At 49.3% G+C, this 57,671-nt stretch carries 46 protein-coding genes and 3 tRNA genes (1 of these 49 running past the window's edge); 16 read left to right on the forward strand and 33 right to left on the reverse strand.

Translation table 11 applies throughout. The features are described from left to right. The 3 genes in view from CBE68_RS01065 to CBE68_RS01075 are tightly spaced (each overlapping or abutting the next) and all read left to right on the forward strand, a layout consistent with a single transcriptional unit that may run on beyond the window. Positions 1-683, forward strand: partial view of a uroporphyrinogen-III synthase gene (locus tag CBE68_RS01065; protein WP_087504212.1) — the 3' portion only. 58 nt of this gene lie to the left of the window's left edge; the window shows 683 of its 741 coding nt (coding positions 59-741); the start codon falls outside the window, past its left edge; the stop codon is at positions 681-683. Continuing rightward, positions 680-2,059, forward strand: a complete 1,380-nt coding sequence (locus CBE68_RS01070) for a uroporphyrinogen-III C-methyltransferase (protein ID WP_087504213.1) — start codon at positions 680-682, stop codon at positions 2,057-2,059. Before CBE68_RS01065 ends, CBE68_RS01070 begins: the two co-directional genes overlap by 4 nt. Then, positions 2,056-3,222, forward strand: coding sequence for a heme biosynthesis HemY N-terminal domain-containing protein (locus CBE68_RS01075; protein WP_087504214.1), 1,167 nt, complete (start codon positions 2,056-2,058; stop codon positions 3,220-3,222). Before CBE68_RS01070 ends, CBE68_RS01075 begins: the two co-directional genes overlap by 4 nt. 6 nt (positions 3,223-3,228) lie before the next feature. Here the strand turns inward: CBE68_RS01075 and fre are convergent, their stop codons facing one another. The 5 genes from fre to trxA all read right to left on the reverse strand — a co-directional run bounded on the left by fre (position 3,229) and on the right by trxA (position 8,351). Further along, positions 3,229-3,927 (reverse strand): NAD(P)H-flavin reductase, encoded by a 699-nt coding sequence (fre, locus tag CBE68_RS01080; protein ID WP_087504215.1) that lies wholly within the window; start codon positions 3,925-3,927, stop codon positions 3,229-3,231. Between the two features lie 21 nt (positions 3,928-3,948). Further along, a complete protein-coding gene (gene ubiD / locus CBE68_RS01085; RefSeq protein ID WP_087504216.1) occupies positions 3,949-5,427 on the reverse strand; it encodes a 4-hydroxy-3-polyprenylbenzoate decarboxylase in 1,479 nt (492 codons plus the stop codon). A 71-nt stretch (positions 5,428-5,498) separates the two neighbouring features. Beyond that, on the reverse strand, positions 5,499-6,398 hold the full coding sequence (locus tag CBE68_RS01090; protein WP_143824446.1) for a hypothetical protein: 900 nt from the start codon (positions 6,396-6,398) through the stop codon (positions 5,499-5,501). Between the two features lie 149 nt (positions 6,399-6,547). Continuing rightward, positions 6,548-7,807 (reverse strand): transcription termination factor Rho, encoded by a 1,260-nt coding sequence (gene rho, locus CBE68_RS01095; protein WP_087504218.1) that lies wholly within the window; start codon positions 7,805-7,807, stop codon positions 6,548-6,550. A gap of 217 nt (positions 7,808-8,024) precedes the next feature. Next, positions 8,025-8,351, reverse strand: a complete 327-nt coding sequence (gene trxA, locus CBE68_RS01100) for a thioredoxin TrxA (protein ID WP_087504219.1) — start codon at positions 8,349-8,351, stop codon at positions 8,025-8,027. Positions 8,352-8,473: 122 nt separating this feature from the next. On the opposite strand from trxA, the gene rhlB reads away from it, so the two are divergent. Next, the gene (rhlB, locus tag CBE68_RS01105) at positions 8,474-9,763 is read left to right on the forward strand and encodes an ATP-dependent RNA helicase RhlB (protein ID WP_087504220.1); all 1,290 of its coding nucleotides are present in this window, start codon (positions 8,474-8,476) and stop codon (positions 9,761-9,763) included. A gap of 10 nt (positions 9,764-9,773) precedes the next feature. After that, positions 9,774-11,291, forward strand: a complete 1,518-nt coding sequence (locus tag CBE68_RS01110; RefSeq protein WP_087504221.1) for a Ppx/GppA phosphatase family protein — start codon at positions 9,774-9,776, stop codon at positions 11,289-11,291. A gap of 156 nt (positions 11,292-11,447) precedes the next feature. On the opposite strand, the gene hemB is transcribed toward CBE68_RS01110, so the two are convergent. The 9 genes from hemB to ubiE form a co-directional block, all read right to left on the reverse strand. Continuing rightward, a complete protein-coding gene (hemB, locus tag CBE68_RS01115; RefSeq protein WP_087504222.1) occupies positions 11,448-12,452 on the reverse strand; it encodes a porphobilinogen synthase in 1,005 nt (334 codons plus the stop codon). Continuing rightward, a complete protein-coding gene (locus tag CBE68_RS01120; protein ID WP_087504223.1) occupies positions 12,452-13,957 on the reverse strand; it encodes a sensor domain-containing diguanylate cyclase in 1,506 nt (501 codons plus the stop codon). Before CBE68_RS01120 ends, hemB begins: the two co-directional genes overlap by 1 nt. Positions 13,958-13,968: 11 nt before the next feature. Next, positions 13,969-14,556 carry a hypothetical protein gene (locus tag CBE68_RS01125; RefSeq protein WP_087504224.1) on the reverse strand — a complete coding sequence of 196 codons (588 nt, stop codon included), beginning with the start codon at positions 14,554-14,556 and terminating at the stop codon, positions 13,969-13,971. Beyond that, positions 14,543-15,298, reverse strand: a complete 756-nt coding sequence (gene tatC, locus CBE68_RS01130; RefSeq protein WP_188708027.1) for a twin-arginine translocase subunit TatC — start codon at positions 15,296-15,298, stop codon at positions 14,543-14,545. Before tatC ends, CBE68_RS01125 begins: the two co-directional genes overlap by 14 nt. After that, entirely contained in the window at positions 15,288-15,659 is a 372-nt protein-coding gene (gene tatB / locus CBE68_RS01135; RefSeq protein ID WP_087504226.1) for a Sec-independent protein translocase protein TatB, read from the reverse strand. Before tatB ends, tatC begins: the two co-directional genes overlap by 11 nt. Before the next feature lie 6 nt (positions 15,660-15,665). Then, entirely contained in the window at positions 15,666-15,902 is a 237-nt protein-coding gene (gene tatA / locus CBE68_RS01140; RefSeq protein WP_087504227.1) for a Sec-independent protein translocase subunit TatA, read from the reverse strand. A 68-nt stretch (positions 15,903-15,970) separates the two neighbouring features. After that, the gene (gene ubiB / locus CBE68_RS01145) at positions 15,971-17,611 is read right to left on the reverse strand and encodes a ubiquinone biosynthesis regulatory protein kinase UbiB (RefSeq protein ID WP_087504228.1); all 1,641 of its coding nucleotides are present in this window, start codon (positions 17,609-17,611) and stop codon (positions 15,971-15,973) included. Positions 17,612-17,660: 49 nt separating this feature from the next. Next, entirely contained in the window at positions 17,661-18,257 is a 597-nt protein-coding gene (locus tag CBE68_RS01150) for a ubiquinone biosynthesis accessory factor UbiJ (RefSeq protein WP_087504229.1), read from the reverse strand. Positions 18,258-18,260: 3 nt separating this feature from the next. Further along, on the reverse strand, positions 18,261-19,016 hold the full coding sequence (gene ubiE, locus CBE68_RS01155; RefSeq protein WP_087504230.1) for a bifunctional demethylmenaquinone methyltransferase/2-methoxy-6-polyprenyl-1,4-benzoquinol methylase UbiE: 756 nt from the start codon (positions 19,014-19,016) through the stop codon (positions 18,261-18,263). Positions 19,017-19,269: 253 nt separating this feature from the next. Between ubiE and bshA the strand changes: the two genes are divergently transcribed. After that, positions 19,270-20,484, forward strand: a complete 1,215-nt coding sequence (gene bshA, locus CBE68_RS01160) for an N-acetyl-alpha-D-glucosaminyl L-malate synthase BshA (protein ID WP_143824447.1) — start codon at positions 19,270-19,272, stop codon at positions 20,482-20,484. 24 nt (positions 20,485-20,508) lie between these two features. Next, positions 20,509-22,692, forward strand: a complete 2,184-nt coding sequence (locus CBE68_RS01165; protein ID WP_087504232.1) for a cation:dicarboxylate symporter family transporter — start codon at positions 20,509-20,511, stop codon at positions 22,690-22,692. 78 nt (positions 22,693-22,770) lie between these two features. Here the strand turns inward: CBE68_RS01165 and CBE68_RS01170 are convergent, their stop codons facing one another. Continuing rightward, positions 22,771-23,049, reverse strand: a complete 279-nt coding sequence (locus CBE68_RS01170; protein ID WP_087504233.1) for a hypothetical protein — start codon at positions 23,047-23,049, stop codon at positions 22,771-22,773. 510 nt (positions 23,050-23,559) lie between these two features. Here CBE68_RS01170 and CBE68_RS01175 point away from each other — a divergent pair. Then, a complete protein-coding gene (locus tag CBE68_RS01175; protein WP_087504234.1) occupies positions 23,560-24,339 on the forward strand; it encodes a MipA/OmpV family protein in 780 nt (259 codons plus the stop codon). A gap of 76 nt (positions 24,340-24,415) precedes the next feature. On the opposite strand, the gene CBE68_RS01180 is transcribed toward CBE68_RS01175, so the two are convergent. Further along, positions 24,416-25,018, reverse strand: a complete 603-nt coding sequence (locus CBE68_RS01180) for a beta-phosphoglucomutase family hydrolase (RefSeq protein WP_087504235.1) — start codon at positions 25,016-25,018, stop codon at positions 24,416-24,418. A gap of 311 nt (positions 25,019-25,329) precedes the next feature. Here CBE68_RS01180 and CBE68_RS01185 point away from each other — a divergent pair, with 311 nt between their 5' ends. Next, complete coding sequence (locus CBE68_RS01185; RefSeq protein WP_087504236.1) at positions 25,330-26,193, forward strand: sulfotransferase family protein; 864 nt, start codon at positions 25,330-25,332, stop codon at positions 26,191-26,193. A 3-nt stretch (positions 26,194-26,196) separates the two neighbouring features. Here CBE68_RS01185 and CBE68_RS01190 read toward each other — a convergent pair whose 3' ends face one another. From CBE68_RS01190 to CBE68_RS01240, 11 genes are read right to left on the reverse strand one after another with little or no spacing between them, the layout of a single operon-like run. Then, positions 26,197-27,504, reverse strand: a complete 1,308-nt coding sequence (locus CBE68_RS01190) for an O-antigen ligase family protein (protein WP_087504237.1) — start codon at positions 27,502-27,504, stop codon at positions 26,197-26,199. Beyond that, positions 27,491-28,321 (reverse strand): heparin lyase I family protein, encoded by an 831-nt coding sequence (locus tag CBE68_RS01195; RefSeq protein ID WP_087504238.1) that lies wholly within the window; start codon positions 28,319-28,321, stop codon positions 27,491-27,493. Before CBE68_RS01195 ends, CBE68_RS01190 begins: the two co-directional genes overlap by 14 nt. A 4-nt stretch (positions 28,322-28,325) precedes the next feature. Further along, positions 28,326-30,191: a WecB/TagA/CpsF family glycosyltransferase gene (locus tag CBE68_RS01200; protein WP_087504239.1), complete on the reverse strand. Its 1,866-nt coding sequence runs from the start codon at positions 30,189-30,191 to the stop codon at positions 28,326-28,328. A gap of 1 nt (position 30,192) precedes the next feature. Then, positions 30,193-31,104 carry a glycosyltransferase family 2 protein gene (locus tag CBE68_RS01205; protein ID WP_229744596.1) on the reverse strand — a complete coding sequence of 304 codons (912 nt, stop codon included), beginning with the start codon at positions 31,102-31,104 and terminating at the stop codon, positions 30,193-30,195. Next, positions 31,082-32,263 (reverse strand): glycosyltransferase, encoded by a 1,182-nt coding sequence (locus tag CBE68_RS01210; protein WP_087504241.1) that lies wholly within the window; start codon positions 32,261-32,263, stop codon positions 31,082-31,084. Before CBE68_RS01210 ends, CBE68_RS01205 begins: the two co-directional genes overlap by 23 nt. Positions 32,264-32,281: 18 nt before the next feature. After that, positions 32,282-33,691 (reverse strand): oligosaccharide flippase family protein, encoded by a 1,410-nt coding sequence (locus CBE68_RS01215; protein WP_158100457.1) that lies wholly within the window; start codon positions 33,689-33,691, stop codon positions 32,282-32,284. Beyond that, entirely contained in the window at positions 33,684-34,673 is a 990-nt protein-coding gene (locus CBE68_RS01220) for a polysaccharide pyruvyl transferase family protein (RefSeq protein WP_158100458.1), read from the reverse strand. The genes CBE68_RS01215 and CBE68_RS01220 overlap by 8 nt, the downstream gene beginning before the upstream one ends. Position 34,674: 1 nt before the next feature. Beyond that, positions 34,675-35,664 carry a glycosyltransferase family 2 protein gene (locus tag CBE68_RS01225; RefSeq protein ID WP_087504244.1) on the reverse strand — a complete coding sequence of 330 codons (990 nt, stop codon included), beginning with the start codon at positions 35,662-35,664 and terminating at the stop codon, positions 34,675-34,677. 39 nt (positions 35,665-35,703) lie between these two features. After that, the gene (locus CBE68_RS01230) at positions 35,704-37,908 is read right to left on the reverse strand and encodes a GumC family protein (protein ID WP_087504245.1); all 2,205 of its coding nucleotides are present in this window, start codon (positions 37,906-37,908) and stop codon (positions 35,704-35,706) included. Between the two features lie 54 nt (positions 37,909-37,962). Further along, positions 37,963-38,496 carry a polysaccharide biosynthesis/export family protein gene (locus CBE68_RS01235; protein ID WP_087504246.1) on the reverse strand — a complete coding sequence of 178 codons (534 nt, stop codon included), beginning with the start codon at positions 38,494-38,496 and terminating at the stop codon, positions 37,963-37,965. 11 nt (positions 38,497-38,507) lie between these two features. Further along, entirely contained in the window at positions 38,508-39,932 is a 1,425-nt protein-coding gene (locus tag CBE68_RS01240; RefSeq protein ID WP_087504247.1) for an undecaprenyl-phosphate glucose phosphotransferase, read from the reverse strand. A gap of 428 nt (positions 39,933-40,360) precedes the next feature. Between CBE68_RS01240 and CBE68_RS01245 the strand changes: the two genes are divergently transcribed. Together CBE68_RS01245 and CBE68_RS01250 are read left to right on the forward strand one after the other, a co-directional pair. After that, positions 40,361-41,287, forward strand: coding sequence for a DUF3369 domain-containing protein (locus CBE68_RS01245; protein WP_087504248.1), 927 nt, complete (start codon positions 40,361-40,363; stop codon positions 41,285-41,287). Next, complete coding sequence (locus CBE68_RS01250) at positions 41,281-42,618, forward strand: sensor histidine kinase (RefSeq protein ID WP_087504249.1); 1,338 nt, start codon at positions 41,281-41,283, stop codon at positions 42,616-42,618. Before CBE68_RS01245 ends, CBE68_RS01250 begins: the two co-directional genes overlap by 7 nt. 270 nt (positions 42,619-42,888) lie before the next feature. On the opposite strand, the gene CBE68_RS01255 is transcribed toward CBE68_RS01250, so the two are convergent. The 3 genes from CBE68_RS01255 to CBE68_RS01265 form a co-directional block, all read right to left on the reverse strand. Then, positions 42,889-42,965, reverse strand: a tRNA-Pro gene (locus tag CBE68_RS01255). A gap of 36 nt (positions 42,966-43,001) precedes the next feature. Then, a tRNA-His gene (locus CBE68_RS01260) sits at positions 43,002-43,077 on the reverse strand. Between the two features lie 41 nt (positions 43,078-43,118). Continuing rightward, positions 43,119-43,195: transfer RNA gene (locus CBE68_RS01265), tRNA-Arg, on the reverse strand. A gap of 206 nt (positions 43,196-43,401) precedes the next feature. On the opposite strand from CBE68_RS01265, the gene CBE68_RS01270 reads away from it, so the two are divergent. Beyond that, positions 43,402-43,785 (forward strand): c-type cytochrome, encoded by a 384-nt coding sequence (locus tag CBE68_RS01270; RefSeq protein WP_087504250.1) that lies wholly within the window; start codon positions 43,402-43,404, stop codon positions 43,783-43,785. Between the two features lie 71 nt (positions 43,786-43,856). Here the strand turns inward: CBE68_RS01270 and rep are convergent, their stop codons facing one another. Further along, complete coding sequence (gene rep / locus CBE68_RS01275; RefSeq protein ID WP_087504251.1) at positions 43,857-45,872, reverse strand: DNA helicase Rep; 2,016 nt, start codon at positions 45,870-45,872, stop codon at positions 43,857-43,859. Positions 45,873-46,049: 177 nt separating this feature from the next. Here rep and CBE68_RS01280 point away from each other — a divergent pair, with 177 nt between their 5' ends. The 4 genes from CBE68_RS01280 to CBE68_RS01295 all read left to right on the forward strand — a co-directional run bounded on the left by CBE68_RS01280 (position 46,050) and on the right by CBE68_RS01295 (position 51,467). After that, the gene (locus CBE68_RS01280; protein ID WP_087504252.1) at positions 46,050-47,162 is read left to right on the forward strand and encodes an efflux RND transporter periplasmic adaptor subunit; all 1,113 of its coding nucleotides are present in this window, start codon (positions 46,050-46,052) and stop codon (positions 47,160-47,162) included. A gap of 12 nt (positions 47,163-47,174) precedes the next feature. Next, the gene (locus tag CBE68_RS01285; protein WP_087504253.1) at positions 47,175-50,240 is read left to right on the forward strand and encodes a multidrug efflux RND transporter permease subunit; all 3,066 of its coding nucleotides are present in this window, start codon (positions 47,175-47,177) and stop codon (positions 50,238-50,240) included. 84 nt (positions 50,241-50,324) lie between these two features. Next, the gene (ubiK, locus tag CBE68_RS01290) at positions 50,325-50,579 is read left to right on the forward strand and encodes a ubiquinone biosynthesis accessory factor UbiK (RefSeq protein WP_087504254.1); all 255 of its coding nucleotides are present in this window, start codon (positions 50,325-50,327) and stop codon (positions 50,577-50,579) included. A 27-nt stretch (positions 50,580-50,606) separates the two neighbouring features. Beyond that, the gene (locus CBE68_RS01295; protein WP_087504255.1) at positions 50,607-51,467 is read left to right on the forward strand and encodes a hypothetical protein; all 861 of its coding nucleotides are present in this window, start codon (positions 50,607-50,609) and stop codon (positions 51,465-51,467) included. Positions 51,468-51,566: 99 nt separating this feature from the next. Here the strand turns inward: CBE68_RS01295 and CBE68_RS01300 are convergent, their stop codons facing one another. Together CBE68_RS01300 and ilvA are read right to left on the reverse strand one after the other, a co-directional pair. Next, positions 51,567-55,502 (reverse strand): cellulase family glycosylhydrolase, encoded by a 3,936-nt coding sequence (locus CBE68_RS01300; RefSeq protein WP_087504256.1) that lies wholly within the window; start codon positions 55,500-55,502, stop codon positions 51,567-51,569. 476 nt (positions 55,503-55,978) lie between these two features. Next, entirely contained in the window at positions 55,979-57,532 is a 1,554-nt protein-coding gene (gene ilvA, locus CBE68_RS01305) for a threonine ammonia-lyase, biosynthetic (protein WP_087504257.1), read from the reverse strand. Positions 57,533-57,671: the final 139 nt, after the last annotated feature.

Below are 57,671 nucleotides of genomic sequence, written 5' to 3' on the forward strand. Positions count from 1 at the left end.
TGGCTGCTGATGGCATCGAGACCGTCAGCCAGCCACTATTTACCATACAGCCAGGGCGCCATTTGCAATTGCTAGCAGATATGCTGGCAGCCGCCGATAAGGTCATTGCCGTCAGCAAGCATGCCGTGTCATTCGCCAATCAACAGTTGGCGAGCTGTTGGCCGCACCGTTTGAGCTATTTTGCCGTCGGTCAGGCCACTCAAGGTATCTGGCAGCAAGTCGGTGTGAACGCTATTGCGCCGCAACAACAAACTAGCGAGGGTTTGTTGGTATTGCCGCAACTAACCGATGTAAACCAACAAAACATTGTTATTTTGCGTGGTCAAAGCGGCCGCGAACTGCTGGCTCAACAACTCTCCGAGCGTGGTGCCAAGGTAAACTACTGCGAGTGTTACCAAAGATCGGCAATTACTTTAAATTCCAGTCAGTTGGTTCCATACTGGCAACAACACATAAGCTATCTGATAGTCACCAGCGGAGAGCAATTGAGTCGTTTACAAGCGCTGTGCGATGAATCACAGCAGAGGTGGCTATACTCAAACACGCTGATCACGGTAAGCCAGCGACTGGCAAATTTAGCCCGAACGATGGGCTTCAACCAAATCCTGATCAGTCCTAGCGCCAATAATCGGGCGCTAAAAGAGACATTGCTGACCGCGATGAACAAGGCTAAATCAATATGACAGAAAAACAGCAAACAGAAATAGCCACCAAAGACGAGCAACAGCCCTTAGAACAATCCTCGGCGCCAACCACAGAGGAGGTCGAGCAAGCCTTCACCGACGAGGCCGAACGCAGCGCCACTGAGGATGCGACGAAAAAGCCGGGTAATGGTGTTGCCGTGACTGCGCTGGTTTTTAGCTTGATTAGCTTTGCTGCGATTATTTTGGGCCTGTTCGCCGTCACCATGGTGTGGCCAGAGTGGCAGAAGAATCAACAACAGTTTGCCGAATTTAGCGAACAGTTTCAGCGCCGCCAACAAGCAACAATTACCGTGTTTGAACAGCTGACGACCTCCAATCAAAATCAGCAGCAATCGCTGGATCAGTTTCAAACCCAGTTAGCCGATAGCATGTTAGCTCAGCAACGAATGGAGCAACGTCTGCAACAACTTGATGGCCGTAAATCCAATGAGTGGTTGCTGGCCGAAGTCGACTACCTGATCCGGTTGGCGACTCGAAAATTGTGGATGGAGCGCGATGTCAATGGTGCCAAGGCGCTGTTGAAAAGCGCAGATCTTCGCGTTGCAGAGTTACGCGATCCACAGTTGTTGTCGCTGCGCCGCAGTTTAAGTAACGATATCGCCACGCTTGGTGCTCTGCCTCGGGTCGATATCGACGGTATCGCGCTGACGCTCGATGGCTTAATTAGCCAACTCGATGTGTTACCCCTAAATGCCCTTGAAATTCCCGACAGTGTTGGTCCTCAGAACGACCAGGCAGTGACCAATGATCCGTCTGATTGGCGTCAAAATTTGATGCAAAGCTGGCGTCACTTTGTTGATGGCTTTATTGCTGTCAATCGCCGTGCTGATGGCGCGACGCCATTGCTGCCGCCAGAACAACGTTGGTATCTCCGTGCGAATATTCGCCTGACATTGCAACAAGCACAACTGGCAGCACTGCGCAATCAGCCGCAACTCTATAGCAACGCCCTTAATCAAAGCGATGATTGGCTCAGAGAGTATTTTGATAACTCAGATAGCGCGGTTCAGTACGTTCGCGAAACGCTCGCTGAGCTGGCGATTTCGCCAGTTCGTTTACAGCTGCCAGACGACTTGGAGAGTCGCCAACTCATTATCGGCCTGCTGGCAACAGACCATGACGCCGCCACTTCTGACAACGCAGAGTCACAACCATCGACAGACACGGAACAACCGCAAGCTCAGCCAGAACAGCCGACCGAAGCTCCATCTGACCCAGCTGTGCAAACGCCAGAGACCGAGCAAGAAGTCGAGCAACAAATCGAACCAGAAATTGAACCTGAGTCGCCAGCCGAGCAGGCCGAACCGACAGACGAGCCACAATCTGCGACCACTGACGAGGAGCGTGTCCTATGATTCGGGTGATCGTCTTGTTGGTCGCGGCGGCTGCAGCCATGGTGTTTGGCCCGGTTGCTAGCGGCAACAAAGGTTATGTATTGATTGCCTTGGGAGAAACCACGGTTGAAATGACGGTCGTGAGTTTTGTCATCACTCTGATCGGTTTGTTTGTGGTGATTTTTGTCACTGAGTGGCTGATTAAGAAAATACTCCGAGTAACCAACCAATCGGTGTTATGGCTGAGCAATCGCAAGCAGCGGTTGGCACTGAAGCAAACAGCCGACGGCTTAGTCGCAGTCGCGGCACAAGACTGGAAGAGTGCGGAGCGACTACTTTCCAAAAGCGCCGATCATAGCCATAGCCCAGAGCTAAACTATTTAGTCGCCGCAGAGGCAGCCAAACGCCTTGGTCATGATAAGCGCAGTCAAAAGTACTTCGCTCAAGTCGGCGATGCCGGCCGCCATTCTCTAGCAATCGCGATGACCAAGGCGAGATTGGCAGATAATCCGCAAAGTCAGCGCGAAGCTTTGGGCTTGCTGGAGCAATGGCATCGCCACAACCCTAAAAATGCATCGTTGCTAACTCAACTCAGCGAGTTGTATCAAGTGTTAGAAATGTGGCCGGAGTGGCTGCAAATATTGCCTGAGCTTAAAAAGTACAGTCAGTTATCAGCCGATTACTTGGCACAAACAGAAGTTAATGCTTACGGCCATTACTTTGAGTTGCTAGCGAGCCAAAAAGGTGTCGAGCCAACCATGAGTTATTGGCAATCACTGGCCAGCAAGACCCAACAAAACGGCGATATTCTGGCCAGTTTCAGCCGTGCAATGCGCCGCCACGGCGGCGGCCCCAAGGCCGCTGAGCTGGTTTATCTGGCACTACTGAAAGCACCGACTCAAACGCTACTAGATGAGTGGTTGCAGTTGCCAGTATCGGACCCAGAACAAAAACTGCAGGAAGTAAAAAAACGAGCAAAAGGCGATGAAGCCCTGCGCGCCAGCTTGGTGGGTATTACCGCGCTCCATGCTCGTTATTTTGACGAAGCCAGCGACCATTTGAAAAAAGCGCTGCGGCAGCTAAGTAATCGTCGCGATTACCTAGCATTAGCCGCTTCGATGGAGCAAAACGGCAACTATAGCAGCGCCCTTGAGGCCTATCGCAAAGCCGTTGCTTTGTCGTGATCGATGCTACTCGATAAAGGCAAAAGCATCGGAAAACATCCGCTTGCGCAGCATGCCACGTTCGAGAAATGCATCGCGTGCTACACCAACCATCTCAAATCGACCGGCCATGTAGATGTCGTATTCGCTCATATCAGCAAAGTCGGCTAATACTGCTTGGTGAACCTGGCCCGTTTTTCCTTGCCAGCCGGCAGAGGGTTCTTCAACCACGGCGTATACGGTTAACCAGTCATGGTTCGCCGCCAAGTGTTCAATGCGTGGCCATTCGTACAAGTCGGCTTCTTTGCGAACACCCCAGTACAACACCAACGGCTCACGGCGCGGCACATCGATCATGCTCATTAAGATGCTATTAACGTAAGAAAAGCCTGTGCCGCCAGCCATCAGAATGGTTGGTTCATGACGCTCAGGATGCCAATAGGCATCGCCGCCCGGCAACGAAACCGTTACTTGGTCATTATCACGCAAATAGTCAATGGCTTGCCCTGCGTAGCTATCTGCTCGCCCAGCACCAATATGCAGCTCCAATACGTCAGCAGAATTAGCGCTAGCTATTGAAAATGGTCGCTTGTCTTCATCTGACAGGTGCAACATTAAATACTGCCCAGGTAAGAACTCGACCGCTTCGGTTGGGGTCAAAATTGCACGCTGAACAAAAGGCGTCAGCGCCTCTAGACGGCTTACCGTGCAAGTCACTTGTTTCATCGTTACTCCAGATAAGGCAACTTAGTTGTTGCCATTTAAAATGCCGAGCTCATCCCAAATGGCATCCACTCGATCTTTTACTTCTTGGCTCATAGTAATCGGCTCACCCCATTCACGATCGGTTTCGCCTGGCCATTTATTGGTCGCATCCATTCCCATTTTCGATCCCAATCCAGCAACCGGAGAAGCAAAATCAAGATAATCGATCGGGGTATTTTCGATGAGGGTGGTATCCCTCGCCGGATCCATTCGCGTCGTCATCGCCCAAATGACATCCTGCCAATTGCGAGCATCAATATCATCGTCGCAAACAATAACAAATTTGGTGTACATAAACTGCCGTAAGAACGACCAAACACCCATCATCACCCGCTTGGCATGACCGGCATACTGCTTTCGAATGGTGACCACTGCCAACCGATACGAGCAGCCTTCTGGCGGCAAGTAAAAATCAACAATCTCCGGAAACTGCTTTTGTATAATAGGCACAAACACTTCGTTTAAAGCGACGCCAAGGACCGCTGGCTCATCGGGCGGCCTGCCGGTGTATGTGCTGTGATAAATTGGCTCTTTGCGCATGGTGATGCGCTGCACAGTGAATACCGGAAACTGCTCTACTTCATTGTAGTAGCCGGTGTGATCACCATATGGTCCCTCTGGCGCAAATTCCTCAGGTTCGATCACACCTTCGAGCACAATCTCAGCACTCGCGGGTACTTCCAGATCATTACCGATGCATCGGACAGTTTCAGTTTTATTGCCCCGCAGGAGACCTGCAAAAGCATATTCTGACATGGTATCAGGGACCGGCGTGACTGCCCCTAAAATGGTTGCTGGATCGGCGCCCAGCGCCACAGACACAGGAAACGGCTCCCCCGGGTGTTGCTGTTGCCAATCTCGCAAATCCAGCGCTCCGCCGCGATGGGATAACCAACGCATAATCAGCTTATTTTTGGCGAGTAGCTGTTGGCGATAAATACCGAGATTCTGCCGTTTTGAGCGCGGTCCACGGGTAATGGTCAACCCCCAAGTCACCAATGGCGCAACATCACCAGGCCAGCAGGTCATGATCGGGAGCTTAGTCAGGTCAACGTCATCGCCTTCAACAACAATCTGCTGACAAGGTGCTTTGCCTAATACTTTGGTTGGCATATTAAGCACTTGCTTATACATGGGCAGTTTTTGCAGAGCGTCCTTAAAGCTCTTAGGTGGCTCAGGTTCCTTGAGTGACGCTAATAGCTTGCCAACATCCTTCAACGCGCTCACCTCAGTTTGGCCCATGCCCAACGCGACCCGTTTCGGGGTGCCGAACAGGTTAGCCAATACTGGCATATCAAACCCTTTTGGATTCTCAAACAACAGCGCAGGACCGCCGGCTCGCAGGGTACGATCGGCAATTTCAGTCATTTCCAAATTAGGGTCAATTTGCTGTGAAATTCGCTTTAGTTCGCCGAGCGACTCAAGTTGGTCGAGAAAGTCTCTCAGATCCTTGTATTTCATAATGGCCACGTAGAAAAGTTGAGGAGTCAGTATAGTGAGGTTATGAAAGCAACCCTAGGTTGCTCAGCAGTTTAACGGTGATGCAACGCCAACGGTTCAAGCACATAGCCACTTCGTTCAATTGCCAGTTTGGCAAAACGGTCGGCCGGGCTATCAAGCTGTTTCAACTGCAATTTACGATGTAGTTCCTGAAGCGTTTGTTGACTACCATACTTGGCCAACGACACCGCAGACACCGGGCCAATGCGCTCGTCATAAAGGCCATCAACCATTAACTGCTGAACGTCCGCATCCGGGCCGAAGTGAATGGCCAGTACCGGCATTGCTGCAACAGCCAAGTCGCCATGCTTGGCAGCTTCAACTAACAGTTGCTTAGCCGTGGTTTGATCGAAACGCTGTGGTATTTCGCGCAGGCTATTTAAGGTCGCTTCCCGCTCGCCGCGGGCGATCACTTGTCGCAGTAAATCAGCTCGCTCACAGCGCAGTGCTAACGCAGCTAAGACAGTAGAGTTGACGCCATCAAACACACCATCCACAGCACATGCGGGAAAATCTTGCCGACTTAACCAATACAGCTGTCGCTGTTGCGATAACACCAGCCAGTCAGACCAAGAAGGGATGGCTCGCTGATTTGCTCGAGTGATCAACAGCTCTGCGGTATGTTGAATCAACTGATGACCACTATTTTGCCAACGTATCGCCCAAGATCGCTGAGCCTCGGTCAGAGGCATCACTTGCGCTGCTAGATGTTGCATGTGCTGCAGCACTGCTAGCTCAATCGCAGCATCATTAGACGCAGTTTGATTTAAATGAGTTGGCTCTAAAGCAAGCGGATCAAGCCGGGCTTGGGCAAATGATTGCTGGAAATCTGTACTATGGGCGAGTTCATCACTGAGATCAGAGGCCTGGCAGGCTAAGCTCGAAATGAGCAGCCCGATGCCGACACTCAACGCCTTCATGGCAGTTTTCATCCGTTGGCCAAATCCCAGTTTGTGTGGTGAGGTAGAGTTAGTTATTAGTGCAGCACTCGCCGGCTGCTTATTAATCGACCATTCTGCACTAAAAAGGGCAGTAAAAGCTAGCATTTAGCCCCTACTGCCCTTGATAAGACCGCTAAATCTTATTTTTTCTTCATCGCTTCGAAAAAATCATCATTGGTTTTGGTCATTGCCAACTTATCGATGAGGAATTCCATACCACTGATTTCATCCATTGGGTGAATGATTTTTCGCAAAATCCACATCTTCTGAAGCTCATCAGGGGTGGTAAGCAACTCTTCGCGGCGAGTGCCGGAGCGATTGATATTGATCGCTGGGAACACGCGTTTTTCAGCAATTTTACGATCCAAATGCACTTCCATATTACCGGTGCCTTTGAACTCTTCGTAAATCACTTCATCCATCTTCGAACCGGTGTCGATCAATGCAGTTGCCAAGATGGTCAAGCTACCACCTTCCTCTACATTACGAGCCGCGCCGAAGAAACGTTTTGGTTTATGCAGCGCATTAGCGTCAACACCACCGGTCAAAACCTTACCAGACGAAGGGATCACCGTGTTGTAGGCTCGCGCTAAACGAGTGATGGAATCAAGCAGGATAACCACGTCTTTTTTGTGTTCAACCAAGCGCTTGGCTTTCTCAATCACCATTTCAGCAACTTGCACGTGACGGCTCGCTGGCTCATCAAAAGTAGAAGCAACCACTTCACCTTTGACCAAACGTTTCATCTCAGTCACTTCTTCTGGTCGCTCGTCAATCAGCAGTACCATCAGTTCGCATTCTGGGTGGTTAGCAGCAATCGATTGTGCCAAATTCTGCAGCAGAATCGTTTTACCTGCTTTTGGTGGCGCCACAATCAAACCACGCTGGCCTTTACCAGTTGGCGATGCTAGGTCCAGAACTCGCGCAGTAATATCTTCTGTTGAACCATTACCACGCTCCATCCGCATCCGCTCAGCAGCATGCAATGGCGTCAGGTTTTCAAAGAGGATTTTATTACGGGAATTTTCAGGGCGGTCGAAGTTGACTTCATTGACTTTCAACAGGGCAAAATAGCGTTCACCTTCTTTCGGAGGGCGAATCTTGCCAGCGATGGTGTCACCAGTTCGCAAATTGAAGCGGCGAATTTGGCTTGGAGAAACATAGATATCATCCGGGCCAGCCAAGTAAGAGCTGTCGGCACTACGTAAAAAGCCAAAACCATCCTGCAAAATCTCTAGCACACCGCTACCGAAGATATCTTCGCCACCTTTAGCATGTGTTTTGAGAATGGTAAAAATGATGTCTTGTTTGCGTAAGCGGGCCAGGTTGTCCAAGCCTTTGCTTTCGCCTAGAGCAATCAGCTCTGATACTGGGGTATTTTTTAACTCGGTTAGGTGCATCTTGGGATCTGCTACACGTCGGTTATGTTGGAATAAGTAAATTGCATAGTGACGCGCATTGCGCACCACGGAGAAAAGACTTTGGAATTTCCCGGCCAAATAAGCCGCAAGAAGGGAACTCAGTTAGATGTAAAGTAACACCTATAATTGGATTCGTCCAGAAAGATAGTCATAAAGGCTAACGATTTAACACAGCAAGCCTTTATGACTCTTTTTATTACAAGTTTTCGTTGATGAACTCAACGAGTTGGCCTTTTGACAAAGCACCAACTTTAGTCGCTGCCACGTTGCCATCTTTGAACAACAGCAGCGTAGGAATGCCGCGAATACCGAATTTCGGTGCAGTTTCGGCATTGTCATCAATATTTAATTTAGCGATGGTTAGTTTGCCATCGAACTCGCCAGCAACTTCATCCAGAATTGGCGCGATCATTTTACAAGGGCCACACCACTCCGCCCAAAAGTCAACCAGCACAGGGCCGCTGGCTTTTAATACATCGTCTTCAAAACTGGCATCTGTCACGTGGACAATTTTGTCGCTCATCGATTGCTCCAAAAATATAGGGTTGGGTCGCTTTCAGTTCAGACACTATATATGGCGATAGATTGGATCTATTTCAAGTCGTGTTGTTTATTATTTTAACTTTAACCTGATATGCTTACCGGATGAGCAAAACACATTTAACAGAACAGCGCTTTAGCGAATTTCCGCTACACCCTAAGGTGTTAGGCGCACTCACCGAAAAAGGGTTCGACTTCTGCACCCCGATTCAGGCTAAAACCCTACCCTTGGCGTTGGACGGAAAAGACGTTGCCGGCCAAGCACAAACTGGTACAGGGAAGACCATTGCGTTTTTAGCCGCTACTTTTCACCATTTACTCAACAACCCTTGTCGGGAAGATCGACCATCGAATCATCCTCGAGCAGTGATTGTTGCCCCAACTCGCGAATTGGTCATTCAGATCCATAACGATGCCGAGTTGATGGCCAAACACAGCGACATCAAACTACAAGTGGTTTATGGCGGTGAAGGTTACGACATTCAGCGTCAGCGCTTGCAACAAGGCGTCGATGTATTAGTAGCCACCATGGGCCGTCTGATCGATTACTTTAAGCAAGGCGTGATTAGCCTTGATGATGTTCAAGTCGTGGTACTTGATGAAGCAGATCGAATGTTTGACCTCGGTTTCATCAAAGATATCCGCTATATGATGCGCCGCCTGCCGCCACCAACTGAGCGTTTGAACCTACTGTATTCAGCGACGCTGTCGTACAAAGTTCGTGAATTGGCCTATGAACACATGAATGAGCCAACTCATGTGCAAATCGAACCTGAGCGTAAGACTGCAGAGAAAATTCAAGAAGAGCTGTTCTATCCGTCGAATGAAGACAAGATGACCTTGTTGCTGACTTTGATGGAAGAAGAATGGCCCGACAAGGCCATTGTCTTTGGCAACACCAAACATGGTTGCGAAAAGATCTGGGGCGCCTTAGCCGGTGAAGAACACCGAGTTGGCTTGCTAACTGGCGATGTGCCTCAACGTAAACGTCTCAAGATCCTCGAGCAATTCACTCAAGGTGAATTGGATATTCTGGTCGCCACTGATGTAGCAGCGCGTGGGCTTCACATCCCAGCGGTCACTCATGTGTTCAATTATGACTTGCCAGACGATGCTGAAGACTACGTTCACCGCATTGGCCGAACTGGCCGAGCAGGTGCCAGCGGTCACGCCATTAGCTTTGCCTGTGAGCAGTATGCGATTAATTTGCCAGCCATTGAGTCCTACATTGCTCATGAAATTCCAGTGACTCAATATGATGCCAGTGCATTGCTGACCGACATCAAACCGGCAAAGCATATGCCACGTACTCGCCAGGTTAACCAAAGTGGCCGCAAACGTTCGCGTAGCGGTGGCAACAGTAACCGGCGGCCACAGGGAAAACCGTCTAAGTAGTGTTTGGCTTATGACCACCAGTAATCACGATTTGTTTGCCGCCATCGATTTAGGCTCAAACAGTTTTCACATGCTGGTGGTTCGCCAAGTTGCCGGCACCGTTCAAACCGTTGCCAAGATCAAACGAAAAGTGCGGCTAGCAGCAGGCCTTGATGACAATCTCGTGTTGTCAGCAGAGGCTATGGAGCGAGGCTTCGACTGCCTGAAACTGTTTGCTGAACGGTTACAATTTATTCCCACCGCGAACGTACGCATCGTCGCAACCGCTACCATTCGATTAGCCAACAATGGCCCAGATTTTATTGCTCAGGCGGAACAAATTACCGGTAATCAAATCGAGGTCATTAGCGGAGAACAAGAGGCCCACTTTGTTTACCAAGGTGCCGCCTACACATCGGCCGGCAGCGATCAGCGATTGGTCATTGATATCGGCGGAGCCAGTACTGAACTTATCATTGGTCAAGGCGTCGACATTCATCAAGCGGTGAGTCTCGACATGGGTTGCGTCCGCTTTACCGAACAATACTTTGCTGATGGTTTATTCAACCAATTGAGTTTTACTGCGGCGGTCAACGAAGCCAAGCAAATCGTTGCGCCATTGGTAGAAAACTATCAGTACATCGGTTGGCACCAAGCCTTGGGCGCATCAGGTACCTTGCGCGCCATTCAAGAAGTGTTGCTGGCCAATGGCTATGATGATGTGATTACTCTGGATTTGCTTCATCAACTACAGCAGCGCGTGGTATCTGCAAGGAAACTAAGCCTGCTGACCATTGATGGTCTAAAAGAGGAGCGCAAGCCCGTGTTCGCTGGCGGCTTGGCGATTCTAACGGGGCTGTTTGAAGAATTGGCAATTAGCAATTTGCGTATCTCTGGTGGAGCGCTCCGCGAGGGCTTGGTCTACGGCATGCTGAACGTCACTGCCGGTGATGATGTCCGAAAACGCACCTTAAGCAACCTGGCCAAAAAATATCATTTAGATAAGCAGCATGGCGAGCAATGCCGGCAAGCGGCATTGGCTTTATGTGAACAGTTTGAACAACACTGGCCAATTACCGAAGACGGCAAAGCAATGCTGGCTTGCGCTGCGCAATTACATGAAATCGGCTTCACCATTGGTTTCGTCAATGGTCATCAGCATGGCGCCTATATTCTTAGCCATACCAATCAGCCCGGCTTTTCAACCAGCCAGCAAGTTCTCGTCGCTACGCTGCTTGGAGCCAGCAAGGGCCACATAACAACCGCTACATTCAGCCAGTTACAGGGTTACGACAGCGAACAGGTAGCCGCTCTGGCGCGAATTCTGCGTTGGGCCATGATCCTTACCAGTCATCGTTCAAATCGACTGCTGTTGCCAGAGCGCATTGAGTGCGACGGCCACAGCGTACAATGGCAAATGCCGCAAGGCTGGCAGAAGCAGCACCCATTAACCGCAGCAAACTTAGCTGAGGAAAGCCACTTTCAGACCGATGCAGGTTTGCCTTTTCAATTGATTGAAGCCAAAGTCAGCGAGCCATCAGAAGCTTGAAACGAACAACTGACTAATCACAGGCATTGATGGTAGCCAGCCCAGTCTGCGCTGACCTTCACTGTCAACGTAATGCAGTTGCCCAGTTGTGCAGGCTGCCAGCGATACTGACAGCAACACAATAAATCCCTTGTAGCAAGTCACTAGGCAGGCAAATCAGCTATTTTGCTCGTTTAGCCAGCGCGCTACATCAACCGCAAAGTAAGTCAAAATAGCATCCGCACCAGCGCGCTTAAAAGCCAGTAATGATTCCATAACGACGGCTTTCTCATCGAGCCAACCGTTTTGCGCAGCTGCTTTTAACATGGCATATTCGCCGCTCACTTGATAAACCATGGTTGGCACTTTGAACTCGTCTTTAACGCGACGAACAATATCCAAATATGGCATGCCAGGCTTGACCATGACCATATCGGCGCCTTCTTGCAAATCCATCGCCACTTCACGTAATGCCTCATCGCTATTGGCAGGATCCATCTGGTAGCTGTATTTATTGCCCCCCTTCAGGTTACCCGAAGAGCCCACTGCATCGCGAAATGGGCCGTAGAAGCTTGAAGCATATTTGGCAGAATAGGCCAGTATTTGGGTATGAATGTAGCCAGCCTGTTCCAATGCTTGACGAATAGCGCCAACACGACCATCCATCATGTCCGAAGGCGCAACCACATCAGCACCGGCCTCGGCATGGCTAAGTGCTTGCTTAACCAGAACTTCGACCGTCTCGTCATTCATCACATAGCCCGACTCATCGAGCAAACCGTCTTGACCATGAATGGTAAACGGGTCCAGTGCCACATCGGTGATCACGCCAAGTTCAGGTTGTCGCGCTTTTAATGCCCGCACCGCCCGCTGAGCCAAACCATCGGGATCATAAGCTTGTTCAGCAAATTCGGTTTTTACCTTTGCTGGCGTCACCGGGAACAGGGCCACGGCAGGGATCCCCAATGCCACTAGTTCATCTGCCAATTCGAGCAGCAAGTCAATGGAAAGGCGAGTCACTCCAGGCATTGAAGGCACCGACTGTTGCTGTTGCTCGCCTTCCAAAACAAATACCGGGTAAATCAAATCAGCAGCTGTCACGTGATTTTCAGCCATCAAACGACGCGAGAAAGAGTGTTTGCGCATCCGCCGAGGCCGAGCAAAGGGAAAAGAAGCGGTCATTAAAAGTCGTCCGATTTAAAAAGTAAAGATTGAGGGGAATGGCCTTGAGCGCCAACCTGTTGCCATTTAGCCTGATCGCGGCCAGCTTCCTTGGCGCTATATAAAGCTTGGTCTGCGGCATCAAGCAAACCATTGGGTTCCATCTCTGGTTGCACCACTGCAACCGATAGGCCACCACTAATGGTGACAGGCAAAGCACCATCGTTAGTAATAAAAGGAGTTTGCCGAATCGCCGTTAGCACTTCTTCGACAACCAACAAAGCACCTTCCAAATGGGTAGCAGGAAGGATCAACGCAAACTCCTCGCCACCATAGCGAGTCAAGGTATCTGAAGGCCGCTTCAGCACTGACTGAATTCGATGCGCCACCTGACGAATCACTTCATCGCCAACCAAATGGCCATAGGTGTCATTGATACGTTTGAAGTGATCGATATCGAGCATTACCACGCCAAGCGGAGTTTGCTCCCGGCGACTGCGGCGAAATTCAGCGACATAGCGTTTATCGAAGTGTTTACGGTTTTTTACCCCGGTCAGAAAATCGACCGTGCTTTGTTCTTCTAACTGGCGATTGGTTTCTTCCAATTCGCGCAGCGCAACTTCGAGTTCAAAGGTGCGCTCTTGAACTTTGCTTTCAAGCTCTTCTGTTGCGTTAGCTTGTGCTTGTAAAGCTTGCTGCTGCAGACGATTGGCTCGCTCAGCATTCTTCAGAGATTCTCGTTGGGCCGCCAGTCGAGCTTGTTTGGCATCAGCGAAACTACCGGCCATCACGAACGAGATAACAATGACCTCGACAATCAGACCAATAATCAACGGCACATGGGTTGCGACAGGCAACACCAGCCAACCTTTGTAGCTCAGCAGGGTTAAACCAAAACCAGCAGAGATAGCCAACCAGGCAATCAAATAAAAACCGCCATATCTTACCTGCTTCTGTCGCAGCCAAATGCTGCAGCCAAGCAACAGTAGGCTCAGCAAACAGGCAAGTAATACCACAAGCCGAACTGCATAAAGGTGCCAGCTCAGCACCATGACTAAACCACTGATGGCGATAGCGAGAATCAAAATCCGCAATACGACTTGCAGGCGCTTGGGTGCTTTAGCCTGGGCAAAGAGGTCACCGGCAAACAACGCAATCAGCACCGCGGCCACCACACCAATGACTAAAATAAACTGAAAGGTATTCCAAAACGGCGGCTGCCAGAAAAAGCTACTGAGTCCAGTAGCGACCGTTGTCATTAGGAAAACGCAAAGGCCATAGCAACCATGAAACAAGAAACCAATCGTGCGGCTATGCCAGTAAACAAATAATTTGAATACCGCCATCACCAATAGCACACCACAAAACAATCCGTTAATGGCTAGCGCTCTTGCTTGCAGGGTGTAGCTGTCGTCCGCTAAGTCGATCGAAATCAGAGACGAGATATCGAGATTAGCCGCCACGACTAAGCCCGGCGACAAAGCCAAGCTCAGTGTTAACAACCAGTTCCATGGCGACTTAAGCATTCAACATCCTGTTATTCTAAGCGCTTCGCTCGACTGGTGCGGCTCGAGCCTTCCTTGCGCAAGTAGAACGACCCTAAAGTACCGCGCTCAATGATGACAGTATCACCCTTGGATATTCGCGGCCCCTTGGATTGCAGCTTCCAACGCTGTTCGTTATCCAAACCAAGCGTCAGCTTGCCATAGGCATCCTTACTCACAGCGGTGACAATGCCAGTAATAGCCTCCAGCTTTTTTACTTCTTGTTTAATAATTTGTTGCTCAAGGCCAAATTGCTCTTCCGGCGACGAATCAACGGTCACCACAGGCTCGGCATCAACATGACCAGAGACCATCGCCGCTGCTTGCGATTGTTCTGCTGGCACCATCGCAGCAGCGAGCTCAGAAGATTGCTCCGACGGGCCAAGGCTATCTTCACTGATCGTCGTTGTCGCTGCGGTCAAACCATAGCGTGCACCGATTCTGTCGTAGCACAATAGCCTTTGCTGATCATTTTTAACCGAGGCACACAGCTGCCACTCAGCCTGCCAGTCTTGGCCATTTGCCATCGATGTAACGATCATCAAACCCAAAGCCGACAAAACGACATTAGCTTTTAACATCAGATTCCTCTTCATTCTGCTCTTCACGCTTGCGACTATAGAGTGATGACATCAACACCCCTAACTCAAACAACAGCCACATGGGTAAAGCCAGTAGAGTTTGGGAAATGACATCTGGCGGCGTTAGCAGCATTCCAATAACAAACGCTGCAACAATAACATAAGGGCGTTTTTTGCGCAGTGATGCAGGCGATGTCACGCCACTCACGCACAACAAAATAACCGCAATCGGGATTTCGAACGCTAAACCGAAGGCAAAAAGAATCTTCAGCACGAAATCAAGATAACTGGAAATATCGGTCGCAATCACCACATCATCAGGAGCTACGCTGGTGAAGAAACTGAATGCCAGCGGAAACACCACATAAAAAGCGAACGCAATACCGCCATAGAACAACAATACGCTCATCATCAATAGCGGAATAGCTAACCGTCGCTCGTGACGATAAAGACCGGGAGCAATAAATCCCCAAGCCTGATGCAGAACGACCGGCATTGCTAACGCCATGGCGACGACGATGGTGAGCTTAAAAGGAGTAAAAAAAGGTGCCGCCACATTGGTGGCAATCATATTGCTGCCTTCTGGCAACTGAGCAATAAGCGGCTCGGCAATCCAATGATACAAATCATTGGCAAAGTAAACGAGGCCAAGAAAAATCACCAATATCGCAATGACCGCTCTTAATAGTCGAGAACGTAATTCGATTAGGTGAGTGATTAGCGGAACACTATTATCCGTCATCACGAGGACTCTTTGTCTGAGGAGGCGTGGTCGCAGATTGTTGCGCTTGGCGGTCAGCTGACACATCTGCCTGATATGGACGTTGCACAGACTCTGCGGCCGACTTCAGTTCATCGACTGAGCGTTGCAAATCAGGTGACAGGTTATCCATCCCCTGTTGCTCGGCTTTCTTCAGGTTTTGCTGAAGTTCATGGATATGCAGTTCCTGACTGATTTCGTCTTTGACATTAGTCGCCATGGCCCTAACCGAGCGAATCCAGCCAATCACTGTTCGCAAAGCACCGGGTAGGCGCTCTGGTCCCAGCACAATGAGGCCCAGAACGGCAATGACGCCGAGTTCCCAAAAGCCAATGTCAAACATGGTCTATTACTTCTTTGGCGTCTCAGATTTCTGTGATGTGAAATCTGCGTCCTGCTCAGTTTGGCTTTGATCGGTGAGCTGCTCATTCTTCTGCTGCTCGGTTTTGTCGTCGCTGACAGACTCTTTAAATCCTTTGATGGCAGAGCCTAAATCACTGCCCAAGCCACGCAACTTCTTCGTTCCAAACAGCAGCGCAACGATCACTGCAATAATCAAAAGTTGCCAAATGCTGATTCCACCCATGGTGACAGTCCTATTATCGATGGTTAAAAAATCTTCGCTATTATAAAGGGCTAGGTATACACCAGCTACTACTGACGATTCAACCAAAGCCCCCGCACCCAACATATTGCGGCTGCAGCCAAAACACCAGTTAATTCTGGCCAACTCACAGTATCGTGAACAAGGCCTGCACAAATGGCCAGTACCCCTGCAGTCGTTAACCAGTAAAACGAACGAGCTTGGCGTTGGCGCCATTGGGTCATTTGTTGCGCTGATTGCTGGTGCTGCTCCGTAAACCGTTGCACGGCCTGCAACGAGTCGTAGATCAGGTTTGGCATCTCAGGCAGTTTTTCGCCCCAGAATGGCGCGTTTTCCTTAATATCGCGCCACACAGCTTTGGGCCCTATCTGCAACTGCATCCAATCTTCCAAGAACGGCTTGGCGGTCTTCCACAAATCCAGTTGTGGATACAGTTGTCGCCCTAGCCCCTCAATATAAAGCAATGTTTTTTCGAGTAAAACAAGCTGAGGTTGAACTTCCATATTGAAACGGCGCGCAGTATTAAACAAGTTAATTAAAACGTGACCGAAGGAAATCTCCGCCAATGGTTTCTGAAAAATCGGCTCACAAACCGTGCGAATGGCAAACTCAAATTCTTCTACGTTAGTATCTGACGGCACCCAACCTGAAGCCACATGCAATTCGGCAACTTTACGATAGTCACGATTGAAAAAGGCTAAAAAGTTCTCAGCTAAATAACGTTTATCTTCCCGATTCAAGGTTCCGACAATACCGAAATCAACCCCAATATACATAGGGTCGTCGGGATGTTGCCGCGAGACAAAAATATTACCCGGATGCATGTCGGCATGAAAAAATGAATCGCGAAACACCTGGGTAAAGAACACTTCAACACCGCGCTCGGCTAGACGCTCCATGTTGGTCCCTTGCGCTTCCAATGCCGCAATATCACTCACCGGAATACCGTCGATACGCTCCATCACCAACACATTTTGGCGGCAAAAATCAGCATATATTTCAGGAACATAAAGACTATCAGAGCCTTCAAAGTTACGTCTTAGTTGAATGCCATTGGCCGCTTCTCGCATCAAGTCGAGTTCATCAAACAGGGTCTTGCGATATTCACTAACCACTTCTTTGGGTCGCAACCGCTTACCATCGGGCAGAAACTGTTCCGCCAATCCGGCAAACATTTGCATTACCGAGATATCAGCATCAATCACTTTGCCGATACCCGGACGAATAACTTTGACCACCACACTCAACTGCTGGTTATCAAGGGTCAACTTGGCACCGTGAACCTGGGCAACAGAAGCCGAGGCCAACGGCTCCGATTCGAACGAATCAAATACCTGCTCTAAGGTTTTGCCATAAGCTTGCTCGATTTGCTGACGGGCTTGCGATTCATCAAAAGGTGCAACTCGATCCTGTAGCTTTGCCAATTCCTCGGCAAACGCATCGGGCAGCAGATCGCGGCGGGTCGACAGCATTTGGCCAAATTTGACAAAGACTGGACCGAGCTCCTCGAGCGCTAGACGAAATCGAGCGGCATCCGAGGCCTCTTGATGGCGAGGACGAAACCACAACACAATGATCCGCCCATAGCGGACATACCAAGGTAGCCAGCTCTCAGGAAATAGTCGGTCAAGCCGGTATTGCCAAAAAATTTTAGTGATTTGATATAGCCGGCGATGTTGCTTGATTAGCATTATGAGTAGGCTCTCCGAACAGCAAAGCAGCAGTTGAATATTTTGTTTATCATGACGTTAACTTCTCAACGCGCTCACTCAAACGCTGGCAACGAGACGTCAGTTCATCGACTTGGCGGCTAAATTGGCGAAACTCAGCAGAGGCGGGAAGCCAATGAATTTCATCTTGCAGATACTCTTGCACATCCACCTCCATGGTTTGCTTGCGATCACCAGCCCAGCGCTCAAGCCGTTTCAAGCTTGATACCAATAAATGCGCGGGGACGTCGCCAATGCGCTGCGACAACCACTCTTCACTGTCGAACTGAATATTGCTCAGTGCCTCGGCAATCTGACTGGCAACTTTGACATCGCCATCAACGAAAACCATCTCGGTTTTTAATAGCTCGGGCAATCGTTCGCTGTATTTCAGTTGTCGCAATGCGTCGAGTGAACCTCGAATCCGACAATCGACCGCTTGTTCAGTCAGAGGTTGCAGACGCAAGCGTTCACCGACTTCAATCAATAACGCAATTGGCACATCTGAACACTCAATCGCTAACTTGGCGCCTTTAATACGTAGCAGGCTAGCTGCCATCGGATGCTGGCTACAATAGGCAGCCAGTACCTTATCCGCCAGCGATATGGCAAACGCTTGAAACATCATGAATTAGAACTTGAAGCCACGGTGGAGGGCAACAATACCGCCACTAAGGTTAAAATAACTGACTTCGTCAAATCCGACATCGCGCATCATTTGGGCTAACGTTTGCTGATCTGGATGCATGCGAATGGACTCGGCGAGGTATTGATAGCTTTCACTGTCATTTGCAACCAGCTCCCCCATTTTGGGTAACAACTTAAAGGAGTAGGCGTCATAGACCTTGTTTAGCCAGTCAAACTGAGGTTTGGAAAATTCCAATACCAACAGCCGCCCGCCGGGCTTCAAAACTCGCAACATGGACGCAAGCGCATTGCTTTTCTCAGTGACATTACGCAGGCCAAAACCAATGGTGATGACATCAAAATGGTTATCGGGGAATGGCAGCGCTTCGGCATTGGCTTGAACAAACTCAACATTTCCAACAACGCCTCGGTCTCTTAGTTTGGCTTTGCCAACTTTCAACATGGAGCCATTAATGTCAGCCAACACGACTTGTCCCTTAGGCCCCACTCGCTTTGACATCAGCGCGGTGATATCGCCTGTGCCACCGGCAATATCCAATACTCGATCACCACTTTTAACGCCACTGCACTCACGGGCAAATAGCTTCCATACTCGATGGACCCCAAATGACATCAAGTCATTCATCACATCGTACTTATCCGCCACTGAGTGAAATACGTCCGCAACCAGCGAAACTTTGTCTTCTTTTGCTACCTGGCGATAACCAAAATGGGTCGTCGCAGATGTTGAGTCAGTCATGAGAAAGCCTTGTCGATAAGTTATCGGCGATTGTAACGGAACCGGCGCAACGGAGAAAGACCGCAACCATGGCTGAGCTTAATAACCACAGGTTCCGTTTGAAGCCCATAAGCGAATGGAACTTCCAACAAGTTGTGAGCATCCAAAAACTATTGCAATTGTGTTGGCGAAGTTTTCAACGAATCGTCAAAAACTAACTATAACTTAATGATTATCCTTAATTATCAGTTACAACAACCGTCGGAGAAACGCTGTGCTCGAATCGTTCCTGAATCAACTAAACGACGCCTCGAATTCATCAGCAAATCGGGTCATCAATAAAGTGGCCCAGCCAAGGAAAGTTGCTTTTGTCTGCAACCCCAAAATGGGCGGCTCAGGTATTATTGCCACCGAGCTGGCAATGGCGCTGGCCGAGCGCGGCCATCACGTTTGGTTGTTGGCAGAAAAACATCCGTACTCATGGCGCCAAGTGAGCGAGACGCTTTACTTCTTGAAACTGGAAGTAAACGACTATCCGGTGTTTGAAAGTGCGCCTCACACCTTGGCCTTAGCCGGCGCACTTGCCAATCTTATTGAGCAACAAGGCATTGAAATCGTTCATGCCCATTACGCCGTACCCTATGCCGCGGCGGCCGTGATGGCGAAACAAATCTGCAAGCAGCCTTTTCAACTAGTGACTACCTTGCACGGCACCGACGTGGTTAAGTTAGCCGATGACCCAGCCATGCATCGGGTGATCGACACCGTATTGACCCAATCGCAACGCGTCATTTGCGTATCGGATGATTTGGCCCAACAAACCCACCAGCGTTTTGACTTGCCGATTTACCCAGAAGTGATTGCTAACTTTGTCCCCCCGGGCAAGATGTTCGCCGGATCGCGCCAGCAAGCTCGCGAACAATTGCAGTTGGATCAGCAAGGAATCTACCTAATTCATGCCTCTAACTTCCGAAAAATCAAACGAATTCCCGATATCATTGAAGCATTTGCGCTGGTCCGCAAAGACATTGACTGCCAGCTCATCTTATTGGGCGAAGGGCCGGAGGTTGAACCTTGCAAAGCGCTCGCAAAACAACTTGGCGTATTTGACGATGTGGTTTGGGTGGGGCAAGAACCGAACATCAATCGCTGGTTTGCTGCCGCTAACGTCAACTTGCAGCTATCCGATTATGAAAGCTTCGGTCTGACCTTAATTGAATGCATGGTGCAAGGTGTACCGACAGTTGCCAATAACGTCGGAGGCATGCCTGAAGTGGTCTCTGGGACCGGCAAATTGGTAGAGGTAGGCGACATCGAGGCAACCGCGCAAAGCGTGATGGCACTAATCGAAGAGCAAAACCACTCATCCGCAGAAGTGCAGCAGCGCTGCATTGATAAAGCCAACAACCACTACACCTCCGAAGCGGTTTGCATCGCACATGAGGCGGTATACCATGGTCTCTTAGTGACAGCGGCAAAAACCGCTTAGTAAAGTCAACAGGGAGGTTGTTCAATGGCAGAAAAATCAAAAGGTTGGCGACCATCACTTGCCAGCACCATGATCATCGCCATGGTGCTGGGAATCATCACGGGGATCTTCTTCGGTGAACTCGTTGCATGGACGGGGGTAGTCGGTAGTGCCGTCATCATGCTGATGCAGATGACCATCTATCCATATATTCTGGTCAGTCTGATCAGCGGTATTGGTAAGCTGAACGCCAATGATGCCAAGTCCATTTTTACCAAAGCTGGCAGCATCATGGCCGCCATATGGGCGATTGGCTTAATTGCCATATTGCTTGCCCCAGTGACGTTTCCGACACTGGAATCGGCGAGCTTCTTCAGTACCAGCGAAGTCCAGCCAAAAGCAGAAATCGACTATCTCAAACTCTACATTCCAGCCAACCCATTTGAGTCGATGGCAAGCGGAGCGGTACCAGCCCTAGTGCTGTTTAGCATCGCTCTCGGCGTTGCTCTGATCACGGTCAAAAACAAAGATAGGGTCATTGATTTAGCTTCGACCGCAGCCGAAGGACTCTCTAAAATCACTCAATCAGTAGTGAAAATCCTGCCTATCGGGGTGTTCGCGATGTCGGCAAACGCCGCTGGCACTATGAGTGTCGAGGAACTCGAAAGCTTGCAGGTGTTCATGATCAGCTACTTTGTACTGTGCATGCTGCTAGCTTTTGTGGTGCTGCCAATTCTGCTAACCAGTTTTACCCCGTTTAGCTATCGCGATGTTATGAGAGTCTCGTGGGGCGCATTGGTGACCGCCTTTTCTACCGGCAATATTTTCATTTGCCTGCCGGTCATTCTGGAAGAAAGTAAACAATTGCTGAAGAAACACGGTAAAGATTCTGAGGATGCCTTACGGCTGGTCGATGTCGTTTTACCCATCGCCTTCACCTTTCCTAATCTTGGCAAACTCACCATTATTCTGTTTATCTTTTTTGCCGGTTGGTTTATCGGCAAACCAGTCGATATAAGTAGTTACCCCATGGTCGGGATCAGCGGCCTGCTCAGTTTATTTGGTAGTGTCTACGTTGCGGTACCTTTCCTACTAGAGAGTGTTTTTCTACCAGCTGATTTAAACCAGTTATTCGTTGTCTCGTCGTTCATTACTGGTCGCTTCAACTCCTTGGTTGCAGTGATGAATCTAATGGCGGTGACCCTGCTAGCCGCCGTGGTTGTGGTTTATGGCGTCAACCGACCGAAAATTGCAGCAATCAAGTTCTTTGCATTGTTCGGTATCAGCACCGTATTGGTGTTCGCTGGCACACGGATCATGCTCGAGCATCTGATTGATGAGGACAAAAATACCTCTAGCCTGATCGCAGGAATGCGCGTAGAGCGCACCCTGACCGATCAAGCGCAAGAGACCTCAAGTTGGAACCGAGTCGCCAACGCGGAAATATCAACCGTCGAGAACATTATCAAGCGCGGCGTCATCAAAGTCGGTTACCAGCGTGGCAACGTGCCATTTAGCTACTTCAACAGTGAAAACAAGCTAGTAGGGCTGGATGTTGCGCTCGCTTACCGGTTGGCTGCCGATCTCGGTGTTGACGTTGAATTTGTACCCTACATGAACGAGCACATGGCCGATGATTTAGAGCGCGGCTATTTTGACATTGCTATGTCTGGTGTCGAAGTCGATGCAGAGTTGATGAAACATGTGGCATTTACCAGACAGGTCATGCAGCTTAATCTCGCCTTGGTGGTACCCGATCATATGGTCAAACGCTTCAGTGATACCAGCATATTGCGGCGCGATGAAATCAACATTGCGTTCGTGCAACACGAAGCCATGATCAGGCGAGCGCAAAAAGTTCTGACCAACCTAGAGTTTGATCAGCTCGTTCATTACGAGAGCTTTTTCAATCCGGACAAGCCCCATAACTACGATGCCTTACTGACCAGTGCAGAAGCAGGTTATGCTTGGAGTTTGTTTTATCCCGATTATGGTGTCGCACTGATGAAAGAGCCGGGCACTGGCAGGCTCTATTCATTTCCGGTGGCTTTTGCGCTGGCACGGCGAAATCAAGATCTGCTGAATTATGTCAATAATTGGCTCGATATGGTTCGCGCATACGGATTTATTGACAAGCAATATGACTATTGGATCCAGGGTCATGGTGCAACGCCAGAGCAATCGCGTTGGTCAATCATTAAAGATGTGCTGGGCTGGATCAAAGACTAGTCAGTAACAACTTCAAGTGAACGAGATTGGTACCAAAAGCCCCGCAACGATGCGGGGCTTTTGGCAACAGCAACCGTTCTAGCGCCGAGGGTGTTGCTTATGATAGCGACGAATGTGACGGTGTAGTTGGTAGCGCTGGTATGCACAACCAAAGAACGCCATCACGATCAAACCATTGAGTGTTAACCAAACTGGCGACGGAAAGCCCAGTGACCAGTTGCTGTAAGTCACTATCGCCATCACCACAAAAATAGAAATCCACAACACCAAAAACTGACGGAAACCACGGCGATGTTGACGCTCAATCACTGGCAAGCCAAATTGATCGACATAGCGAGAAAATGTAGAAGCTTTCATGATGATCTCAGCCTTTCCACTTGAGTATTAACTCTAATCTACCACCTCCAGTCGACTATTGTTTTGTTTTTAATCAATTCATCTTCATCTGGTTAGACCAGATTGAAACGATGTGATTAACAGCATCGTCATTTTGTATCAGCAGTCCACTAATCCCAATAAAACCAACGGCTACTGCGGCAACCAGTTCTGCTGAAACTTGGCAAAAAGACGATTATTAACGAGAAATCAGGTAATTAAACGATATTCGGCAATAATAATTCCGTCGCCAAACTATCACTATCAGAACTTCGTTCTACACTTAGCCCTGTTACTTTTATGTAATGCTTGCCACAACTGTGAAATTTGTATCCATTAGAAATTACAACCAGTTAACAGCAAAAAGGTAACGGCTGAACTTTATTGCAGTGGCATCTAGCAACAGTCATATTCAGCCGGTATGTTAGATCTAAGCCTGAATGAACAAGGCTTTCAGTCGTTCAACGAATACCGCAAGGACAGGTAACCAACATGTATAAAAAAATATTAGCTGCCGCTATTGGCGCAGCACTTATTCACACTTCAGCATCCGCAGCTTCCATTTCAGCGTCTCCAGATGGCGTACCAACTAAAGGCGCTCAAAAAAGTACGCTAGCAGTTGGTCTTGGTGTTGCCGCGCCAAGTTCGGCCTATCGTAGCTATGATGATTCAACTTCAGCAGTACCGCTGGTCTTCTTTAACTCCAAGAACTTCTACTTCGAAGGTTTTGAAGCAGGCTATAAGGTAATTGAAAACCGCAGTAGCCGCCTCAGCGTGATCTTGATGGCAGGCGGTGAGGAGTTTGACGCGGGCGACAGTGACATTGACGGTCTTGACGATCGCGATCGTAGCTTCATGGCTGGTGTGCGTTACCGCTATATGGCCAAGTGGGGTATCGTCGATGCCAAAGTCGCTGCCGATATCTCTGATGAAAGTGAAGGTACCACTGCGCGTGTCAGCTACGGTTACCCATTCCACGTGTCTGATCGCTTCGTTGTTTTGCCTCGCGGCTTCGTGAAGTGGATGAGCAGTGACTACGCTGACTACTACTATGGCGTGTCAGAAGACGAAGGCGGCCTTGCCGCATATGCTCCAGGCAGCTCACTGAAGTACGGTGCTGAACTGCTAGCCACCTATGAAATCAACAAAAAATGGAAAGTGCTAGGCGGTGGCCGCGTTTCCATGCTGGATTCAGATCTAGAAGATAGCCCGATGCTGGACGACGACATGGAGTCGATGGTCTTTGCCGGCGTGACTTACAGCTTCTGGTAAGCCAAGCAACATTAAACGACAAAAGCGCTCGTTCTGAGCGCTTTTTTGATCGCCGATCATTGCGTCCAATTGGGTATTAACTCGAGCTCGCAGGCCAGCGAATCACACCAACATCAATACGAATACAATCCATACCAGCTGCTCTGGCTGCTTGCTCGCCAATATCGGTATCTTCAAACACTACGCAATGTTCAGGCGCAACGCCCATGCTCTCGGCGGCGGTGACAAAAGTTTCTGGATGAGGTTTACCATTGGCCACATCACAAGCCGTCACCAGTGCGTCTAGATGCTCGATCACGCCAACATCAGCTAAGATATGTTCCGCATGAGAGCGGACTGAACCCGTGCCAACAGCTATTTTTTTACTACCCAATGACGCCTTGAACACATCATAAGTTTGTTCAATCAGCTGCGGCGAATCGCCCAGTAGATTCCACTGTTGACGCTTGGTGGCAGCAACGGCTTCACAATCTAATTGCAAGCCAAACTTAGCGTTAATTCGCTCCGCGATTTTTGCCGTCGGCACGCCGCCAAGCGAATACTGCCACTTCTCATCAAACGGAAAACCATGTATTTCCGCAGTACGCCGCCATGCTTCAATATGTGCAGGCATGGAATCAACCAAGGTGCCATCCATGTCAAAAATAATACCTTGGTAGGCATTTAATAGATCTATCATCGAAATTCCTCAGGTCGTAGCGAAGCGAGAATAGCAGATTAGGCGCCCAAAAGGTCATTTCTTTGGTGCGACAGCATGCCCCATAACAGAGCGTTTTTGTCCTCATTAACTGAGGCTCTCGCACATTGCTAAAGGCCCCCTGCAACCATTTGTTTTTGCGATAATTAAACTTACTTCACTTGACATGTACTGGCATTCCTAATGCATGACCTGTTGGCAACAATCAAACTGCAATCAACTTGGCGCACAACTGAAACCTTAAAGGAATAGCTTCGCCCTCAGCGAGCTTAAATTGTCACAAGGAGCAGACCATGCAACGTCGAACAAACCTCAAATTCATGTGTATTGGCGCACAAAAAAGTGGCACGACTTGGCTGTATCACCAATTAGCCAAACATAAGCAGGTCCACATGCCGACGCTTAAAGAAATACACTACTTTGATGAACTTCATCGGCAAGTCCCTAGTACTCTAACCGATCGCTGGTTTGGCAAACATTGGATGAATAAGCGCTGGCGGAAAATTAATCTCTATATGCTGATCAAATTGGCAAAGCTCGACTTTTCAAACGCCAAATGGTTTTGGCATTACTTATACAGCGAGCGCAATTGGGCTTGGTACGACAAGTTGTTTGCCAATGCGAGCAATTCGATGTCAGGAGATATCACCCCCGATTACGCGGTGCTCAACGAACAACTTGTGGCAGACATCCACCAGCGATATCCAGAGCTAAAAATCATTTACTTAATGCGTGATCCAGTAGAGCGAAAATGGTCGCAAATTAAAATGGTTTTAGGTGAGCAAAAGGGTAGAGATTTCAAAACCGTGCCAGCAGAACAATACAGAAAAGCAGCTGAAGATTGGCAAGATGAACATGGCAACTACGCCGAAACCATTGAATTGTGGCAGCGCTACTACGGCAAAGAGCAAATGTTTATCGGTTTCTATGACGAGTTGAAACAAGATCCGAGTGAACTGTATGGCCGTATTCTCGATTTTCTTGGATTGCCTCGACACTATGAAGACTCAGCGGTCAAAAAGGTAGTGTATGGTGGTGCTCGGCAATCGATGCCAGAAGAAATCTACCAGTTGCTCTGTGAGCAGCAGCGCAGCAAGTTAGTCGAGCTAAAGCAATTGGTTGGAAAGCTGCCAGATAGCTGGCCAAATCCAAGCTAATAGTTAGTGACTGGCCATCTTGACCGGACGAGCCAAATGACTAGGCAAGGTGATGGTGGCCACCACCTGCTGCTGCACTGGTTGCTTACCAACGACCAAACCGCAGCTTAGTAGCAACAACCAGAAAAATGATGGGCTCAAAAACACCCCACTGGAGCTGGCTGCAACGAGCAATAGCAACACAATCAGACTCATCGCACCACTGTAACAAATAGGCATAATGACGTTACTAGAGCACTTCAGCATCATCCGAATCAATTGTCCTACGCCCCAAAGCATCAACAATAATGCCGCCGGTAAGCCAACGCCCAAAACCAAGTCAATGAAAGAACTGTGAGTCGATTTTGCCATCCAACCAAATTGTACTGAGTATTGGTACATGATTTCGGGTCGATGAAATAGTCCTAATCCCCATCCTAATGCAGGGCGCTCCAAAGCCAACTGAAACAACACCTGCCACAGCTCAGTGCGGCCGGTCAAAGTAGCGTCCTTGCCAAGCCAGCCTAAAACAATATCTAACATTGCCATCAGACTCAGGTAGGCGACAAATGCAGTAAACAACAGCGCTAAAAACAAAGCGACACGCTTGTCTTTGCGCTTAGCCGCAATAATCAGGTTGAAAGCATAAAAGCAACCAAAACCAACCACCAACATGACCAATGCAGTACTCGACTTCGACGCAATCGTCAGAGCTAAGGCAATACCACAAAGCAAAGCGCTAGCCATTGGCATCTTATAAAAACGACGATAAACCCATTCGGCATAGAACAGAACCGCCGCCAGAGCGCAAAACGCTCCAAACACATTTTTATGGACAAACATGCCTCGCCACGAACCTTCGTGATTGGCTGTCATCACTGCATACTGCGGTAGTAAAAGACAATAAATCAGGTTCGCCAGCAACAGGATTGCCAAACAGTTTCGAAGTTGTCGGTAAAGTGCTTCTGGGCCGATGTGCGTGCAGTACAAATACACTGGCAGCGACACCACCAGAACCGAAAGAAAATGGCGAAATGTTAAGTCGGGTCGTGGTGACAACAACATCGAAGTCAATATGACAGCCAATAGCAATAGCCAGCCTGGACGCAATTTAATCGTCCCTAAGGATCGGCCTCCGTGAATACTTACAAACAGCACTAAGCCAAACAAAATCAACAGCTGCATCACTTTCTGAGGCATATAATTAATGCCACTGAGCAGGTATTCGGATGTTGGGTAAGCGAAGCCGATATTAGTCGAGCGGATTAAGGCTAACCACAACAATAAATGCAACAACCAAACACTGAGCAGCCGGCGATCAATTTGTATCATTGCTATGATCCCCACTGGTCACTTGAATATCGCGATATTCAACGCACAAAGGTTGTTCTGAGCGCCAACTGGTCGGTTTGTAAATACCGAACTTTAAAAATGGTTCACGTTGATCATTGAACGTATTGGGGCCTTTGATTGTCGCCATCTCAACCTGATCAATGGTCACGGTCAGTTCACCGCCATCAATACTGGCTAGCCGACCTACTTGCTCATAGTGGTGCCAGTCGCCTTCGGTGAGCGATAAGTCCTGAAATAGTGTGCGACTTTGGATACTGTTTTCTGCCCCGCTGCAGGTGCCGCTTTTGGTAATAGACACAGGAGTTGGATCCCAGCGATTAAACATCCGAAAAGCTCCAGAATGAAGCTCTAAGGCTTGAATCGGGCAGCGCCAGCGTTCGTCTTTATCAGGAAATGAATGGACCTGAAAATAGCTGTGCCATTCGCTATCGGTGGAATCGATAGTCGTCACTCGGAAATCAAAAGCAACACGATACGTGCCGGTATGAGATAACGCATCATTGACAGCAAACTCACAACGCTTGGCTTTGTCCTTCGGATCCAAGCACATTTCAATGCTATTGCTGGACGTTTGTCGAAAAGTACCTTGAACACATTCAGGCCATATTTTCAGCCGCCGGTCGATGGAAATGACATCCGACTCAAGCAATACCTGCTTTAAGTCCTCAGCCGCTAAAGCCCCAAAGTTCATTAGCATTGTGACTGCAAGCAACCGTTTTAGATTGATCACCAACGATGCTCGCGTCAACGGCACGAGCGACAACTGACTGGCGAGCATTGCATTATCATTAACCATAGGGTCATCTGCTCCAGTAAATCCGCAGGATTTTTGGTCCGTCAACCAAGTACCGGCGCCATAAACGCTGCGGCGACGAACACAAGCGAAACAACCATTCCAGCCCGTTTTTCTGCATCCACATTGGCGCTCGATGCTGCTTACCAACCATAAAATCAATCGAAGCACCAATACACAGCATGACGCCATGGCAGCCCTGTGTCTTTAAATGTTGTGCCAAGATTTCTTGACGCGGACAACCGACCGCCAAAAAAATAAAATCAGGCTGATAGTGTTGGACTTGCTCGACGCATGCTTGCACCGCTATCGGGTCATCGATGAAGCCCATTGGCGGTACGTGACAATGGCAATTGGCAACTCGGTACTTCGTCATGACTTGGGCGACATCAGTAGCGCTTGAGCCAATCACCATGACGCGATAATCACTACCTTGCAGAACCTGCTCAAACAAACGGACAGTTAAATCGCTACCGGTATTTAGGTAGCTTAATGACTGGCGACCAAAAGATGACAACCGCCGCAAGATTTGACTATCACAAAGCACCATTGCAGCGGCATCGTAAGCTCGTTTGAAATCGGTTAATTCTCGATCATGATACTTCACCACATGGTCGACATTGGGCGTCACCACGATGTGGCCATCGCGAGCACTATCAGCCCACTGCTTTAGTTGCTGCAGCACTTGGCTGGAATCAAGATCATCAAAATCCAATCCTAAAAAACTAACCCTTGTCGCCTGTAAGCTTGACTGGCGCTGGTCAAATTTTCGGGTTACTTCTAACGCTCGAGCCCGCCACGTGTTTTCAGCAGCAAACTGATGCCGCTGCAACGCCAGCTCTGGACTATTGAGTGCTATTTGCTGTGCCACCAAACTCACAAACTGATTAACTGATTGTGCTTTCGCGACCCAGCGCCAGCCAAGTTCATCAAAATCACAGTCGACACTGACTGCTGGCAGCCCAAATGCCAGATACTCATAAAGTTTGAGCGGATTACGATACTGATTAAATGGCGATGCTTTGTAGGGGCAAATACCAACGTCAAACTGAGTAATTTGAGCAGCTAAGTCGTCGTAGGCAACTCGCCCGACTAGAGTCAGGTTGTCGTAATGCTCGGCAAGCTTGGTGATGTCATCGTTACTCACTGGGCCGACCAACCGAATGTGCCAAGGTTGTGGATGCTGGCACAACGCCTCTATTAGCTCTGGGTCAATGGCGTTATCAATGCTTCCTACGAAGCCAATAATCCGCACTTCGCCGCGGTCGGTCGGCTTAGCGACTTGGGCTTGCTGCAACATTGATGTGTCGATCGCATTAGGCAAGTAGTCAAGGTGTCGAAACTGCGCGAGTTTTCGCTGCAGGGTCTGGCTGGTTGTGAAACCGAATTGAGCCTGTTGCAAGCATGCTTTTAGCGTTGCGGCATACTTCGGTGACTGGGCAAATGAGTAACTATCATCATCGTCGTAGTTATCATAGTGCATGTAAACATAGGGGTCGCCAAGGCCCGCTAAATAAAGATACTGATCTGGCTTATAAAACCACAACATGCGCTGGCCATTGTTAGCTTGCTCTCGAGTTGCTCGGCGCAACTGCCAAGCAATTGGCATCGTCACCATTAGCCACAGCAGCCAAGGCCACTTCATGCACCAGGACAGCGGCATGAGGGTGAACAGGTTGATCACAATGACCTGTTCCGATCGAGCCAACGCTATGTCGCCTTTAGTCGCTCCAGCTTTGATAAACCAACGAGGTTTCGCACAGTAAAAAACCTGTCGTTGTTGCTGTGCCATCTGCTCGGCCATGGTGCGAATAAATGGTCGGCGGTGAAACGAACCGTAATCATTGCCAGTGGCGAGATAAATGAGAGTCATATCAACGCCCCGCTGCAATGCCGTTGCTGATCAGTAGGCCTTTGTAAAAGCCAAACATCCAGGCCGAACCACACAAATACATAAACGGACATAACGCCAACAGCATAAAGGCACTGCCAGCATACTTCATGTTGCGGAAATTGATCCGGGTTACCTTGGCCATCATCAGCAGTGGCAACGTAAAACCCAGCAAGATTTTGTAGCCCAAGCCTTTGGCCTGCTGATAGCGCAAGAAATATAAGTTGTTGCCATTAATAAATATTTTCTTGAATACTTTGGATAAAGACGAGTCTTGGACCTGAAATCCAACGATTTCAGGGAAAAAACCAAGTTGATAGCCTTTGGCAACCAAGCGCTCGGTCATTTCGGTGTCTTGCATCCGCGGAATATCACTAAAACCGCCAATCTCTATGAACAAATCTCGGCGTACAATCATCATCGCCGAACTGAGATTAGGTCGCGTGCCAGCTTGTCGCGACGCCTGCGCTTCATGATTAAAGAAATAGTGCTCGATGTAAGACGCAAAAGTCCGATAGTCTCCAGGAGCCAGCTCAAGGGCACCGCCAAAAATGTCGTTACCAGCGGCAACACGCCTCGCAATGGCACTTAGCGCACCAGCTTGCATCACCACATCCGCATCAATGAACACTAAGGCTTCACCGCTCGCAGCGTCAGCCCCAATATTACGGCCGCTTCCAGGATTAAAACGTTGTTGACATTTGATGAGCTGAACAGCGTTGAAAGCATCGCAAATATCATCGACCTCAGTTCCTGGCGAACAATCGACGACAATGATTTCGGCATCGCACTGTTCGAGCTGCTCGACTAAAGCCTCCAGCGTTCGACGCAAGTGCGCTTGCGATTGATAAGAGGGAATTACCACCGATAGTTTAGCGGGCATTGCTGTAGTCATAGCGCATCTCCTTATGCTGGCAGTTATTGAATTGTTGCAAGCATTGCTGATAGAGCTGTTCCAACTTGGCATTTTGCTCATTCAAATTATGAACGGCTCGAATATAAGCAACAGCTGCATCACTGAACTGCTGCCAACGCTGATGATCGCTGAGCAACTCACTAATACGCGCCGCCAAGTCATCGACATCCGCCGGTTCAACAACAAATCCGGATTGCTTGGCGTTAACCGCTTCAGGCATACCACCGCTATTGAACACCACTGCAGGGGTGCCAACGGCTTGTGCTTCCGCGATTGCCAGCGCTAACGCCTCTTCATGGCCGTTGTCTAACCTGACGCTGGTTTGGCAATACACCCGCGCCTGCCGCATACGATGGCGAACCTGCTCGGGGCTCTGCTTACCGGCAAAGTCGATGTTCAGACCAAGTTGCATTGCCTGTTGCTCAAGCGCCTCACGCTCCGGCCCATCGCCAACCAACACCAATTGACTATCCGGGAATTTCTGCTGCACCTTAGCCATCGCTTGCAATAGATAGCGATGCCCTTTGTAGGCAACCAACCGCGCAACTATCAGTACTGAGTTATCTCGTTTAACTTGCGGCTCGGGGCAGAAAAAATCGGTATTAATACCAATGTAATGACGCACAACCCGTTCAGCAGGAAAACCAAGCTCCAGAAGTTTTTGTTTAATAAAGTCAGACACGGCGATAAACACATCGCCTTGCGATGCAAGCGTTTTGCGGTGATGCATAAACCGCAAATGCAACCGCCCATGAACCGCTTTAGTCGGCTGTTCAATGGTCGCGTCAAAGCCATGAAAGGTGGTGATCAACGGTACGTTCAATGCCTTAGCTAACGGCAGTGCAGATAAGCCATTAGGACCAAAATGGGCGTGGATTAACTGCGGCTGTAATCCACCAACAGTACGTTTTAGCCAAGGGCACAAAATGCCTAACTTGAGCAAGTTGTCAGTGATAGCTCCAAGCTTTCCTTGACGAATTAAATAGCTTCGCTCTGTGGCCAACAGCAAGCCGTTGGCGACGCCATAACTACCGACATAGTGAGCATTAAAATCGTTTAGCGCTTCGCCTTGTGCTCGAATAAAAGTTTCCGAATAGGGCAGCAATTGGTTGGTAAATACGACAATCGAATCAGTCATAGTCTGCTCACCACTCCTTTAGCTCGTTATAAAGCCGCGCAAATCTCGCCACCAAGAGGGATTGATTAAGCTCAACGAAATACCGTAGGCAGCAATTCCGACAAACAGAGCTAATCCCGAAGTAACTAAGGCAGAAAGGGGAACGTTAGCAACAATGGCGCTAACAAATGCCATCATCAAAAATGACGCCAAAATAACCGGACGTACTGCGTGCCACTGGCTGTTGGCGTCAATCCCGACGACTCGTTGTAATGCCAAAATGCCAAATGGCAGCGCAATCAAAACTCGCAATAACATAGCCATCGCACCGGCTAGCGCCCCCCAAACAGGTCCGGCAATACAAGTAATGACCAGCGCCAACGCACTGGTAGTCATATCAACAATGAGATTGGTCGAGGTTTTAGAAACAGCAGTAAATGCAACAGGCACAAAAACTCGGGTACAGCTGATTGCCATCGCGATTGCCAGCACTTGCGCAGGCAACACCGCCGGCTGCCATTCAGGCCCAAAGATCCATGGCACAACAATGGGTACCAATGCGGCCAAACCAACAAAACAAGGCACCAAGAACAACGAAGTGGCTTTGGTAGCATCACAGAATAAAGTTTGTAACTGGGTCGAGTCTTGCTGCCGTCTCGAGAATACCGGTAGGGCATAGCTCAAAATACCCGACACCATCGCACTTCGAGGCATTTCAACTAAGCGCCAAGCGAGCGAATAAAAACCGACAGCAGCGGCACCAGAAACCACCCCCAATACCAACGGAATGCCGCGGATGAGAGCATCCCAACTCAGTCGCTTCAGCGCTAACGGCCAACCAACACTGACCAAAGCTGTGGCATGATTCATTTTTAACTGCCACCGAGGTCGATATTCAGCGCCGATGAGTAAGGTGGCAAAACCTAATATGCTGCCAATGAGAGCCTGACCAATGATGGCCAAAGCGCCATAGCCACCGGCAATCATTGCCAGGCCAAACAAAGCACCACAGGTTCGCCCCAGCAATTGTCGCTGTGACAACAGTTTGAATTGGCCCTGCCGTCTTAATTGAGCAACATATATCGATGTTGTTGCAGTGAGAGGTAAGATCGGCAATGCCCAGTACACTAATGCTGCTAACGGTTGCGATAACCAAGAGTACGCCGCCAATAAAACCACTAAAGACAACCCAGAGGTCAGCACTAGGCCTCCCCAAAATGCACTGTGGAAGTCACTGGGGCTCGGTTGCTGATGTCGAACTAAGGCATCTTCGAACAAATTAGCAAATACCAATGCTAAGCCTTGCACGATTGACAGTGCGAGAATCGCTAAGCCAAGTTCACTCGGCCCCAGAAACTTGGCGTAAACGAAAAAGGTCACCAATGACAACAGGGTCAAGCCAACTTTCTCCGTGGCGATCCACAGTAACTTCGCAATGCGGCTACTCATGAACGACTCGCTCGTGATTGCTCGGTACGTAGGTGTCGCTATCGACTTGCAGCCAAGCCGCAGCATAGCGCCGCAACTTACCGTAGCTGTTGTCACGCATGACGACATCTCGCCCCATTAACAGCGCTAAAATCATGCCGTGAAGACGATCGGTATCAACGCAGCCATATTTATCAAAATGGCGACTGGCACGGTTAATCACCGATTGCACATACCACCACCACATTCGACTAGTTGCTAAGTTGACACCGATTTTGTCTTCCGTTCGAAAGGCGTATCTGAGCAAGGAATACAGTTTGTCATCGCGACGAGAGAACAAATCATCCCAGTCAAATCGATCAACATCCTGAGAACCGCCTTCAGCGCATGCCTCAATATCTCGGCGGCGCAAGGCCAAGGTCATGCTTGGCTTGTCAGTAGGCCAACGCCAATGGTCCAGTAAAGTGAAGGCCATATCGGGTAACAGTTTGACTCGATGAGCAGGTAAAATTGATCGGATAACCTCAGCAGAAGCTTGATCTCTAACGCAGAAGGTCAAATGCTGATGCTGCTGATAGATAGGCGCGGTCCGTTGCAGAGCATTCGGATCATTGAAGTGAATCGATTGCGGTAACACCACAATTGAATGATCTGGGAAAGACTCAATGACTCGCTCCCGCAGGGATTGGTGAAGCGGGTATAAATCGCCAAAATTACCCCCTCCGTGGAGCAGCAACACAACATCTTTAGCTAGATCCATATCGTCAAGTTGCCGAGCATTGCGGGCAGAGATGCGGCCCACAACCTGGCACGATAGCAATTCAAACAGCTTTTCCTCGCCAGCATGGATCAGTAAATCACCGACATTCAGGTGTACAGGAATATCAATCAGCAACACCTTGCGTCCTTGCAGCAGAGGCTTGAAGGAATCAATAAGAAGCTGCTTCAATGTTTGCAACTGGTCGTGATTAGGAATCAATCTTGGTGCTTGGAGTTCGCTCATATCAACTTCCTTGTACATTCATTGGTACCGGCTTGGCACTTTTTAAACGCAACACAACACGGCGCCAAAGCGACATGCCCTTGGTTGGCGAGCATTGCTGGTAGTAGTCAGCCGCGGCGGCGCTAGCCTTGCTTGATGGGCGCGACCAAAATCGAATGGCGGCTGGCGCCATCGCGAAACCTTGGCAGACGCCTGAAATGGTTGCCCACCACAATCCGGAGCGGATTCCGCGCCACATCATCAAGCTGGTGTGGAAAACAAAGGTTGGGAAAAAAGTCCGAAATTTAATATGCAGATAAGTCTTGTTGCGAATATCAAATCGCCAACGGCCAGCACTCCAAGCAACCCGATGTTCGGCTGAGACTTTATGACCGATCACCACCTCCGGGCTGTAGCGGATCTGATAACCGATGTTGATCAAACGTTTTGACAGATCGACTTCTTCATGAAGGAAAAACAGCGCGTCGTCATAGCAACCAATTTGCTCAAAGGCCTGACGCAAGATCATATGGCCAGCCCCAACAAAGCGGTCGGTAAAAAATGGCTGGCCCGCCCAATCACTCACCGATTGATGATATGACCAACTTGATAAGTCATCTTGGTTCGAGCCAAACCGGAGAATTCGAAAGGCGATGGCTCCCAAAGAAGCATCCGATCGCATCACCTCGACAGCCTTGGCGACCTGAAACGAGTCAATGAACTCGGCGTCATTATCAAGCGCAACCAAATAGTCGCCATCGCCCTGACGAGCCGCAATATTGCGGCCACCGGGCACCCCTGAATTGCTGCCATTACAAACCAGAGTGACGCAAGAAATAGCCTCACAGTGACGTCTCAACCGAGATAGCCCCGAGTCTTCTGACCCTTGATCGACGACAATCACTCGCTGCTCAATCCCTTGTTGCGCAACCGCACTATCAATCGCTTTCAAGGTGTCATCAATTCGGTCCCACGACAAAATTGTAATATCGACTTTCGCTAACTGACCCATATCTCACCTATTCCGTTGTGATAGTGGTGAAACCAACACTCATGCCGTAACCAGCACCGATTCGTCGGCATAGTAGCTGTAATGTTTGGTGTATTTTTTATCGACTTGATTAAGCACCACACCGTCCATTGCAATGTCATGTTTAAACAATAAATTGGTTAATGCCGTCACTTGGCGGGCGTTGGTAGCGCCAGCTTTAACCACTGCCACCACGCCACCAGCTAGCTTGCCAATGACCAAACCATCTTTGACCATGAGTAGCGGCGGCGTATCGATGACGATGCGGTCGTAACGTTTGGCGAATTGCTCAATCAGATCCGAAAACTTATCCGAGACCAATAATTCTTGCGGATTGACCGGCTTGAGTCCGCAAGGCAATACATCGAGCCCGGCTTGTTTATCGCGATGAATGCATTCCTCTAACGGTGTGCCATTTAACAATGCATTGGTCAGCCCTGCTCGTGCTCTGCTGAGACCAAAGCGCTCGCCAAGGCTGGCGGCGCGCAAATCACCATCAATCAAAAGCACTTTTTCGGTCGAAGCCATAGAAATAGCTAAATTCATCGCCACAGTGGACTTACCCTCTGCAGCAACAGCCGAGGACACAGCAACAATCTTGCGATTATTGTGCAGACTGAGCGACGTTCTGACGCCTCGAATGGCTTCTGCAAACGAGCGCTCATTGGGCTCAAAAAACACCAAATGATCAATCGGCTTTTTGCGATAAAGGGCATTGCGCACTTTGGGAACGGCACCGATAGGATTGAGGCCTAACTTATCTTCAACATCAGCCAATTTGTTCATCACGCTGCTGATGGTCTCTCGAAGCAACACCAAAACCACTCCGAGCATTGCTCCCAAAACCATGGCAAGCGCAACAATTTTGGTACGCTGCGGCTTACTGGGGTGCAGTGGTGTCAACGCGCGATCAGAGAACCGAGCATTGACGGCACGGAAATCGGAAGTAGCCGAGGTCTCTTTTTGCCTCGTGAGGAACAAACGATGTAGCTCTTTGTTGCTGTTCAAATCTCGCTTTAGCGCATCGAACTCCGCTTGTTTTACCGCTAGATGTCGAAACTCGAGCTTCTTTTGCTCTAAATCAGCAGCCAACTGTTGCTCTTGTTGACGAACGGTTGCCAAATCCTTGGTTAAACCAAGCGCCAAACTGTTTAACACGTCGCGAGTACGCTGAGTCATTGCTGCGGCCTCAGCTGTGGCTTCAATCATTCGATCATGCTTCGGTCCGTAGCGTTGTGATAACTCCGACACCTTGCGCGACGCTTCAGTTTCTGCTCGACGCGCATCAAGCAATTGCGGATGCTGGGAAATCGCTTGGATTGTCGATAACGACGTTTCATCCAGTGATTTACCTTGAGAAATGAGACTATTAACTGACTCGGCTTGCCTCCGTCGTTCGCGAACTTCGGCCAATTGCGAGTTCAACTCCTCCAGTTGAGATGACGCCAATTTATCAATCCCAGCCATATCAACTAAGCCCTCTCGTTCAAGAAAAGCGGTCAATTTTTGCTGTGAAAGCTGTACCGCTTGTTCCAATTCTGTCAGCCGAGAACCGAGCCAGGTTGAGGCCTGAGTCGTCATTTGCAAACGCGCATCCAAATTCGATTCAACGTACGCCTCACCAACTGCATTGGCCAACAGCGCAGCAAGCTTTGGATCTTCAGACTCAAAGCTAATTTTAACTAACTGGGTTTGCGGAATGGGATCAATGCTAAGCCGGCTTTTAAACAAATTGAGAACATTGCGGTAGCTGGCCTCCGCAACCTGCTCAGCAGATGGTTGCTGCTTGGGCGGAAACAGATCGTCGAGTATTGGCAAACTCTTGATCTCTGATTTAACCGAATTTATCCAACTTCGTACTGGGTTATTGGGCCGAAATTCTGGACGTTCAGTGAGTTGATAGCGGTCAATGACCTTTGTCGCAATAGCGGTTGATTTGAGGATTTCAAATTGAGTTTGGTAATACTCTTTTTTCGATGAGTCGATACCACTGTATACCTCTTCAATCGATACGGCTCGATTTTGTTCAGCCTCAATCAGCATCACCGCCGTCGCTCGATACAACGGCGTCATCGTCATCGACAAAGCAATCGCAGCAAACATGAACAGCAAGCAACAAGCCAAAATCCAACCTTTGTTGCGCTGCAATATCAACAAATATTTGCTGACATCGATAATTTCATCACCACTGCTGGAGCGGCCATTAATATCAGATTTCAATAACATCGTGCGTCCTTGTCGTGCTGGTCCATCAACATCAATTCAGCTGATCCAGATTGGTTAGAAAAACGATTGCTTGACAACAATAATGTCGCCAGGGCTGATCGACTGCTTCGGTGTTACTTGGGTTACCTGATTGTTGCCTTCGTCAGGGTTGAGCATAATGTTTTCTTTTGCCGCTCGTTCGGTAAAGCCACCTGCCAACGCCACGGCTTTATCTATTGTTAATCCTGGTTGATAGGGGTAGCCCCCCGGTTTATTCACCTCGCCATTCACATAGATCTGTCGAAACGTCACGATCGACACCATGACCTTAGGATTAACGAGGTAGTCACCTCGCAGCTGCTCGGTTAACAGTGCTTGTAACTGGGCGGTGGTTTGGCCTCGAGCATCTAACTCGCCAAGGTAGGGATAATCAAACTTGCCACTATTGTGGAGCATCACATCCATCGACAAGTCGTCTTCTCCGTACACTTGAATACGAAAAGTGTCTCCCGGACCCAATTGATATGAGGCGGCAGTATCAGCCGCAGTCGCAGTGCTCAGCAGTAGCCAGCTGCTAGCGATTAATGAGAACAACCAACGAGTATCCATAGCGCATTCCTTTAGTAGGCATTTTTGCCGATAAATCCTTTGAATACGGTCATCAACACGATTTTCAGATCGAACCAAATTGACCAGTTGCGGATGTAAGCCAAATCAAATGCAATCCGCCCTTCCATCTTCTCGATAGTGTTGGTTTCTCCGCGCCAACCGTTGATTTGAGCCCAGCCGGTAATGCCTGGCTTGACCTTGTGACGCAGCATGTAACCGTCAACAATGGTGCGAAACTCTTCATTGTGAGCCACCGCATGGGGGCGAGGGCCGACAATACTCATTGAGCCTTGCAGCACGTTGAAAAATTGCGGCAATTCATCCAGCGATGTACGCCGCAAGAAAGAGCCAAAACGAGTAATTCGAGGATCGCCTTTGGTTGCTTGCTTCACCACTGAACCATTGTCCATTACTTTCATGGAGCGGAATTTCCAGACTCGAATGCGCCGCCCATCAATACCGTAGCGGTCCTGCTTGAACAGCACTGGGCCAGGCGAGGTCAATTTGATGCCGAGGGCGATTGCTAACATTGGCAACGCAATCATCAGCAGAATCAAGCTAGATAACACCAGATCCTCCACCCGTTTTAGCCACGCCGAGAAGCCCAATAGAGGCGAATCCACCACGCTCATGGTTTGAATTTGGCCGACACGATGCCAGCGAGCGTGCAACATTCGGTAGATCATTAGGTTAGGAATGAGCTGGACATCAATGGTGGTGTCACCACAGCGTTTGATGATTTCCATGATCCGTTGCTCAGCTTTGAGAGGTAGCGCGATGTAGAGCAAATCAATGTGATGCTGACGAGCCAATTCAATAGCATCGTCTACTTTACCCAATAGAAGCTGGCTGCCTTCGGACTGCAATCGACTGGCATCGCGATCATCAAAAAAGCCGATAAACCGGGTACCTAATTGGTCATTGGCGGCGATTTCATTGGCCAGCGCTAAGCCAGCATCTGTCAGACCGACAATACCTGCCCGACGCGAGTTGTAGCCCGCTCGGCGCAGATAAAACAGAAACTGACGATACATGAGTCGCCAAATAGCCATGACCGACCAAGTCACTAGCGCCCATACCACCAACTGTTCGGTCATCAGCCGATCTGGTGGCGCGAAATAGATCAATACCGAAGCCGACAGACCACAGGTGATAGCCCAACTCAAGGTAACCGTTCGAACCAAGTCTTCACCGCGACTAAAACGCCAAGAACGATATAGCTCTAAGCTTTCCGAAGTCAGCATAAAACCAACTGCAGCGCCCAACGCCAGCATTATTTCGGTAGATGTGAGAGGAAGTGACAACACCGAAAGAGAAAACTGTAAGCAAGCAAGGATAATGACCACGTCGATGGCGCGGTATAAAGTGGAAAATTGACTTTGATGAGCCCGCAAGAACCCTGTCGGTTCTGCAGCCGAGGTACTAGTTGAAGTCATGGAGACGCCTCCTTAAATTAAGCAGTTAATTCGGAGGAGGGCATGTCACCATCACAGTTTTGCTATCAATCCTTGCAAACCTGCGGCAATCCATCACCAACCCTAATAACTGCACTATCAAGCAACATCAAGCTCCGCAATCGGACTACAAACGAGCATCCCTTGCACAAAAATCGAACAAAGATCACGTTTTCGACTGGCAAAAATGTGATCTACGCATCATTTGTGCCATGTCGTAAGTCTGGAATGGTTAAATAACACTCACGTGAAATTTTCGTGTTGTTTCCGTGATATTAGGGCCCCTTAGTGGTTTTCTGCGTAACACTCGACTAATGACGCGTTGCAAATCTTTGGTTGCCATCACGCTGAATAATGGTGCGCTCTTCTATATTTAGAGCGAAGTTCAATTATTGGGATTGAGGAATTCTATGGATTGGTTACTCGACGATAAGCCTGAATGTGCGCAAAAAACTCGGCAAAAGCCATGGAAAATAGCCATCGTAGACGATGAGCCGCAAGTACATAAAATTACCAAGCTAGCCTTGCAAGGGTTTGAGTTTGAAAACCGGAGTCTGACGTTTGTGCAAGCATATGACGCCGCAAGCGCTCGTGAACTGTTCCGCCAGCATAATGACATTGCTGTGGTGCTATTAGATGTGGTGATGGATTCCGACGATGCTGGCTTACGGCTTGTTGAGTTTCTTCGCGATGATTTAGGCAATCACTATTCGCGCATTGTACTGCGTACTGGTCAGCCTGGCATGGCCCCCCAGCACGAGGTGGTCAGTCACTATGACATTGATTGCTACCGAGCAAAAACAGAGTTGACTCATCAGGCTCTGACTCAAACCTTTTACACTACCCTGCGCGCCTACCGGGATTTGGTTCGAATGCAGCGCTATCAGCATGGGCTTGAAGCGGTGATCAAAGCCATTTCACAATTCAATGAAGTCGACGACTTTTCTCAATTTGCTCAATCGCTGATGGGCCAAGTCGGCTCAGTACTGAATGCCTATCAAAGCGATTTCATGGTGCACCCGTCAGAGATAGTGACATTGGCAAGAAACAGCCAACAGTCATGTTGGCACCTCAAAGTTGATGATGGCACTGCCAACAATGTCTCTATCGAGACCTATGCCCACCAAGCGATGACAGAGCGGCAAAGTATTTTCCAGCCGCCCGTTCATGCGCATTACTATCGTTCAGCGAAGGGCACTGAATCTGTCTTCGTGATTCAAACAACCGAGCAGCTGTCGGCCGAGGGAGAGCGTTTGCTAGCGATGTTTTCGCAAAATATTGTGCTGATTCTTGAACGCATCATGTGTTCTCAGGAATCAGCTTCTAGCTCATGCTAAGCAAAAGCATCTCTGTCATTATTGAAAAGCTGCAGGCCAGTTATGGTGAGGCATTTTTCAACACCATGACACTGCAGCTCCACCAAATCATTGGGGCCGACTATACCTTTATTGCCCGTCTGAGCAGTGCCAATCAAACATCTCGCACGATTTCTTTGGTCGCCCATGGTGAGATTGTCGAGAATTTTGAATACGCGCTCGCCGATACACCTTGTGCTGATGTTTCACAAGGCTCCGTTTGTGTATATAGGCACGATATCTGCCGTTTGTTTCCTAAAGATCAGCTACTGATCGATATGGAAATTGAAGGCTATGTTGGTACTCCCCTATACGATTCGAGTGGCAGTGTATTGGGGCTTGTCGTCGCCTTATACCAAACTCCGATTGATAACAGTGATGATGTTAAAGCCTTATTCACGCTATTTTCAGGCAGAATTTCGGCCGAAATTGAGCGTTACGAAAAAGAGCAACAACTGATTCACTTTAACCACAACCTTGAGCAGCAAGTGGCACAACGAACCGCCGAGTTAACCGCCACGTTAGAAGAATTGAAAGCCAGCCAACAACAAATGATTGAGCACGAGAAAATGGCTTCCATCGGCCGCTTGGTGGCAGGCATTGCCCACGAAATCAATACGCCTTTGGGCGTTGCCTTGCTCTCTAGTTCAACGATTGATCAAAGTCTAAAAGAGCTGCAACGACAAGTTGATAACAATCACCTCACTCGCAAAACACTGCGCAAATCACTTCAAACAATTGCCGAAGCACAGCAAACCCAGCAGTTCAATATGCAAAGAGCCGCTGACTTAGTACAAAACTTCAAACAAGTGTCATCGGAGCACTATGCCGATCAGCAAGCCAAGATCAATTTAGAGCAATGGCTGCATACCGTGATTGCGAGCCTCAAACCCTTGCTCGATCGCCACCAGATCAGTATTCAACTGAGCTGCCAGCCGCCAGCGATTGAAATGACAACCTATCCGGGTCAACTTGCTCAGATTGTGATTAACTTACTGACCAATGCTGCACAGCATGCATTTCCTGAAGAACAAATGAAAACCTCACCAACGATTAGTGTTGCGGCTCATCAGACCGGCGAACGAGTGCATTTGATTGTGCAAGACAATGGTATAGGCATGACAGAATCGACGCTGACACAGATTTGTGAGCCGTTCTTCACCACCAAGCGTGGCCAAGGTGGCACCGGCTTGGGGATGAGTATTGTCAATAATCTAGTCAGAAATTCGCTGCAAGGCTCTTTATCGATCGACAGTGCGGCGTCGCACGGCACACGAGTGGCGATTTCTCTACCCAACACGCTCGAGGGATAAGAGCCTGCGGCTCTCTGGTCCAACTCTTTGCCCGCTCCGCGGCGATGCGCTACTTCGCGCCTCTGGTTTTTCGCAAACGCCAGAAACGAAAAAGCCCCGCTCTTTCGAGCAGGGCTTTAGAATGGTGGTCGGTGAAGAGGGATAAGAGCCTGCGGCTCTCTGGTCCAACTCTCTGCCCGCTCCGCGGCGATGCGCTACTTCGCGCCTCTGGTTTTTCGCAAACGCCAGAAACGAAAAAGCCCCGCTCTTTCGAGCAGGGCTTTAGAATGGTGGTCGGTGAAGAGGGATTCGAACCCCCGACCCTCTGGTCCCAAACCAGATGCGCTACCAAACTGCGCTATTCACCGACAAATTTTTGCTGACATCACTTCCATTCAAAAGAATGGGGTGGCTGATGGGGATCGAACCCACGACCACCGGAATCACAATCCGGGGCTCTACCAACTGAGCTACAGCCACCGTAGCATATTTTGCCTTCCGAGTCAGTCACTCAGTCGGGCTGGCGCGCCCGAGAGGATTCGAACCTCTGACCTTTGCCTCCGGAGGGCAACGCTCTATCCAGCTGAGCTACGGGCGCTCACTGGCTGTCAGCGGATGCGTATACTACACACGTCCTATGGGCTGGTCTAGTCCTTTTTTAAAAAAATTTTCAGGAAATAAAAATCGATTAAATCACGTTCAATAAAAAACGCACTCACATCGGTTGGTGGTGACAAAATATCCCGATATAATCCTCAGTCTAGTAACCAACAATAACATTTAGAAGCCCGAGGGGATGTACCCATGAAAACGACCTGGCTCCTGGCTGCTGTAGGCCTTTCTGCGTCAGCTTTAGCAATGGCCGCAACAGATAAAGATGCCGAAATTGTCAAACGTATCAAGCCAGTTGGCGACGTTTACCTAGCTGGCGACGAGCCAGTAGCAGCGGCACCAACAGGACCTCGCTCTGGCGATCAGGTCTACAACGCGGTTTGTATCGCGTGCCATACTGGCGCTATCCCAGGTGCTCCTGTTAAAGGCAACGCTGATGATTGGGCGCCACGCTTAGAAAAAGGTCTGGATGTATTGGTCGACCATGCGCTCAATGGTTTTAACGCCATGCCGCCACAGAAAGCAATGGCTTCTGAAGAAGAGATTCGCGCTGCCATTGAGTTTATGAGTAAGTAAGTCATAACTCAGCAGCAAACAAAAACGCCAGCACTTGCTGGCGTTTTTTATGGCCATAGCTGTTGGTTACATTAAGACTTATTTGCCAGCATTGCTTTGAGATTAGCAATATTGGTTTTTGCCGATTGCTGGCGTTGTTGTTCACTAGCAACTTTTCGTGCCTCCCATTGCAAGTCATCCTGTGGCAATTCCAACAAGAAGCGGCTTGGCTCTGGTTTAATGGTCTCACCAAACTGACGGCGGGTTTTACACAAAGTAAACGTCAGTGCCTGTTGCGCTCGGGTAATGCCAACATAAGCGAGGCGACGCTCTTCTTCAATATTGTCTTCATCAACACTGGTTTGGTGCGGCAACAAGCCTTCCTCCATGCCCACCATAAAGACAAATGGAAATTCCAGACCTTTCGAAGCATGCAAGGTCATCAGCTGAACTTGATCGGCACCATCTTCTGATTCATTGCGCTCCATCATGTCGCGAAGCATCAGTCGATTGACAACTTCCTGCAGGTTCATTGGTTCTTCGAGTTCATCACCTTCAAGCATTTCAGTGATCCAGCGATACAACTCAGAAACATTCTTCATCCGCATTTCGGCAGCTTTGGCTGACGCACTGGTTTCATACAACCAGTCCTCATATCCAATCCCCCGAACCAACTCTCTCACTACATCAGTCGATTCAGAGCGCTCAGCATTGTCACTGAGCTCCACCATCCAACGAGCAAATCGTTGTATCTCAGCCCCTGGCTTACCACCAATCACGCTCATCAGGTGATCATCGCACGCCGCCTCATACAGGCTGATTTGCTTTTCGTTAGCGAACAATCCCAGTTTCTGCAGTGATGTCGGGCCAATGCCACGCTTCGGCACATTGACGATCCGCAAGAATGAATTGTCATCATCGGGATTCACCAACAGCTTGAGATACGCCATCATGTCTTTGATTTCTGCACGCGAGAAAAACGACGTGCCACCCGAAATCTTGTACGGCACCCGATTGCGCATCAGCGCCCCTTCAAACACTCGCGATTGATGGTTGCCTCGATATAGCAGGGCATAGTCGCGATAACTGGTTTTGTTGAGAAACTTATGCGCCATCAACTCAGAAATCACCCGATCAGCCTCATGTTCTTCATCGCTCGCGAATAGCACTTTTAGCGGCACGCCATAGCCCAATTCACTGAACAGTTTTTTGTCGAACACATGGGGGTTATTTTCAATCAGAATGTTGGCCGCTTTTAAGATCCGGCCACTGGAGCGGTAGTTCTGCTCGAGTTTGATTAAACGCAGGCCCGGAAAGTCCTTTTTCAACAATTCCAAGTTTTGCGGGCGGGCGCCACGCCATGAGTAAATCGATTGGTCGTCATCGCCGACCACGGTAAATTTGGCATTGTCGCCAACAATAAGCTTTACCAAATCATATTGAGCGGTGTTGGTATCTTGATATTCGTCCACCAACAAATAACGTATTTTGTCCTGCCAGCGTTGACGAACCTCGGCATTTTGCTTGAGCAATAAACAGGGCAATAGGATCAGATCATCAAAGTCTAACGCATTGTAGGCGGTCATCTGATCCTGATAGCGCTGATAGAATGTCGCCATCATTTGCTCATGCTCTCCCTGAGCTTGCGCCAAAGCAGCTTGCGGCGACAACATTTCGTTTTTCCAGTTGGAAATCGCTGAAATCAACTGGCGAATAAGATCTTTATCGTTATCCCACTCATCTTCGGTCAATGCCGCTATCAATGCCGTCGCATCATGCTCATCAAACAACGAGAAATTTTCTTTCAGGCCAAGCGTCCGATGTTCGCGCCGAATGATCGTCAGTCCAAGGGTGTGAAAAGTTGACACCATCAGGCCCCGGGCTTCGGCTTTGCCCAATGTTTGGCTAACCCGTTCGCGCATTTCGCGCGCGGCCTTGTTGGTAAAGGTCACCGCGGCGATATTTCTAGCTTTATAGCTACACTGTTGAATCAGGTAAGCAATTTTATTGGTGATAACTCGCGTCTTACCGGAGCCAGCGCCAGCGAGCACCAAACAAGGACCAGAAATGTACTCAACAGCTTGTTGTTGACCGGGGTTTAGCTTCATGAACGAACCTCAAAATGTAGGGCGGTATTGTAACCCAGCCCAGCGAGTTATCATGCAAGCAGCGTTAAAAATTAAAAATAGTTAATATTAACAATCATTTAACTATGCGATGTACGCATAAACTATATACTTGCGTATCTTTAATTGTGCCATCTCAAAATGTTTGGACTTTAGCTCATGAAAAAGTGGTATGCGTGGATGATTGTTCTGGTGATCGCCTTGCTCGGATCGGTCATCGGATTTAACTTTTTTAAAGCACACATGATCAGCCAATACTTGGCCAATAGCCCTGCACCGACTTTCCCAGTGACCGTCACCAAGGTTTCGCTTCAGGATTATGTGCCTCGTATTAGCGCATTTGGTTTTATCGAACCTTACCGCGGCGTCACCTTAGCGAGTGAAGAAAACGGCACAGTGCAGTCGATTAGCTTTGAGTCAGGTCAGCAAGTGGCTCAAAATCAGGTGTTGGTCGTGCTTGATTTGGAAGTCGAGCAAGCCAATTTGGAAGCAGCGTTAGGCCGCATGCCAGCAACTGAGCGACAAAAAGACCGGATGATTAAGCTGTTCAAGCGAGGCTCGGTATCCGAAGGCGAGAAAGATAGTGCCGTGGCCGAGTACCTGACGCTGAAAGCAGAGATCGAATCACTCAAAGCCAGTATTGATCGCCGCACCATCGAAGCACCATTTGATGGCGTCGTCGGTTTACGCAATGTCTATCTCGGCCAGTATTTGCAGTCTGGTGATGACATCGTCCGGTTAGAAGATATCTCGACCATGCGGATTCGCTTCACCATTGCCCAAACTGACTTGTCGAAAGTTTTTGTCGGCCAGAAAATTGAAGTCGACGTCGACAGCTTCCACGAAACCTTTGATGGCCAAATCACCGCTATTGAGCCAGCGGTCGCCTATCAGTCCGGTACCGTGCAAGTGCAAGCCGACATACCGAATGATAATGGCAACCTACGCTCAGGCATGTTTGCTCGCGTCGCCATTATCCAGCCAACCATGACCGATCAGATTTTATTGCCGCAAAGTGCGATTAACTTCACTTTATACGGCGAAAGCGTCTATGTGCTTGATCGTTCAGGCGGTAACGAAGGCGACATTAGGGCACGCCAAACAACAGTCAAGGTTGCAGGCCGACATGGCGATCTGGCATTGATTAGTGAAGGGTTAGCGGCTGGCGAAGAAGTCGTGGTCACCGGTCAGGTACGTCTCTCCAACGGTAGTTTGGTTCGCATCGTCGAGTCCAATGCATTGGAACTACCCGCCCAACTACCGCGGTTGTAATCGGAGTCTGCCATGCGTTTTACCGATACGTTTATTCGTCGCCCGGTGCTTGCTGTTTCAATCAGCCTGTTGCTGGTGTTGCTGGGGTTGCAGGCGTTGCGCGATATGCAACTGCGTGAATACCCAGAAATGACCAACACGGTGGTCACAGTCACGACCAGCTATTGGGGAGCCAATGCTGACTTAATTCAAGGCTTTATTACCCAGCCGTTGGAACAAGCTATTGCCCAGGCTGACAATGTCGATTTCATGACCAGCCAATCATCATTGGGCTCAAGCACCATCACGGTTCAGATGAAACTGAACACGGATCCTAATGCAGCATTGGCAAACATTCTCGCCAAGGTTAATTCCGTGCGATCGCAGCTGCCCAGTGAAGCAGAAGATCCGGCGGTGGACATGTCAACCGGCTCGTCCACCTCGGTAATCTATATTGCCTTTACCAGTCCAGAATTGAATGCCAGTCAAATCAACGACTACTTAGAACGCGTCATTCAACCGCAATTGTTCACTATTCCCGGCGTCGCCAAGGTCAACCTTTATGGCGGCATTAAGTTCGCTTTGCGGGTCTGGCTTGATCCGCAAAAGATGGCGGCGTTGGATTTAACCGCCACTGAAGTCGCCCAAGTGCTGGAAGCCAATAACTTTCAGTCTGCCCCTGGCCAGGCCGTTGGAGTGTTTAACCTCTACAACGGCGAAGTGAATTCTCAGGTCACCAGTACCGAAGAACTGGAGCGCATGGTCGTCGCTAGCCGAGGCGGTTCAGTGATTCGCTTAGCGGATATTGCTGAAGTATCGCTGGAGAAAAGTCGCGATAGCTATCGCGCTATTGCCAATGGCCGCAATGCTGTGGTGGTGGGGATGGATGCCACGCCTACGGCGAATCCGCTCGACATTACCAAGGATGTCCGAGCTATGATGCCGAATCTGGCAAAAAACCTGCCGGATACGATCGAAATGAAGGTGCTGTATGACTCAACGCTCGCCATTGAAGAGTCAATTGATGAAGTCATCCGCACCATCGTTGAAGCTGGCATCATCGTGTTAGTGGTGATCACGCTATTTCTTGGTAATTTCCGTGCCGTACTGATCCCGGTGATTACCATACCGCTGTCACTAATTGGCGTTATTATGGTGATGGCCATGTTCGGCTTCTCACTCAATTTAATGACGCTATTAGCGATGGTATTGGCCATTGGCTTGGTGGTGGATGACGCCATCGTGGTAGTTGAAAACGTCGACCGGCACATCAAGATGGGCAAAGGACCATTCGAAGCCGCAGTCATCGGTACCCGTGAAATTGCCGTACCGGTTATTGCTATGACCATTACCTTAGGCGCTGTGTATGCCCCGATTGCGCTAATGGGAGGAGTCACCGGCTCGCTATTTGCCGAATTTGCCCTAACCCTAGCCGGTTCGGTGTTTATTTCTGGCATCGTGGCATTAACCCTGTCACCGATGATGTGCTCCAAATTGCTGCAACCCCATACTGAGCCGAATCGTTTTGAGCAAGGGGTTGAGCGCGTACTGAACGCAGTGAACCGAAGCTATGATCGCTGGCTACGAGCGGTGCTGGATCATCGTCCCGTGGTGGTAGTGTTTGCCGCCTTAGTGTTCCTCAGCTTGCCGTTGCTGTTTCGATTTATTCCGTCCGAGCTGGCGCCGAGTGAGGATAAGGGCGGCTTTATGATGATGGGTAAAGCGCCGGCAACAGCCAACCTTGACTATATCCAGAATCATGCCCAAGAGACCGCTGAGAAGGTCGCTGAACTTGATGCCGTAGATTCTTGGCTTGCCTTTTCCGGTGTACCGCAGTCGAACATGGCAATGGGTATTATGAATCTAAAAACGTGGTCGCAACGGGAGGACTCACAAGCCGAAGTGATCAAGCAAACCTCGGGGATGATTGCTGACTCTGCCGGTTTAGCCATTTCCGCATTCTCATTCCCAGAGTTGCCGGGAGCCTCAAGTGGCCTGCCAGTGCAAATGGTGATTAGCACACCCAATAGCTTCGAGAGCTTGTTTGAAGTTGCCAGCCAGATGTATGAGCAGATAAAGGTGAGCCCCTATTTCGTCTATAGCGAGATGGATTTGGCATACGACTCGGCGACCATGAAAATCAAAATCGATCGCGACAAAGCTGGCGCTTATGGCATTACCATGCAAGACATTGGCTTAACGTTATCGACCTTAATGAGCGATGGTTACATCAATCGAGTGGATCTCGATGGCCGTGGCTATGAAGTCATTACCCAAGTACCTCGCGAGCTCAGGCTCAACCCAGAATCAACAGCCAGCTACTATGTTCGTGCAGCCAACGGCCAGGCCGTGCCTCTATCTGAGTTGATTACCATTGACGTCAAGGGGCAACCTCGCTCACTGCCACATTTCAATCAACTCAATTCGGCGACTATAGGTGGTGTCGCAATGCCTGGCTCATCAATGGGCGATGTCGTCAGTTACCTCGATCAACTTGCCGCCGAGCAGTTACCAACGGGCTATCAATACGACTACCTCGGTGAATCTCGCCAATATGTGGAAGAGGGCGCAGCCTTGTATGAGACCTTTTTGTTGGCGCTGGCAATCATTTTCTTAGTGCTTGCGAGTCAATTCGAAAGTCTCCGTGATCCTTTAGTCATTCTGGTATCAGTGCCACTGGCTGTCTGTGGCGCCCTAATCGCCATGGCGTGGGGCTTAAGTACCATGAACATCTACGCTCAAGTCGGTTTGGTCACCCTGATTGGCCTGATAACCAAACACGGTATTTTGATCTGCGAAGTGGCCAAAGAAGCACAGCTACATCATGGCAAAAACCGTGTCGAGGCAGTGATTGAAGCGGCAAGCATTCGTTTGCGCGCCATTTTGATGACCACACTATCTATGGTCGCGGGGTTGATCCCATTGCTCATGGCTTCAGGTGCAGGTGCGGTAAGTCGATTTAGTATTGGCTTGGTGATCGTTGCTGGGTTAATGATTGGTACCATTTTTACCTTGTTTGTGTTGCCGGTTATCTACACCTTTCTGGCTTCTGAACATAAACCACTGGCGCCTTTGCCTGATGCCGCAAATTCGCCTTAAATCGGTTAGACCCAGCGGTTCCGCTGGGCCGTCCGAGGCGCTACAATGCCTGCTGAAAATGGCGCCTAACCGAAGGAATACGGCATGATTAATCCATCAAAACTCGAAGAAATCGCTCGGCAAATCGCCGAATCTATGCCTTCTGGCGTCAAGCAATTCGCTGGTGACGTGGAAAAGCAGGCGAAAACCGTATTACAGGCTCAGCTCAGCAAGCTCGATCTCGTCACCCGAGAGGAGTTTGATGTACAAAATCGCGTGCTATTAAAAACTCGACAAAAATTAGAGCAACTTGAGGCCACCGTTGCTGAGATGGAGGCTACACTAAAAGCCAAGGATTAATACCAATCCGCCAGCAAGGGATGCGATATGAAGTGGCTTGCGGACAACGCCCGTTTCACTCTGCTCTATAAACATCTATCAAACCGCGCCAGTGCCAACGAAACTGAAATTCCCAAGCACTGGCAGGCGAAGTTAGCGGCCGAACTAGACCAAGCGAACAAGCAAGCTTGGCGACAGCGCAACGGCCGACAAAAACTACTACACCTCTGTGAAAAACACAGTCAATTTGGCGCTGCGGGTCTACAACCGAGGCACTGGTTGCGCGCTTTGCGCTACCTTGAACGGTACCCAGTGAAATTTGGCCATGTGATCATTATTGCCATTTTGTTGCTTGGCATTACCTTGATTCACACTGATTATTTGTTGCTTGAGGTCAATCGCCAATTCGAAGCAGAATCCCAGGCGATGCCAACACTCAGTCATTGGTTGTTAAATAACGGTATGCTCATCGCATACTTACTCGTAGCGCTGGCCATTGCCATCAGCATCGGCCTGAAGCTCCAATACCAGACCTTGATTCGAGGCTTGCGCGGACTCAATTTGCACAGTCATTGGCTCGGCCCTTATTCGGTCTCACATATGAATACCGCCGTCAGTATCTTCCTGCTCAGTAAGCTGCCGCAGCCAGAATTGGCGAACCATTTAGCGCCTCAAGATCAAAAACGCATTCAACAATTGAGTCATCAACACGAATTGAGTTTTATGGCGCAGGATAAAGACTGTGCCGAACTATTGCTCCATCAACATGTTCATGCCGCACTGCATGCCAACACTCGATTGCAAAAAGTACTTGCCTACGTTAGCTATCTGCTGATGGCGGCATGGTTTTGCACCCTGATGCTAGGAATGTCACAAGCGTTTCTCGATTGGGGCAAGCTCGGATTGTAAATCAGGCGCTATTTCCCCAGGCCACCGTTTGCCGCTTCTCAATAAGCAAAAATGCCACTCACCCTAGGGTAAGTGGCATCAATTGAAGCTCGTGGAGTTTTACTGACCAATCAGGCTCTGATACTGACTAGAATACCCTTTGATGATGTCACACACTGGTTGGTGAAGCTCAAGGTTAATGGTGTTACCTTCAACGTTCAGACCCGGTGCTCCCAAGCCGGTAATTGCCAGTTCACTGTCATCAATGGTGCAATAGAACTGGAATCCGTCGTTGTTGGCTGACCAGCCACCGGAGTATTCACCATAAGGACCGCTGCACCACTGGCAATCCCCTTCCAAGCCGTTACCCCATTCAAGGCCACTGAGCTGCCAACTGAGCATGCCACCAATGGCATCTCGGTTTTGCCATGCCAGCGCATACCAGTCTGCAAACACTTGGGTACGTTTAGCCAAACCGTCAGCAATAGTTGCAGTAACATAAGCAGCTCCTTCAGGCGCATTGTCTGGACGCTTAACATTGGCCGGCCAGCTGAACTCACCAAGGTAGGCTGGTTTGTTCAAATCGCGGGCTAAATCGGCCAACTGGCTGATGTTGTCAAGCGTTTGCTGATCGGTCATGTTCCACCACGTTGGATACAGGTGAGCGCTAATTGCATCAATATCCGGGTGGTCGTTCAGGGCTTTCAAGGCTGCATAGCTATCACCGCTGCCATTGAAGTCAAACGATGACTCCATACCAATAGAAATCAATTGCTGTGGTGCTTCTGAACGAATGTGCGAAGCAATGTCATCAACCCAGTCGGTGAAACCGCTGGCAATGCGTGGCTCGTTCGCCAGTTCCCACATCATGATGGTTGCATCTTCGTTGTACTTTAAACCGGTGATCTCGTTGGTGTGGTTCAACAAATTGCTGATAAAGGCCTTAAATTGCGCCCGACCAGTCAGATCGGAGTAGTTACCATAATCGGCAATGCGACCAAAGTAGTCCCACTCATCAGCCAAGCTCAACACTAACTTCATATTGTACTGGGCGGCCAACGCCACATAGTTGTCAAACAGTTCAAAACTGCGGTCGATAATGGCTTGCTCAGCGGCTGTTCTCTCAGCAGCAGATTTTGACAAGATAAAGCTGTCGCCACTTTGCTGGTTGATGCAGACGCCATCGTGAGTGCCTTCATCGTTACAGAACATCCAGGTACGAATCGTGTTCAATCCCAACGCTTCGGCACGTTTAAACACATCCTCGGCCATGGCTTCTGGTTTATACATCAGATAGAACTGGTTGGTACCATTGAAATACCAAGGCTGTCCATCCAAGGTAAACTGTGAGCCGTTAGTCTGAACAAAGCTACCGGTTTGCTTTTCACCGACAAAGACGCCAACTGAATCGATAATGCTGGTGCCATCGATGCTCAAGTTCACTCGATAGAAACCATCTTCAGCAACGTTAATCAGCAATGGGCTAGTACCACTGTAGCTCACCTTATCGCCACCATTAACCTGATAGCTAATCGCACCCGAACCGCCTAGCTCATAGTCAATGCGAATCGCCTGACCACTGGGCAATTCAGCACCCGCCGCTGGCGAGGTAATGGCTAAATTACCAAGGTAGGCGACTTCTGCTCCAGTTAAATGGACATAGCCCCAATGAGTATTGGTGTTTTCAACACGAATACCCGCGCTATGGTTTCCGACTTCAAGGTAGGAGTCGAGAGTCACCACATGGCTGCCATTTGCCGGTGAGGTGAATTCTTTCTTCACGCCATTTAAGAAGGCTTGGTTGACTCGATTGTCACTGGTCGGGTTCGTCACCATCAGAGAGACACGGTATTGACCCGGCTCGGTGACAGAGAAGTCCCAACCGGCGGCAGACCCAGCAGCTGAATTTTCGATTTGGATATAATCAGCTTCAATGGTCACTGGCTGGGATGTCACAGACGAGTTTGCCGCATCGGCTATCGCCAGCTCAGTAACTTCTGTTCCAACTTCAGAACCTCCGCCGCCAGTTTCACCACCACCGCCGGTTTCGCCGCCGCCACCAGTTTCACCACCACCGCCGGTTTCACCGCCGCCGCCAGTCTCGCCGCCACCGGTACCGCCTTCGGCAAAGTACTCAGGGTCAATCGCGATTACCGTGTTCTGAATACCGTAGGTGGAGTTGACGATGTCTTGGCCATGCTGAGTTAGCTCGTAGGCCGTGTAAGACCAAGACATATCGAGCATTTCCTGACCACTGCCGTTGCCACGCCAAGACCACGCAACCCAGCCCAAGTCATTGGATTGTGCTTGTTCCATGATCCGGAAGTGATCGGTTGTTTTACCGCCGGCATAGTGATTATTGCGACCAAATTCACCAATGATAACTGGCAACTCTAGACCTAACAGGTAATTGATTCGGCTGTCCACCTCGCCGGTTGTTGACCACTCATAGTAGCCATGCACGGAAAAAATCGTGTTGCCCAGCGAATCGGCGGCAAGCACATCGGCAGCGCCGTCGAAATAGTATGGGTTATGGCCCCAATCCCCCGCATCAATAACCAAAGGTACATCAATGCCACCTTCTCGCAGCTTCTGCACCGCGGTGATGTATGTATCGCGCCATACGGAGGCATTTTGGCCCCACTCATTGGCAATATTGATCATTAAGTAGGGTTTGTACTTGTCATCACGAACCACATCACCCCAGATCTCAAGCCACTTACTAACTGCATCGCGATTGGATGCATCGCCATCGTAAATCGCTTTTGGATCACTACCACCGGTGATCATGTAGTAGTTGTTGCTGTCTTCCCAGAACATTGGCATGGCGATCATATCGTGGGCAATGATCTCATCGAGCGCCGCTCGCAACTGCGCAGCGGTGGTATCATCGCGCAACTGCAAGCGAACCACGTTGGCGCCAGTTTCGGCGATCATGGCAATGGATGGGAACTTCGTGTCCGGGTCATCACCATACTGGAGGTTGACTCCGCGCATAATAAAGCGTGAGCCATCGGCTAAGTAAATATCATCGCCATCGACATAGATGGTCTCAGCAGTGATTGCTTGAGGCACGCTAGTGGCATCATACGGATCACTGCCAGCGGCCAGCTCGGCATTGTTGCCATAACCGTCGCCGTCACTGTCGAGCCACTCCGTTGGATCGTTGACAAAGGCATCGCCATTGTCGCCGTAGCCATCACCATCAGAATCGGCCCATTCGGTCGGATCATTCGGGAACAAATCTTCGCTATCGACAACACCGTCACCATCGCTGTCGAGCGGCTGTTGATTCAGCCCAGAAATAACGGCTTCAGTGATAAAGATGTAACCCCACTGGCTGCGGGCATCAACGCCCAAGGTATGGCTGCCGGCACTTAGATTTAGGGTAATGATGTGGCTTTCTTCGTGGTCATGGGTACCTGACGTAACCGCTTCGACCTGATCATCGACAAAGAAATTATTGATCTTTGAACCGTATGGCGAGCGGTATTTGATGACGACCTGATACTCGCCACTGACAGGGACGTTCACTTGCCATTGAGCCAAGCCTTTGGCGAGATTAATTTCATCATTAGTCAATGAAGCTCCGTCACTGAGTTGAGCTTCAACCGCTGGCAGTATGATGTCACCAGTTGGATCCGGATCGGGCTCGATTGGCGGTTCAATTGGCGGCTCGGCTGGCGGATTGTTTGGTTCACCATCGGTAGGTGAAACCTGAACCGTCAATGGCGTACTGCTGCCATCGCTGAAATAGACTTGGTACTGGTACTGACCCGGACTCAGTGATTCGAGAAAATCGGATCTGATGTACAGGGTATTATTTGCGTTGTAGTAATCACTCACCTCGCTTAAATACCAAAATCCGGCCCCAGGGTCTGGCAGCAGTGAAACGCTCGCATCTTGGTTGCTCTGCAATTGGTAGGTGATTTGTTGTGGCGATATTTCACCTGCTAGCAGTTGGGCTGAAGCACATATAGCGGGAACTGCCAGTGCAGCAGCCACTATTTTCAGTTTAGGTTTGGTACCGTTCCGGGCACCTCGTGTAATGGCCATGTAAAACCTCTGTTGATACACATTTTTGTTGTTATTGATGCACCTTTTATTGGTGCTACCGATCAACTACCAGATACAATCTGTAACCGGTTACATTTCTGGTTAGAATTACCTTGGCTCTCGAACCAAAGGCCCCCCCTATATGCGTGAGCCAACGAAAAATGTAAAACAAAAGTAAAAATACACTGGTTAATTTGTGATCAGCTTTGAGTTATTTCACTGTTTCATCAAGATGATCATTGTTACAAAATATCGGCTTTCATCATCGCTGTTAAGATTGAAAAAAGCATATATATTTCATTATGTTGCAATTACCAAGAGAGATTTGGATACGGTAAGAGTGAGCAGGATATGGTGGACAAACGGCGGTTAAGAAATGCCATGACTAATACAGCAATGGTCATGAACCAACCGCTTGGATTTGGCGTTGACGACAGCAAGCACGCTCCATGCTTGCTGTATGGCGATAGCTATCGTTACTTTAGAAAAGCTTGATAAGCTGGGTTATTGGTCTCATCGTGCCATTCATAACCGACCTGCTCTAAGAACTGGTGGAATGACGCCTCATCGGCATCCGGCACTTCAAAGCCAGCAAACACTCGGCCATAAGCCGCACCATGATTACGGTAGTGGAATAGAGTGATATTCCACTGTTCTCCAAGCGTATTGAGGAACTTAAGCAACGCGCCTGGGTGCTCTGGGAATTCAAAACCCAGCAACTTTTCTGGCACATTGCGGTGTGGATGACCACCAACCATATAACGAATATGCAGCTTGGCAAGCTCGTTGTTGGTCAAATCAATGGTGTTGTAACCTTGCTGCTGAAGATCATCGATAAGTGCCAAGCGTGCCGCTTCATCTTCGACCTTGACTCCGACAAAGATATTGGCGCTCTGATTGTCAGCAAAGCGGTAGTTGAATTCGGTAATACCACGACCTGATAGCGCTTCACAGAATTGACGGAAACTGCCTTTGCGCTCAGGAATGGTAACGGCCAACACCGCTTCTTTACCTTCGCCCAACTCGGTGCGCTCGGAGACGTAACGCAAGGTATGGAAGTTTAGGTTGGCACCACTCAAAATTGCTGCCAATTGTTGATCGGCTAACTCATGTTGCTGAGCGTACTTTTTCAACCCCGCCAACGACAGCGCACCGGCAGGCTCGGCGATGGCACGCATGTCGTCAAACACGTCTTTAATTGCCGCACAGATCTCATCGGTTGACACGGTGATGACATCATCCAAATGCTGATAGCAAACTCGGAAAGTTTCCGCGCCAATCCGTTTCACCGCCACCCCATCGGCGAACAAACCGACGCTATCCAAATCTGACGGCTGACCATGTTTCCACGCCTCAGCTAAACAAGCTGAATCTTCGGCTTCAACGCCAATCAACTTAATATCAGGGCGCAACTGCTTGAGATAAACCGCTACTCCAGCAGCTAAACCACCACCGCCAACCGGTAGGAACACGACATTCAGCTGTTGCGATTGTTGCAGCATTTCCATGCCGCAAGTGCCTTGACCGGCAATGACATCACAGTCATCGAATGGCGGAATCAGCGTCATGCCTTCTTCCACCGACAAGCGACGCGATTCGGCACTAGCAGCATCGAAGTTGTCGCCAAACTGAACCACGTTACCCCCCAAACGACGCACCGAATCCACCTTAATATCAGGCGTGGTGGTTGGCATCACGATAGTCGCTTTAATGCCCAGCTTGGCCGCTGACATGGCAACGCCTTGAGCATGGTTGCCAGCCGATGCAGCTACAACGCCACGGGCCTTTTGCTCGTCGCTTAGACCCAACAATTTGTTGTAGGCACCGCGCAGCTTGAAGGAGTGGACAGGTTGTAAATCTTCACGTTTAAGCAACACTTCACAACCCAACCGAGCCGAGAGTTTTTTCATGTGCTGCAACGGTGTCACTTCAGCTAAGTCATAAATCGGCGCCAGCAAAATCTTCCGCAGGTACTCTGCGTCCGTAGGTTGCTGAAGCTGTAAATCGACGACTTTTTGCTGTTGGGACATGATGATTCTCTCGTTTGCTATGACTGCTATTTTTTTACTGTTCAGTGTTGCTGTTAGTTGTTTCTATATCGTGTTGCGACTGATTTATTCAGTCACAACGCCTACCATTCGCGGCCTTTTTGCTCCAACAGCCGATTCC

The organism is Neiella marina (assembly GCF_002165625.1).
Classification (GTDB): domain Bacteria; phylum Pseudomonadota; class Gammaproteobacteria; order Enterobacterales; family Neiellaceae; genus Neiella; species Neiella marina.

Coding starts and splice junctions, on each gene's coding strand:
- hemB (WP_087504222.1), bottom strand. CDS start 12,452: ATGACCGCTTCTTTTCCCTTTGCTCGGCCTCGGCGGATGCGCAAACAC.
- ubiB (WP_087504228.1), bottom strand. CDS start 17,611: ATGCTAATCAAGCAACATCGCCGGCTATATCAAATCACTAAAATTTTT.
- CBE68_RS01110 (WP_087504221.1), top strand. CDS start 9,774: ATGACCACCAGTAATCACGATTTGTTTGCCGCCATCGATTTAGGCTCA.
- CBE68_RS01270 (WP_087504250.1), top strand. CDS start 43,402: ATGAAAACGACCTGGCTCCTGGCTGCTGTAGGCCTTTCTGCGTCAGCT.
- CBE68_RS01225 (WP_087504244.1), bottom strand. CDS start 35,664: ATGGGTCAGTTAGCGAAAGTCGATATTACAATTTTGTCGTGGGACCGA.
- CBE68_RS01210 (WP_087504241.1), bottom strand. CDS start 32,263: ATGACTGATTCGATTGTCGTATTTACCAACCAATTGCTGCCCTATTCG.
- CBE68_RS01295 (WP_087504255.1), top strand. CDS start 50,607: ATGAAGTGGCTTGCGGACAACGCCCGTTTCACTCTGCTCTATAAACAT.
- tatB (WP_087504226.1), bottom strand. CDS start 15,659: ATGTTTGACATTGGCTTTTGGGAACTCGGCGTCATTGCCGTTCTGGGC.
- rep (WP_087504251.1), bottom strand. CDS start 45,872: ATGAAGCTAAACCCCGGTCAACAACAAGCTGTTGAGTACATTTCTGGT.
- CBE68_RS01280 (WP_087504252.1), top strand. CDS start 46,050: ATGAAAAAGTGGTATGCGTGGATGATTGTTCTGGTGATCGCCTTGCTC.
- CBE68_RS01285 (WP_087504253.1), top strand. CDS start 47,175: ATGCGTTTTACCGATACGTTTATTCGTCGCCCGGTGCTTGCTGTTTCA.
- CBE68_RS01170 (WP_087504233.1), bottom strand. CDS start 23,049: ATGAAAGCTTCTACATTTTCTCGCTATGTCGATCAATTTGGCTTGCCA.
- CBE68_RS01165 (WP_087504232.1), top strand. CDS start 20,509: ATGGCAGAAAAATCAAAAGGTTGGCGACCATCACTTGCCAGCACCATG.
- CBE68_RS01220 (WP_158100458.1), bottom strand. CDS start 34,673: ATGAGCGAACTCCAAGCACCAAGATTGATTCCTAATCACGACCAGTTG.
- fre (WP_087504215.1), bottom strand. CDS start 3,927: ATGAAACAAGTGACTTGCACGGTAAGCCGTCTAGAGGCGCTGACGCCT.
- CBE68_RS01180 (WP_087504235.1), bottom strand. CDS start 25,018: ATGATAGATCTATTAAATGCCTACCAAGGTATTATTTTTGACATGGAT.
- CBE68_RS01250 (WP_087504249.1), top strand. CDS start 41,281: ATGCTAAGCAAAAGCATCTCTGTCATTATTGAAAAGCTGCAGGCCAGT.
- ubiE (WP_087504230.1), bottom strand. CDS start 19,016: ATGACTGACTCAACATCTGCGACGACCCATTTTGGTTATCGCCAGGTA.
- CBE68_RS01235 (WP_087504246.1), bottom strand. CDS start 38,496: ATGGATACTCGTTGGTTGTTCTCATTAATCGCTAGCAGCTGGCTACTG.
- CBE68_RS01120 (WP_087504223.1), bottom strand. CDS start 13,957: ATGCTTAAGTCGCCATGGAACTGGTTGTTAACACTGAGCTTGGCTTTG.
- CBE68_RS01175 (WP_087504234.1), top strand. CDS start 23,560: ATGTATAAAAAAATATTAGCTGCCGCTATTGGCGCAGCACTTATTCAC.
- rho (WP_087504218.1), bottom strand. CDS start 7,807: ATGCACCTAACCGAGTTAAAAAATACCCCAGTATCAGAGCTGATTGCT.
- CBE68_RS01150 (WP_087504229.1), bottom strand. CDS start 18,257: ATGATGTTTCAAGCGTTTGCCATATCGCTGGCGGATAAGGTACTGGCT.
- tatA (WP_087504227.1), bottom strand. CDS start 15,902: ATGGGTGGAATCAGCATTTGGCAACTTTTGATTATTGCAGTGATCGTT.
- ilvA (WP_087504257.1), bottom strand. CDS start 57,532: ATGTCCCAACAGCAAAAAGTCGTCGATTTACAGCTTCAGCAACCTACG.
- CBE68_RS01090 (WP_143824446.1), bottom strand. CDS start 6,398: ATGAAAACTGCCATGAAGGCGTTGAGTGTCGGCATCGGGCTGCTCATT.
- tatC (WP_188708027.1), bottom strand. CDS start 15,298: ATGACGGATAATAGTGTTCCGCTAATCACTCACCTAATCGAATTACGT.
- CBE68_RS01205 (WP_229744596.1), bottom strand. CDS start 31,104: ATGACTACAGCAATGCCCGCTAAACTATCGGTGGTAATTCCCTCTTAT.
- ubiK (WP_087504254.1), top strand. CDS start 50,325: ATGATTAATCCATCAAAACTCGAAGAAATCGCTCGGCAAATCGCCGAA.
- ubiD (WP_087504216.1), bottom strand. CDS start 5,427: ATGAAATACAAGGATCTGAGAGACTTTCTCGACCAACTTGAGTCGCTC.
- CBE68_RS01075 (WP_087504214.1), top strand. CDS start 2,056: ATGATTCGGGTGATCGTCTTGTTGGTCGCGGCGGCTGCAGCCATGGTG.
- CBE68_RS01190 (WP_087504237.1), bottom strand. CDS start 27,504: ATGATACAAATTGATCGCCGGCTGCTCAGTGTTTGGTTGTTGCATTTA.
- CBE68_RS01215 (WP_158100457.1), bottom strand. CDS start 33,691: ATGAGTAGCCGCATTGCGAAGTTACTGTGGATCGCCACGGAGAAAGTT.
- rhlB (WP_087504220.1), top strand. CDS start 8,474: ATGAGCAAAACACATTTAACAGAACAGCGCTTTAGCGAATTTCCGCTA.
- CBE68_RS01200 (WP_087504239.1), bottom strand. CDS start 30,191: ATGACTCTCATTTATCTCGCCACTGGCAATGATTACGGTTCGTTTCAC.
- CBE68_RS01195 (WP_087504238.1), bottom strand. CDS start 28,321: ATGGTTAATGATAATGCAATGCTCGCCAGTCAGTTGTCGCTCGTGCCG.
- CBE68_RS01240 (WP_087504247.1), bottom strand. CDS start 39,932: ATGACTTCAACTAGTACCTCGGCTGCAGAACCGACAGGGTTCTTGCGG.
- CBE68_RS01070 (WP_087504213.1), top strand. CDS start 680: ATGACAGAAAAACAGCAAACAGAAATAGCCACCAAAGACGAGCAACAG.
- CBE68_RS01230 (WP_087504245.1), bottom strand. CDS start 37,908: ATGTTATTGAAATCTGATATTAATGGCCGCTCCAGCAGTGGTGATGAA.
- CBE68_RS01300 (WP_087504256.1), bottom strand. CDS start 55,502: ATGGCCATTACACGAGGTGCCCGGAACGGTACCAAACCTAAACTGAAA.
- trxA (WP_087504219.1), bottom strand. CDS start 8,351: ATGAGCGACAAAATTGTCCACGTGACAGATGCCAGTTTTGAAGACGAT.
- CBE68_RS01185 (WP_087504236.1), top strand. CDS start 25,330: ATGCAACGTCGAACAAACCTCAAATTCATGTGTATTGGCGCACAAAAA.
- CBE68_RS01125 (WP_087504224.1), bottom strand. CDS start 14,556: ATGTTAAAAGCTAATGTCGTTTTGTCGGCTTTGGGTTTGATGATCGTT.
- CBE68_RS01245 (WP_087504248.1), top strand. CDS start 40,361: ATGGATTGGTTACTCGACGATAAGCCTGAATGTGCGCAAAAAACTCGG.